This window comes from Variovorax saccharolyticus (genome assembly GCF_030316765.1).
GTDB classification, from domain to species: domain Bacteria; phylum Pseudomonadota; class Gammaproteobacteria; order Burkholderiales; family Burkholderiaceae_C; genus Variovorax; species Variovorax saccharolyticus.
In genome coordinates this window covers 1-54,690 of sequence record NZ_JASZYT010000001.1, presented here as the reverse complement: position 1 = coordinate 54,690, position 54,690 = coordinate 1, and the positions used below count along the sequence as shown (strand labels likewise).

Sequence of the window (54,690 nt, the reverse complement as noted above, 5' to 3'; positions counted from 1 at the left end):
GCATAGAAGCCGGCCCGGGGGTGCGCCGCCACGGCGTCGCACATCGCCGGCAGCCAGGGCTGCAGATGTGTAGCAAAGAATGCTTTTTGTTGCGTGAGATTGGCAACTTCCACGTCGTCGCCGGCGATCAGGTAGCGCATGACCTCGAACAGGCAGGCCACGTGGTCTTCGGACTCGGACACCGACGCGTCTCGCGCCAGCCCGAGGCGGTCGAGGTCGTTGCGCAACTGGGCCAGCGGCTTGTCGTTGAGGAATCCGCTCAGGTAGTGCGAGCCGAACAGGTAGACCTCGGGCTTGCCGATGCCGCCGAACAGGGCGTCGTATTCGGTTCGCAGCTCGGCCAGGGCGGTGCTGCGCGCGGCACCGACCAGCTGCCGCCAGGGCTCCTCGAGAAAAGCGCCGGCAGCCGGCGCCTCGGTCGGCGCGACCTGGAAGGCTTCGAGCAGTTCGGCATCTGGCGCCGCATACCAGAGGCGGGCCAGCAGGCCGTAGAGCTCGGCCCGGGCAACCTCTTCGTCGAGCGCGGAAGTGACGGGGATGCGCGTATTCATAGCGGCGTGATCTTCATTTCGTTCGATGCGCTGTACAGGTCGATGACCCGGCAGTCGCTGCACATCTTGAGGCGCTCCAGCGCCTCGCCCTGGAACATCGCGTGGCCGGCCAGCTTGCCGAGCATCGCCTCGATCGCCTTCTGCGTGCCGAAGGGCTTGCTGCAGCGGATGCAGGCCCAGGGCTTGGCCTCGTTCAGAACCACCGGCTGCTTGCGCTCGGGCGCCGCGAGCAGCCGCGGCACCAGCGAGATCGCGTTTTCAGGACAGGTGGTTTCGCACAGGCCGCACTGCACGCAGTTCTTCTCGATGAAGCGCAGCTGAGGCGCATTCGCGTTGTCCTGCAGCGCGCCGGCGGGACAGGCGCTGACGCATGCCAGGCACAGGGTGCAGCTGTCCTTGTTCACCGCGATGGCGCCGAATGGCGCACCCGTCGGCAGCGGGATCGCCAGCGGCTCGCCGGCCGGGGCTCGCAGCGCCGGCGCTTCATCCATGAGATGGTCGAGCGCGAGTTCGAGCGTGCTGCGCTTCTCGGCACCGACCGCGAAGCGGGCCGGCTGGCCGGGCACCTGCTGGCGGGTCTCGCGCAGGCCCGCCAGCGCGGCGTCGAGCGCCGCCGGCGAGCTGGCCTCGATCAGGCGGAAGTGCGTGCCCGCATAACCCAGCCCACGCAGCAGCGCCTGGGCGATCTCCATCTGGGTGGCGAGCGCTGCCCGGTAGCCCGGCGCCTCCTCGCCGGTCGCCAGCACCAGCACCTGCGACGCACCGAAGGCCACGGCCGAGAGCCAGAGGTCGATGCCGGTGCTGGCCGCATGGAACAGTCCGACCGGGATCACGTGGGCCGGCACGCCATGGGCACGGCCGAGCTGGGCCTGGCGGCCCAGTTGCTCGACCAGCGCCTGGCCGCCCTCCTGGCTGTGCAGCAGCAGCGCGGCGTCGCGGCCGCCCGCCGCCGCATAGGTGGACAGCAGCGTGCGCAGCTTCAGGCCCTGGTGCGGCGCGCGCGGATAGGTGTAGCCGAGCGCGCCGGTCGGGCACACGGTGGTGCAGGCGCCGCAGCCGACACAGAGGTTCGGATTGACGACGATGCGCTGGCGCTCCTTGTCGCTGGAGACCGCGTGCGCCGAGCAGACCTCGATGCAGGCATTGCAGCCGACCACCTCGTTGCGGCTGTGGGCGCAGAGCTTCTGCTTGTAGTCGAAGAACTTCGGCTTCTCGAATTCGCCCACCATGTCGCGCAACCGCAGCAGCGTCTGCAGGCCGCTGGCGTGCGCCAGCCCGCCGGGCACGTGGAAGTAGCCCTGCGGCGGCGCGTGCCAGTCGATGGCCGGCGCGGCCCCGAGGTCGAGCACCAGGTCGAAGGCACCCTCGAGGCGCTCCGGGGTCCGGTCGAAGCGGATCGCGCCGGCCACGCTGCAGGCCCGCTCGCAGTCGCGATGGCCGCTGCACTTGCCGAGGTCGATCTGGTAGTCGAGCCCGATGGCCTGCTCGGGACAGGCCGCGACGCAGGCGTTGCAGCGCGTGCACAGGTCGAGGTCGATGGGGTTGTCTCGCGTCCATCGCAGCTCGAAGGCGCCGAGCCAGCCGGCCAGCGACTCGAGGCGGCCGGCGAGCACCGGCCAGCGCCGCTCCTGGGCGCCGCCGAGCGCACCCGGGCCCTGGGAGAGGATCGCGACCTCGAGGCTGTCGCCGACCAGCGCGGCCGCCCTCTCGGCCTCGTCGAGGGCGCCGATGATCAGCAGCCGGCCCTGGCTCGCATAGCTCACCGTGGCGACCGGGTCCGGCTCGGGCAGGCGGGCGGCCGCCAGCAGCGCCGCGATCTTCGGCATCGCGCTGCGGGCGTCGCGGCTCCAGCCGCCGGTTTCGCGGATGTTGACGAAATGGATTGGCGACGTGGCGGCTGGCGTCTGCTCGGCCAGTTCGCCGAACAGGCGCTTCTCCTGGGTGCAGGCCACGACCACCTCGTCGCCGGACTGGATGGCACGCTGGAAGGAAGCCGCCTCGCGGCGGCACAGGGCGGAATGAAGGGGAAGGGTTTCAGCCAGTGCGGTCCCGAGCGTCTTCGGCTCGAGGGGCATCGTCTGGTTGCAGTCGCAGATCAGCGTGGTGGTCATCGGTCGGTTGGCTGGCTGGTTGCGCATCGGCAACCGGCGGGCTGGGGAGGTCTCCTGGATCGGACTGTGCCACGTCGGCCAATCCATCGTTCACGGGAGTTTCTTGGGGGTCTTCCTCGAAGAGCTTCAAAAACTTCGCGCTCGCCATCTGGCGCAGCACGCTGTCGGGCAGGGGCGAGGGCTTGGCGTAGTCGTCGATGTAGATGTCGAGCCCGTCCATCACATTGAAGTGCGGATCGGCAAAGAGCTTGCGGAAGGCGGCGTTCTTGACCTCCGGCGCCACCCCCTCGGCAACGAAGGGCTTGAAGTCCGAATCGATGCCGAGCGCCTCGGCGTCGGCCAAGGTGAGCGGCGGTGGTGCCTCGGCGGGCGGTGCAGGCACCGATTCGGGCGTCGCAGCGACCTCGTGCAGTTCGGGCAGTTCGGGCTCGGCCTTCAGCGCCGGCTCCGCGGGCACCTCGCCTCCGGCACGTACCTGCTGTTTACGCCTGGACCAGCGATCGAAAAAACCGTCAGACATCACCGGCCCCCCTGCCCCGTTTCTTCTCAGTGGAGACGCTCGCCGCGTTGCCGAAGCGGTCGACCAGCGGCCGGAAGCTCTCGGGCCGCTTGCGCTTCTTGGGTTCGACCACGTAGTGCTCCTGGACGAAGGCCCGCAGCCAATCGAGCACCTCGGCGGGCGCCGGCACCTGTTCGACGATCTCCTGCGCGTCGAGCCAGCGGCCGGCCTCGTAGTAGCTCAGCGTCACGACCACCGGGCGGGGGATCGGCTCCGGGCCCAGGGTCGCTTCCTCCTCCATGCGCCAGAGCACGAACCAGCACGGCGCCGGCGTGGTCGCGTTGAGGTGGTAGCCCTCGGCCTCGTCGCGGAACAGCTCGACCTTGAAGCCCGGATGCAGCCAGCTCTGCTCGCCCTGGTCGTCGCGCAACAGCCGCGGCGCGGTGCCGAAGCCGGGTTCGTCCGGAACCACCGAATCGAGCGTCCAGCGCCAGGGCTGCCAATGGCTCGATGGGCCGTGAAGCCGTTCGCGCCGCATCACGACCGCGACGTCGAGCGTCGGCAGGTTCGGGGCAGCGTTGGTTTCAGGGTTCGCCATGCGGGCGACGATAGCCGATGCCGGAGCACCCACAGCCGTCGCGTGTTTGCAGCTTCGGCCTCGGAAGCACGCCGCGGCCGCATTTCGTGACAAAGGTCCGCACAAAAAGGAAACCTTAGTTCTCATTTTTGAGAAATGCCGGTTTTCTGCGCTTCAATGGACTCATTCCACCGGAGACCCGCATGAGCTACTACGAACACCATCACGAACTCGAGGCCCTCGAGGTGACCGTGTCCGAACTCCTGATGGCGACCCCGGACATGAGCGACCCGCTGCTCGACCCGTCCGTGCACCAGGTGCTCAGGCTGCTGCGCGACCAGCACGGCATGGAGGCCGCCTTCGCTTGCGAATTCGCCGACGGCCGCCAGGTCTCGCACCGCCGGCAACCCTCGGAGCGCGCGCAGTTCATCGACGAGCAGGCCGAGCCGCTGGAGCTGGCTTTCTGCAAGCAGGTGCTGCGCGCCCAGGTGCCCGCGGGCTGCTACCTGAGTGCGCCGGTGGTGCTGGCCAATGGCGCGATCTACGGCACCTTCTACTCTTTCAGCTTCAATCCCGATCCGGCGCTGGAGGCACGCGACCTCAAGAAGCTCGAAATGGCTGCGCAACTGACCGCGCGGCTGATTGCGGAGCGCCGCCAGCGCAGCGCCGTGCCGGCCCAGGCGCCCACGCCCATGTCCACGCCCATGTCCGCGCTGGCCCCGGCATCGCACAGCCGGCCGGCAGCCGCCCACTACGCCTGAGCCGTGTTCCCGCGCTCAGCGCGCGAACACGCGGCGTTCGGGCAGGCGCCGGACGGCGCTGCGCGCCATCTGCCCGTCCACTTCCAGCAGCTCGCCCGGCCGGGTCATGAGCCGCAGCGCATCGATTGGCGGCAGCATGCGGCTGTAGAGAAAGCGAAGCTGGCAATCGCCGACCGTGATCGCGTCGCCATTGGCCAGGGCGTGTGCCCTGACTTTCTGGTTATTGACGTAGGTGCCGTTGCGGCTGCCCATGTCGGTCAGCAGGTAGCTGTCGCCGGTCCACTCGATGGCGGCGTGGTGCCGGCTCACGCGCTGGCTGTCGATGCACACGCTGTTGCTGCCGGACCGCCCGATGGTCGTGATCGGACCTGCGATGTTGACCTGCCGCACGCTGCTGTTGCGAGCCAGGATGATCAGTCTTGCCATACCCCGTTCCTGTAGTTCATTGGACTGGCATGAAGCTTAGGATCCGAGGCTCCCTTCGAAAGTAGGAAACAGAAGGGTTAATCCATTCCTGTTCGTTTCAGGGGTGGCAACTGTTGGCATACGGGCCGGTTTCGCCCGCCCGCCTTCAATGGGTGACGCGGCCCCGCATCGCCGCCGGATGCCCGGCCAGGCGGAAGGTCTTGCCGGTGTCGACCAGCGTGTCGCCCTCGACGCGCAGGATCGAGATGTCCTGGTCGATGAAATTGCCGACGTAGAGGTACTTGCCGTCGGCACTGAAGACCGCGCCTTCGGGCAGGCCGCGCACCACGACCTCGTTGCTGCGCGTGACCTTCTTGCCGTCGATCCGCAGCGCCACGACCGAGCCGTTGCGGTTGTAGAAGTAGGCGTTCTTGGCCGCATTGCTGCCGCGCAGCAGCACCGCGACCGCCAGCTTGCCGGTCGGGCTGACCGCCAGCCCTTCGGGCCCGTCGCCGACCACCACCTTGTCGATGACGCGCGGCGGCGAGGCCTCCAGGTCGATCACGCTGACGGTGTCGACTTGGCCGTCGGACGCGCCCGAGTTGCCGTTGTCGGAGGTCAGCGCCAGCTTGCCGTCGGGCGTGACGTCGACGTTGTAGGGCCAGAGCCCGGCCGCGAGGTCGACCTTGTTGTAGCTGACCTTCTCGCCGTCGACATCGAGCAGCGCGATCTTGTGGTTCGGGAACTTGGCCGCGAGCGCCCAGCGGCCATCCGGGGTGAAGCGCACGTGCGCGACCGACTCGCCGATCGCCACGGTGTCGATCAGCGTCACCTTCTGGCCCGCGATGCGCAGCACGCTGATGGAGTTGTCGGCCCGATTGGCGACCAGCGCCAGGGTGCCGGCACGGTTGATCGACAGGCCCGAGGGCTGCTTGCCGACCGCGAGGGTATCGATCAGCTTCGGCGGAGTGGCCGTGAGGTCGATCACGAACAGGCGGTTGTCGGGCACCTGCCTGCGCACGCCGTTCTCCTCGACCACGTTGACCGAGTTGGCGACCAGGGCGAGCTTCTCGTCGGCCGTGATCGCGAGGTTGGTCGGCGGGCCCGCGATCGTGTTGTCCATCGCCAGCGTGCCGACCACGCGCGGCGCGAGCGGGTCGCTGCCGATGTCCAGCACCTGGACGCTGTCGCGCCCGGGCGCGCCGAGCTGCACCGCGCCGGCGTCGTTCCACGATTGCTTCTCGTCGTTGGCGACCAGCATCAACTGGCGCTGGCCCGGCGCAGACTGAGGCCCGGCACAGCCGGACAGCACGGCGATGCCGCAAAGCACGGCCAGGGCGAGAGGGAATCGAGGGCGGATGCGCATGGGATGTCTCCTTGTTGTCGAGTTTCCGAAGCAGGCACATCCTAGCGGCCGGAAGCCGCGCGCGGCAGAGGGCAAGCGCCGCCCTCAGCCCCTGGTCTTGCCCCGCCCGCCGAAGCGCGACTCGAGGAAGTCGAGCAGGGCCCGCAGGGCGGCGCTGTTGTGGCGCCGCTGCAGGTAGGCGGCCGACAGCCACATGTCGCTGCGCACGTAGTCCTGCAGCACCGGCACCAGTTCGCCGTGGTCGACGTGCGGCTGCACCAGCATCTCGGGCATGTAGATCACGCCGAAGCCCTGCAGCGCGATCTCGATCAGCGGGGCCGCCTCGGTCGCATCCATGCGGCTCCTGACCTCGACATCGAAGGGCTGGCCGTCGACCTCAAAGCGCCATGCCGGATGCGAGCCCAGGCGCGACTGGGTCAGCGCGTCATGGCCGGCCAGCTCGCGCGGATGGGCCGGCTTGCCGTGCTTCTTCCAGTAGAGCGGCGAGGCGCACACCACCAGATCGCGGCGCGCCAGCTTGCGCACGATCAGGTTCTCGTCCTCGATCGGGCCGAAATGCAGCGCCAGGTCGATCGCATCCTCCGCCATGTCGATCGGACGGTTGGTCAACTGCAGGCTGACGCAGACGTCGGGATAGTGGCCCATGAACTGGCCGAGCAGCTTGGGCAGGTCGCCCTGCCCCGAGCCCAGCGGCGCCGAGATGCGAAGCCGTCCGGTGGGATGGTTCGCGTGTTCCTGGACCTCGGCCTGGGTCAGCTCGAACATCTCCATCATCGGCTTGCTGCGTTCGAGCAGCAGCGCGCCGGCATCGGTCAGGCTGACCGCGCGCGTCGAGCGGTTGAGCAGCCGCACGCCGAGCCGCGTCTCGAGCTCAGCGATGTACTTGCTCACCGTCGCCTTGGAGACGTCGAGCTTGGTGGCGGCGCGCGAGAAGCTGCCGTGCGAGGCGACCTCGCGGAAGGTTCTGATCAGGTCGAGACTGTCCATGGCAGGCGCGCATTGTCGCCTGTCGCACCGCTGCCGTAGCCGGCCGCCGCCACCGGCGCGCCACCGCGCCGGATCTGCACCGCGCAGTACTTGAACTCCGGGATCTTGCCGAAGGGATCGAGCGCCGCGTTGGTCATCAGGTTGGCGGCCGCCTCGTAGTACGCGAACGGCACGAACACCGCACCTGCGGGCGTGCCGTCGTCGCGCCGCACGTGGATCGCGACCTCGCCCCGTCGCGAGCGGATCGTGATCACGTCGCCCGCCTCCAGGCCCAGCGACTGCAGGTCGCCCTGGCACATCGAGGCCGTGGCCATCGGCTCGATCGCATCGAGAACGCTGGCGCGGCGCGTCATGCTGCCGGTGTGCCAGTGCTCGAGCTGGCGCCCGGTGATCAGCACGAAGGGATAGTCGGCATCGGGCCGCTCGGCGGCCGGAATGATGTCGGCCGGCACCAGCTTCACGCGGCCGTCGGCGGTCGGGAAGTTGTCGATGAAGACGATCGGCTGGCCCGGATCGTCGGCATCGAGGCAGGGATAGGTCACGCTCGACTCGCGCTGCAGGCGCTCCCAGCTGATGCCGCTGATCGCTGCGTGCATGGCCTGGCGCATCTCCTCGTAGACCGCGGCGACCCCGGACTCCTCGCCTTCGTAGCGCCAGTCGAGGCCCATGCGCTGAGCGATCTGCTGGATGATCCAGAGATCCGGCTTCGCGTCGCCGGGCGGGTTCAGCGCCCGCTGGCCGAGCTGCACCATGCGGTCGGTATTGCTCACGGTGCCGGTCTTCTCGGGCCAGGCGCTGGCCGGCAGCACGACATCGGCCAGCCAGGCGGTCTCGGTCATGAAGATGTCCTGCACCACGAGATGCTCGAGGCTCGCCAGCGCATGCCGCGCATGGTTCAGGTCGGGGTCGCTCATGGCCGGGTTCTCGCCCATGATGTACATGCCGCGGACCTTGTGCGGATCGTCGTCGGGCGCCAGCGCCTTGTGCATGATCTCGACCACCGTGTAGCCCGGCTTCTCGTCGAGCGGCACACCCCAGAAGTTCTCGAACCAGGCGTGCGCGCCGGCGTTGTCCACGCGCTGGTAGTTGGGGAACATCATCGGGATCAGCCCCGCATCGCTGGCGCCTTGCACGTTGTTCTGGCCGCGCAGCGGATGCAGGCCCGAGCCCGGCTTGCCGATCTGGCCCGTGACCGTGACCAGCGCGATCAGGCAGCGCGCGTTGTCGGTGCCGTGCACGTGCTGGCTGACGCCCATGCCCCACAGCACCATCGCGCCCTTGGCGCTGGCGAAGGCGCGCGCCACCTCGCGCAGCGTCTCCGCGGGCACGCCGCAGATCGGCGCCATCGCCTCGGGGCTGTAGCCCTTCACGTTCTCGCGCAGGGCCTCGAAATTGCTGGCGCGGTCGCGGATGAAGGCCTCGTCCACCAGGCCCTCGTCGATCACCGCGTGGATCAGCGCATTGAGCATCGCGACATCGGTGTCGGCCTTGAACTGCAGCGTGCGCCAGGCATGCCGGCTGATGTCGGTGCGGCGGGGGTCGGCCAGCACGATCTTGGCACCGCGCTTGGCGGCATTCTTCATCCAGGTCGCGGCCACCGGGTGGTTCGCGGTCGGGTTGGAGCCGATGATGAAGATCAGTTCGGCGTGCTCGACGTCGTTGACCGGGTTGCTCACCGCGCCGGAGCCAACGCCTTCCAGCAGCGCCGCGACGCTCGACGCATGGCACAGGCGCGTGCAGTGGTCGACGTTGTTGCTGCCGAAGCCGGTGCGCACCAGCTTCTGGAACAGATAGGCTTCCTCGTTGCTGCCCTTGGCGGAGCCGAAGCCGGCCAGCGACTTCTTGCCGTGCGTGTCGCGCAGGTCCTTGAGCTTGCCTGCCGTCAACGCCAGCGCCTCTTCCCAGCTCGCCTCGCGGAAGGCCTCGCTCCAGTCCCCCGGGCGCGGCGCCTGGTCGAAGTCCTTCGGAAAGCCGGGCTTGCGGATCAGCGGCTTGGTCAGGCGCTGCGGGTGGTGCGCATAGTCGAAGCCGAAGCGGCCCTTGACGCACAGCCGGCCATGGTTGGCCGGCCCGTCGCGGCCGTCGACGCTGACGATCTTCTCGTCCTTGACGTTGTAGGTGAGCAGGCAGCCGACGCCGCAGAAGGGGCACACCGAATCGACCTTGCGGTCGACCTGCTGCGAGCCGACGTGGCTCTTGGGCATCAGCGCGCCGGTCGGGCAGGCCTGCACGCATTCGCCGCAGGCCACGCAGGTGCTCTCGCCCATCGGGTCGTCGAGGTCGAAGACGATCTTCGAGTGCTCGCCGCGCATCGCATAGCCGATCACATCGTTGACCTGCTCTTCGCGGCAGGCGCGCACGCAGCGGTTGCACTGGATGCAGGCATCGAGATTGACCGCCATCGCGGGGTGCGAGACGTCGGCCGAGGGCTGTTCGCGGCGTAGCGCCTTGAGCTCGGGGCGCACGGCGACGTCGAGCCGGGCCGCCCACTCGCTCAACTCGCCATGCGGGCGGGAAGCGTCGTCGCCGATCCATTTGTAGCCCTGCTCGGGCATGTCGGACAGCAGCATCTCGACCACCATCTTCTGGCTCTTGCGGGCGCGCTCGCTGGCCGCCTGCACCTTCATGCCAGCCGTCACGCTGCGGCAGCAGCTCGGCGCCAGGGTGCGCTCGCCGTCGATCTCGACCACGCAGGCGCGGCAGTTGCCGTCGGGGCGCAGGCCGTCGGTGTAGCACAGGTGCGGGATCTCGACGCCGTGCCTCTCGGCCGCCTTGAAGATGGTCTCGCCCTCGAAGGCCTCGACGGCTCGGCCGTCGAGCGTGAACGCGACGGTCTGCGGCATCAGTTCGGAAAGCTTCGCCGGTGCGTTCATTGGATTTCCTGCGGGAAGTACTTCTGGATGCTGCGGATCGGGTTCGGCGCCGCCTGCCCGAGGCCGCAGATCGACGCATCGCCCATCACCTGGGCCAGGTCCTCGAGCGTCGCGTTGTCCCAGGTGGCGGCCTGCATCAGGGCGGCCGCCTTGGTGGTGCCGACGCGGCACGGCGTGCACTGGCCGCAGCTCTCGTGGGCGAAGAAGCGCATCACGTTGAGCGCCGCGTCGCGCGCCCGGTCGTGCTGGCTCAGCACCATCACGGCGGCCGAGCCGATGAAGGCGCCGTGCGGCTGCAGGGTGTCGAAGTCGAGCGGGATGTCGTCCATGTGCGCGGGCAGGATGCCGCCCGAAGCGCCACCCGGCAGGTAGGCGTGCAGCGTGTGGCCGTCGAGCATGCCGCCGCAGTATTCGTCGATCAGTTCGCGCACCGTGATGCCCGCGGGCGCCAGCTTGACGCCCGGATGCTTCACTCGCCCGCTGACGCTGAAGCTGCGCAGCCCCTTGCGGCCGTGGCGGCCGAAGCCGCTCCACCACTGCGGGCCGCGCTCGACGATGTCGCGCACCCAGTAGAGCGTCTCGAAGTTGTGCTCGAGCGTCGGCCGGCCGAACAGGCCGACCTGCGCGATGTAGGGCGGCCGCATCCGCGGTTCGCCCCGCTTGCCCTCGATGCTCTCGATCATCGCGGACTCCTCGCCGCAAATGTAGGCGCCGGCACCGCGGCGCAGCTCGATGGTCGGCAGCGGGCACGGCGGGTCGGCACGCAGCGCGGCGAGTTCGGCCTCGAGCAAGGCCCGGCAGTCGTGGTATTCGTCGCGCAGATAGATGTAGCAGGCATCGATGCCGACGATCTGCGCCGCCACCAGCAGGCCTTCGAGGAAGCGGTGCGGGTCGCGTTCGAGGAAGCTGCGGTCCTTGAAGGTGCCGGGCTCGCCCTCGTCGATGTTGATCGCCATCACGCGCGGTGCGGGCTGGTCGCGCACGATGCGCCACTTGCGCCCGGCCGGAAAGCCCGCACCGCCAAGGCCGCGCAGGCCCGAATCCTCCAGGGCCCGGATCACGGCCTCGGCATCTTCCTCGCCATTGACGAGCCTCGCCGCCAGCGCGTAGCCGCCATGTGCCCGGTAGGTGCGGTAGTCGGCGAAGGGCGGCAGTGCCTCGAACGGCTGGTCGGGCTGCGAAAGACTCCGTTCCGCCAGTTCGGCGGGTGCGAAATGGGCCGGGCGCCGCGCCGCCGTATCGGGCCCCGACGCCAGCGCCTGCAGCACCTTGTCGACGGTCGCCAGCGGCACGGCCTGCTGGTGGACCGCTACCGCCGGCGCCTGCTCGCAGCGGCCGAGGCACGGCGCCGCGATCACCCGCACATCGGCGCGTCCGGCCAGGCCCAGCAACGCCGGCAGGCGCTCCCGCAGCGAGGACGCGCCGGCCAGTTCGCAGGCCAGGCCGTCGCAGACGCGCACCGTGAGCCCGGGCGCCTGCTCGTCGCCGTGCACCACCTCGAAGTGGTGATAGAAGGTCGCGACCTCGTACACCTCGGCCATCGGGATGCCGGTCAGGGCCGCCAGGGCCACCAGGTGCCGCTCGCGCAGGCAGCCGTGGGCGTCGTTGATCCGGTGCAGCTGCTCGATCAGCAGGTCGCGCCGGTAGCCCGCCAGCGGCCGCGGGCCGATCAGCGCGAGCACCTCGGCCAGTGCGTTCTCCTCGGGTTGACGACCCTTCAGCCGGCTCTTGCGGCGGATGCGCTCGCGCAGCTGCTCGGGCGTGGCCAGCGGGATGGACTCGATCTTGTTCTGGGTGCCTGGGTAATTCATTGCCTCGGCTGTCTCGTGGAAGTGTCGGGCCGCGAGGAGCCGCAGCCTGGGCGACTGTCGGTCGCTTCGGCGCGCTTGGCAAATTGAATCCTCACATGGAGTGATTCAATAAAGAAATGAAGCGCCGGACCGGCCGGCCTTCCCGGGTCAGCCGCGCAAGGCGCCGCTGTGGGCCGCGACTTCGGCCTGCCAACCCGGGCTCTGGAGCAGCGCCAGCGCCGCCTCCAGCGCCCGCGACGGCCGCACCGCCGTCTGCGTCATGAAGCCGATCGGCGTCCGCACCTCGGGCCCAACCAGCGGCAGCGCCTCGAGCTGGCCCTGGCCGCGGACCGCGTCCACCATCGCGCCCGGCAGCACCGCGCAGACCTGCCCGGACAGCACGCTGAGCGCCAGGGTCAGCACCGAATTGGTCTCGATGGCCGGCGCGACCACCGCGCCCGCCGCCTTGAAGGCCTGGTCGACGATCGAGCGGTTGTGCATCTCGGGCGTCAGCAGGCACAGCGGCAGCCCGGCCGCCTGGGCCCAGCCGATCGGTTCCCCGATCCGCAGCGGCCCGGCGCCGCCGCCCTCGGCCCGGCGCAACAGGAAGTAGTGCTCGATGCTCTGCGGCCAGGCCGTGAGCTTGACCTCCCGCGGCTGCATGCGCTCGGTGTAGCCGAGCGCGATGTCGAGCGACAGGTTCTCGAGGCCGGTCTCGAGTTCGAGCGAACTCATCGACAGCACCGTCGGCGCGATGCCCGGATGGCGCGCCTGCAGCTGGGCTGCGAAGCGCGCGAGCAGCGGGATCGCGGTGGGCACGGCCGCCATGCGCAGGCTGCCGCGCGGATACCCCTCCTCGCTCTTCAGGAGCTGCTGCAACAGCTCGTTCTCGCGCAGCATGCGGTGCGCGGCCGCCAGCACGGCCTCACCTTCGTGCGTGAGCCCGGCATAGGTGCGGCCGCGCTTGACCACCACCACGCCGAACTCCGTCTCGAGCGCGCGCAGCGCATTCGACAAGGCCGGCTGCGTGATGTGGCAGGCCTGGGCGGCACGGCCGAAATGGCGGTGCTCCTCGAGCGCGACGAGGTAGCGCATCGAAGCCAGGAGGTTCATCTGGCTTCAGGTGTTCTTCGAGACCGTGATGGTCGGGAACTTGGCCGAGAAATCCTTGGCTTTCTCTGCGATGCCGACCGCCACGCGCCGGGCCACCGCCTTGTAGATGCCGGCCACTTCGCCGTCCGGGTCCGCCACCACGGTCGGCTTGCCGCTGTCGGCCTGCAGCCGGATGTTGATGTCCAGCGGCAGCGCTCCGAGGTAGTCCATCTGGTATTGCTCGGCCATCTTGCGGCCGCCATCGGCGCCGAAGATGTGCTCGACGTGGCCGCAGTTCGAGCACACGTGCACCGCCATGTTCTCGACGATGCCGAGGATCGGCACGCCCACCTTCTCGAACATCTTGATGCCCTTGCGGGCGTCCAGCAGCGCGATGTCCTGCGGCGTCGTGACGATCACCGCGCCGGTCATCGGCACCCGCTGCGACAGCGTGAGCTGGATATCGCCCGTGCCCGGCGGCATGTCGACGATCAGGTAATCCAGGTCCTTCCAGTTGGTCTGCCGCAGCAGCTGCTCCAGCGCCTGGGTCGCCATCGGGCCGCGCCAGATCATGGCTTCGTCGGCATCGACCAGGAAGCCGATCGACATCACCTGCACGCCGTGGTTCTCCAGCGGCTCCATGGTCTTGCCGTCCTCGCTCTCGGGACGGCCCTGGATGCCCAGCATCATGGGCTGGCTCGGGCCGTAGATGTCGGCGTCGAGCAGCCCGACGCTGGCCCCCTCGGCGGCCAGCGCCAGCGCCAGGTTGGCCGCGGTGGTGCTCTTGCCGACCCCGCCCTTGCCCGAGGCCACGGCGATGATGTTCTTGACGTTCGGCATCAGCTGCACGCCGCGCTGCACGGCATGGCTGATGACCTTCGTCGCCATGTTGACCGACACGTTGTCGACCCCGGCCACGGTCTTGGCCGCGGCCACCAGCGCGCGGCGCAGGGCCGGCATCTGGCTTTTGGCCGGATAGCCCAGTTCGATGTCGAAAGACACCTCGCCCTCGTGGATCTGCACGTTCTTCAGCGCCCGGGTGCTGACGAAATCCTTGCCGGTATTGGGGTCGAGAACGGATTTGAGCGCCTGCGCGAGCGCCTCTTGGGTAACTGCCATTGATCACTCCTGAATGGCGGGTAGTCTAGTGCGGCCCCCGAAAAGCCGAAGCCGGTGCATCCTTGACCCCACCGGCGCGGTCGATTCGGCGGCTGTCGCAGCAACGCGGGTACGCTCGACCGGCCATGCCGTCGCCGCCTCAGCCTCATGCCTCCACCCCCGTTCCCGCCACCGGCCTCGTGCTGACCGGCGGTGGTGCGCGCGCCGCCTACCAGGTCGGCGTGCTCCAGGCCCTGGCCCGGCTGCGCCGCGCTGCCGGGGCGAGCGGACAGGCCAATCCGTTCCCGATCATCACCGGCACCTCGGCCGGCGCCATCAACGCGGCCGCGCTGGCCTGCGGCACCGACGACTTCGACGCCACCGTCCGCCGGATCGCGCAGGTCTGGTCCCGGCTGGAGGCAGGGCAGATCTACCGCGCCGACGCCTTGACGGCGCTGCGCAGCGATGCGCCCTGGGCGCGGCTGCTGTCCGCCGGCTGGCTGATCGCCCGCTGGCGACGCAGCGGCCTGCGCTCCCTGCTCGACAACACACCGCTGCGCCACCTGCTCGAGAACCTGGTGCCGCTCGACCGGCTGCCCGGGCTGATGGCGGGAGGCCATCTCGAGGCGCTGGCGATCACCGCGTCGAGCTACAGCTCGGGCGAGCACGTGACCTTCTACCAGGCCGGCCCGGCCCAGCAGCCCTGGCTGCGCTCGACCCGCATCGGCGAACCGGTCCGGATCAGGCACGAACACCTGCTGGCCTCATCCGCGATCCCCTTCGTCTTTCCGGCGATGGCGCTGGAACTGCATGGCCGTTCCGAATACTTCGGCGACGGCTCGATGCGGCAATCGGCGCCGCTGGCCGCGGCCATCCACCTGGGCGCCGAGCGCATCCTGGCGATCGGCGCCGGCCGAATGCAGGAGCCGCCCGACGCCCTGGCGCCCAATGCGCTGAGCGGCGACCCGACCCTGGCGCAGATCGCCGGCCATGCGCTGTCGAGCATCTTCCTGGACGCCCTGACCTCCGACGTCGAGCGCCTGCGCCGGATCAACGCCACCCTGGCGCTGGTTCCACCCGAGGCGCGCGCCGCCACGAACCTGCGCCCGGTCGAACTGCTGCTGATGGCGCCTTCGGAGCGCATCGACCTCATTGCCGCCCGGCATGCCGCCGCGCTGCCGGCCGCCGTCCGCAGCCTGCTCGGCGCCCCCTCGCTGCCGGCGGCGAGCGCCGCCCTCAAGGGCTCGGCCCTGGCGAGCTATCTGCTGTTCGAGGCCGGCTTCACGCGCGAGCTGATGGCGCTCGGACGGGCCGACACGCTGCGCCAGCGCGAGGCCGTGTGCGGCTTCTTCGGCTGGAATCAGCCCTCGGGCCCCCATCGCTTGACCATCCGCACCGCATCCTCCACGTCCTCGTAGTAGCCCGGACTCAAGCCCGCTTCCGTGAAACCGTGGCGGCGATAGAAGGATTTGGCGGCGGCGTTGCCGGCCCGGGCCTCGAGCTTGATCGTCCGGATGCCGGCGACCTGCGCCGTCGCCTCCAGCCAGGCCAGCAGGGCCGAGCCGAGGCCGATGCGGCGCTGCGACGCCCGGACCGCGAACAGCGAGATATGGGCTTCCTCGTCGCCGTAGCGCATGATCGCGAAGCCCTGCAACTGGCCATCGCGCCGCAGCACTGCGACGTTGGTGGACTCGTCCAGGATGCTGCGGAGCACCCGGCGCGCGGTCCAGCGCCACGACAGGCCGGTCTCGATCGCGTCGCGCGACAGCACGGCGATCGCCGCCGCATCAGCGACCTCCGCAAGGGTGATTTCGTAGGCGGTGATCACGGCTGGCCTCCGGTTGCGCCGACGACTATAGCCCCGCGACCTAAAATGCACCTTCTCCCGCCGGCACGGCCGCCCGTCGCCACCCGTTCCAGCCCGTCTCATCTCCCCGAAAGCGCCCCCGCGATGTCCCAGCGCAAGATCTTCGTCACCACCGCCCTGCCCTACGCCAACGGCAAGTTCCACGTCGGCCACATCATGGAATACATCCAGGCCGACATCTGGGTGCGCTTCCAGCGCATGCAGGGACACATGGTGCACTTCGTCGGCGCCGACGACGCGCACGGCGCGCCGATCATGATCGCGGCCGAGAAGGCCGGCAAGACGCCGCAGCAGTTCGTCGGCGAGATCGCCGCCGGCCGCCAGGAATACCTGGACGGTTTCCACATCCGCTTCGACAACTGGCACTCGACCGACAGCGCCGAGAACACCGAACTCGCCCAGGGCATCTACAGGAAGCTCAAGGCCGGCGGCATGATCGCCACGCGCACCATCGAGCAGTTCTACGACCCGGTCAAGGGGATGTTCCTGCCCGACCGCTACATCAAGGGCGAATGCCCGGTGTGCCACGCGAAGGACCAGTACGGCGACGCCTGCGAGGTGTGCAGCAGCGTCTATTCGCCGACGGAACTCATCAGCCCCTACTCGACGCTGACGGGCGCGACACCCGAGCTGCGCAGCTCCGAGCACTTCTTCTTCAAGCTGTCCGACCCGAAAGTGGTCGACTTCCTCAAGAGCTGGACGCAGGACGGCAAGCTGCAGCCCGAGATGGCGAAGAAGGCCAGCGAGTGGTTCGAAGCCGGCATGGCCGACTGGGACATCTCGCGCGAGGCGCCCTATTTCGGCATCGAGATCCCCGATGCGCCGGGCAAGTACTTCTACGTCTGGCTCGACGCGCCGGTGGGCTACCTCGCGAGCCTGAAGAACCACTTCGACAAGGGCCAGGCGGCCAACCACTGGCACGAGCCTTCGCGCACCGCGCAGGGCTTCGACGACTTCGTGGCCGACCCGGCGGTGGAGCAGGTGCACTTCATCGGCAAGGACATCGTCTACTTCCACACGCTGTTCTGGCCCGCGATGCTGCAGTTCAGCGGCCGCAAGACGCCGAGCCAGGTCAACGTGCATGGCTTCATCACGGTCTCGGGCGAGAAGATGAGCAAGAGCCGCGGCACCGGCATCGACCCGCTCAAGTACCTTTCGATCGGCATGAACCCCGAATGGCTGCGCTACTACATCGCGGCCAAGCTCAACGCCAAGGTGGAGGACGTCGACTTCAACCCCGACGACTTCATCGCGCGCGTGAACGCCGACCTGATCGGCAAGTACATCAATATCGCCAGCCGTGCGGCGGGCTTCATCGCCAAGCGCTTCGGCGGCAAGCTGGGCGCGGTGTCGGCCGATGGCGCGGCGCTGCTGACCGCGCTGCAGGCCGCATCGGCGCCGATGCAGGCGCTCTACGATGGCCGCGACTACGCCCGCGCCCTGCGCGAGATCATGGGCCTGGCCGACAAGGTCAACGAATACGTCGACCAAAACAAGCCCTGGGAGCTCGCCAAGAAGGAAGGGATGGAAGCGCGCCTGCACGATGTCTGCAGCACCTGCATCGAGGCCTTCCGCCTGCTCACGATCTACCTGAAGCCGGTGCTGCCGGCGCTGGCGGCCGAAGTCGAAGCCTTCCTGGCCAGCGGTCCGCTGCTGTTCGCCGATGCCGCAAGGCTGCTGGGCGCGGGCCACGAGATCAGGGACTACAAGCACCTGATGCAGCGGGTCGACGCCAAGCAGCTCGACCAGCTGTTCGAAGCGCCCGAGCCCGCCGCGGCGCCCGCGGCCGCCACCGAGCTGCCCGGCGGCGAAGGCATCGCCCCGACCATCACGATCGACGACTTCGCGAAGATCGACCTGCGGATCGCCAGGATCGTCGCCTGCCAGAAGGTCGAGGGCTCGACCAAGCTGCTGCACCTGACGCTGGATGCCGGCGAGGGCCGCACGCGCAACGTCTTCTCGGGCATCGCCTCGGTCTACCAGCCCGAGCAGCTGGTCGGCAAGCTCACGGTGCTGGTCGCCAACCTGGCGCCGCGCAAGATGAAGTTCGGCATCTCCGAGGGCATGGTGCTGGCCGCCAGCCATGCCGACGAGAAGGCGAATCCGGGCATCCACGTGCTGGAGCCGTGGCCGGGCGCGACGCCCGGGATGCGGGTGCGCTGAGCACGCAGGCCATGAAGCAGCGTGCCATCCTGATTCTCGCGCTGGTCCTCTGTGCGGCGCTTGCCGGCTGCGCCGTGGTGAGCGTCGCCAGCACCGCTGTCAGCGTCGGTGCCGGCGCGGTGGGCCTGGCGGCCGACGCCGCGATCGGCACCGTGCGCATCACGGGCAAGGCGGTCGGCGCCGCCGCCGATGCGGTACTGCCCGGCGACTCCGACTGATCCTGCGGGCCGGCGTCCACAATGGCGCCATGACCTCGCCCCTGAAGCTCGCGCACTTCCGACCCCGACTGCTCGACGCACTGGCCGGCTACGACAGGGGCCGCTTCCTCAAGGACCTCGGCGCCGGCGCCACCGTGGGCATCGTCGCGCTGCCGCTGGCCATGGCATTCGCGATCGCCTCGGGCCTGAAGCCCGAAGCCGGCATCTGGACCGCGATCATCGCCGGCTTCCTGATCTCCGCGCTCGGCGGCTCGGCGGTGCAGATCGGCGGGCCGGCCGGCGCCTACATCGTGATCGTCTACGGCATCGTCGAGCGCTACGGCGTCGCCAACCTGCTGATCGCCACCGCCTGCGCCGGCGTGCTGCTGTTCCTGATGGGCCTGTTTCGCCTTGGCACGCTGGTGCGCTACGTACCGCTGTCGATCGTGGTCGGCTTCACCAACGGGATCGCGGCGCTGATCCTGATCTCGCAACTGAAAGACTGGCTCGGGCTCGCGATCCCGAAGATGCCGGCCGACATGTTCTCGCAGCTCCATGCGCTGGCCTCGAACCTCGGCAGCTTCAATCCGCATGCCTTCGCGCTCGGCCTGGCCTGCCTGCTGGGGCTGGCCGTCTGGCCGCAACTGCTGATGGCCGGCACCTGGGTCGGCCGCGCGGTGCACCGGGTGGCGGGCCGTATGGCCCGCACGCGTGCCGCGCAGGCCGGCTCACGGATGCCGGGGCCGATCGTCGCGCTGGTCACGCTGACGCTGGTGTCCTGGGGCTTCAGCCTGCCGGTGGAAACCATCGGCACGCGCTTCGGCGGCATTCCGGGCCACCTCCCGGCCTTCGCGCTGCCAGCATTCTCCTGGGAAACGGTCAAGCAACTGGTGACGCCCACGGTCACGATCGCCGTGCTCGGCGCGATCGAGTCGCTCTTGTGCGCCCGCGTGGCCGACCAGGTCGGCGGCCTGCCGCGCCATGATCCGAACCAGGAACTGATGGCCCAGGGCATCGCCAACACGGTGGCGCCCTTCTTCGGCGGCATGCCGGCCACCGGCACCATCGCCCGCACCGTGACCAACGTGCGCGCCGGCGCCAGTTCGCCGATCGCCGGCATGGTTCACGCGCTGACACTGCTGGTCGTGGTGTTGCTGGCGGCGCCGCTGGCTCAGCACGTGCCGCTGGCTGTGTTGGCGGGCATCCTGGTCTTCGTCGCCTGGAACATGGGCGAATGGCACCAGTTCTCGCCGCGCATGCTGCGCCGCTTCAGCCGCCACTACCGGCTGCTCATGCTGGGCACCTTCTTCCTCACGGTGGTGTTCGACCTCACGGTGGCGGTCCAGGTGGGCATCGTGGGAGCCTGCGCGCTCTTCGTCTGGCGCATGAGCCAGCTCTTCAGCGTCGAACTGGTGTCGGTCGAGCCACCGTCGATGACCTACCGGCTGCAGGGCGCGCTGTTCTTCGGCGCCGCCGCCAAGCTCGATCCCGTGGTGGCGGCGGTCGAGCGCGCGCCGCGCGGCATGACCGTGGTGCTCGACGCCATGCAGCTGTTCTCGATCGACGCCACCGGCATGGATGCGCTGCGCCAGCTGCACAAGGCGGTGCGCGAGCGCGGCGGCTTGATGAGGGTCGAATCGCTGCAGCAGCAGCCGAGCGAGGCCTTCGAGCGCTCGGGATTCGCGGCGGAGCTGGCGGCCGCGGCGCGCGAATGAGCGATCAGGGCGCCTCGGCGCTGCGATCGGGCGAAGACCCGGCAGCCGTCACGCGCTGATCGTCGTCGAGCGTCGCCGTGAAGACCATCGGCGAGTTCGGCGGCTGCATCCAGCGCCATTCCCAGGCGGTCTCGTTTTTCAGCGGGTAGGGGATGCGCCGCGCCGGCTTGCCCAGCAGGCGGCGCAGATCCTCCATCGCCATGCCCGGCTTCACCCTGGCGAAGTTCTCGGGCGTGAGCACCTGCCGCAGGGCGGTCATGCGGCCGTCCGGGCCGATGGTGATCATGTAGTTCTTCTGGCCTTGCGGCTGGCGGTTGTACTCGAAGACCCGGCCGTCGGGCGCATCCCAGACTTGCTCGGGCTGGCCGAAGCGTGCGCGCACGTCGGCCTCGGTCGACACGCCTTCCTCGAGTTCGGCGATCCGCCTCGGGTCGCAACCCGCGAGGGACAGCATCGCCGCCAGCCAGCCCACCGCGATCCGCGTCCGCAACCGGGACCGCACCGCTGGCGTCAGTTCTGCGCGAAGCAGAACAGCAGGCCGTTGCCGCCGGTCTTCTTCAGCGCGTCCAGGCTGCAACCCTGCGTCGCATGCGAGGAGTTCCAGGACTTCGCGGGCGGGCTGTCATTGAGTCCCATGCGGTCGTGGTGGCCGACGATGGCCGAGCCGTCGCCGCTCTTGGTCCAGTTGCCGCAGGTGTTGTCCTTGCCGTCGCTCACGGCGCGACCGTCGGGAGAAGAGCCGGTGAGGATGTCGTGCATGTTGACCGGGTCGCCGCGACCGCTCACGACCTCGCCCTTCTCGGTCAACGCGGTCTGCTTGGTGAGCTTGTTGGTCCCGTGCAGCTCGTCGACGTTGCTCGCGATCAGTTCACCCTTGACGTTGTACCAGGGGCCGGTGCCGATGCGGTCCCGGGCGTTGACGGCGGCCGCGCCCGCGGCCGCGTTGGTGCTCAGATAGGCGCGCCAGTTGCGCCCGCCCGCACCCACGGCCGAAGCCAGGCTCTGGCAGAAGCGGTCGGCACCCGCCAGGCCGCCGAAGTCGGCGCCCTTGCCCGGATTCGTGCTGGTGACGAAGAAGCTCGCCTTGCTTTGCGGGTTGGCGGTCTGGGTGCTGGTGCACCCGGCCACCAGCAAGGCGACCCCTGCAGCCGTGGCGAGGATGATCGAGTTGCGGCGCGTCATTTGCATTCTCCTGGGTTGGATTCGGAGCCGCCACGCTAGCGCATGCGCAAGAAGGCTTCAAGGCGGATTCCACCCGGTAAAATCGCCGCCAAAGGTCCTATTGCCATGTCCATCTTCGCCCGCCCCCACTACACGTCCGAAATCACCAGCTTCATCGACCAGATGAAGGAACAGAAGCCGACGCTGGAGGCCGAGCAGCGCGCCGGCCGTGCGCTGCTCTGGGACAAGCACCTCGACCGCGGCCTGCTCGAGGAGTACAGCGAGGCGAAGGTCCCGCAGCAGCCCTACGTCTACCAGACCCGCGTGAAATAAGTGGTCATCCGGGCCGTTCCGGGTTCCGGTGCCCGGCGCCAGGGCGCCGGCAGCGCAGCGCCCGACGCCGCGGCGTCGGCCCCGGTGGAGACGATCGCGGACGACGGCGCAGCCCTGGTCGCGGCGATGCCGGAGGTCATCGACCAGGTCGCCCTCGCCCGCCTCTACGGCGAGCCGCTGTTCGCGCTGCCGAACGACCTCTACATCCCGCCCGAGGCGCTGCAGGTCTTCCTGGAAGCCTTCGAAGGGCCGCTGGACCTGCTGCTCTACCTCATCCGCAAGCAGAACTTCAACATCCTCGACATCCCGATGGCCGGGCTGACGCGGCAGTACCTGAGCTACGTCGACGAGATCCGCCAGACCAATCTGGAGCTGGCCGCCGAATACCTGCTGATGGCCGCGATGCTGATCGAGATCAAGTCGCGCATGCTGCTGCCGCCCAAGAAGTCGGCCGAGGGCGAGGAGGCCGAGGATCCGCGCGCCGAGCTGGTGCGCCGGCTGCTCGAGTACGAGCAGACCAAGCTGCAGGCCGCCTCGCTGAGCGCCATGCCGCAGGCCGGACGCGACTTCTGGAAGGCCCAGGTCTACATCGAGCAGTCGCTCAAGCCGCGCTTTCCGGACATGAACGTGGTCGACCTGCGCGAGGCCTGGGCCGACATCCTGAAGCGCGCCAAGCTCGTGCAGCACCACAAGATCTCGCGCGAGGAGCTCAGCGTGCGCGAGCACATGAGCATCGTGCTGCGCCACCTGCAGGGCCGGCAGTTCGTCGAGTTCGAGAAGCTGTTCGATGTCACGCGCGGCACGCCGGTGCTGATCGTCACCTTCATCGCGATGCTCGAGCTGGCCAAGGAAACCCTGATCGACATCACGCAGGCCGAGGCCTTCGCGCCGATCTACGTGCGGCTGGCGTACACGCCGGCGTGAGCCCCCGCTGTCCGGGGGCCCGCCTCAGACGGACTCGACGCCCGGCTCGCGCCCCATCAGGCCGGCCACCGCCTCGGCGGGCCTGAGCCGGCCATCCAGCACCGCCACCACGCTGTCCGAGATCGGCATCTCGATCCCGAGGTGGCGCGCGCGCTGCACCACCGTGCGCGCGCAATAGACGCCTTCGGCGACGTGGCCGAGCGAGTCCACCGCCTGCGACAGCGTCCGGCCCTGGGCCAGCAGCAGGCCGACCTTGCGGTTGCGCGACAGGTCGCCGGTGGCTGTGAGCACGAGGTCGCCGAGCCCCGACAAGCCCATGAAGGTGTCGGCCCGGGCGCCGAGCGCGGTGCCGAAGCGCGTCATCTCGGCCAGGCCGCGCGTGATCAGCGCCGCCCGCGCGTTGAGGCCGAGGGCCAGCCCGTCGGCCAGGCCAGTGGCGATCGCGAGCACGTTCTTGACCGCACCGCCGACTTCGACACCGACGATGTCGTCGTTCGCGTAGACCCGCAGCGCGGGCCCATGGAAGGCTTCGACCAGCGCGTCGCGCACCGCCGCGAGCGGACTGGCGGCGACCAGCGCCGTGGGCCGACCCTGCGCCACTTCCTGTGCAAAGCTCGGGCCGCTCAGCACGCCGGCCTGCAGCCCGGGCGCCACCCGGGCCTGGATTTCGTGGGCCAGCAGCCCCACCTCCGTGGAGCCGGCCGGCGCCGTTTCGACCCCCTTGGCGAGCCAGGCCACCGGACAGGCCGCCTGGCGCAGCAACTCGAGTTGCCCGCGCAGTGCCGACATCGGCGTCGCCACGATCACGAGCTCGGCGTCCTCGAACGCAGACGACGCCTCGCCGCCCCGCACGCTCAATCCGGCGGGGAAGCCGATGCCGGGCAGGTAGCGCGCGTTCTCGCGCGCCGAATCCATGGCCCTCACTTGGAGGGCATCGCGCGCCCAGAGGGTGACCGCATGGCGGCCGGCGGCATTGATCGCCAGCGCCGTGCCCCAGGCGCCGGCGCCGAGCACGCAGATCTTCATCGGCGGAAGGCCCGCTGCAGCAGGCTTACTGCGTGACGATCTGCGAAGCCTGGCCGGCGGCCTGGGCTTGCTGCTGCTCGAACATCGCCTGGAAGTTGATCTCGGCCAGGTGCACCGGCGGGAAGCCGCCGCGCTGGATCACGTCGGCCACGTTGCCGCGCAGGTACGGGTAGACGATCTGCGGGCAGGCGATGCCGAGGATCGGGCCCATCTGGTCTTCCGGCAGGTTGCGGATCTCGAAGATGCCGGCTTGCTTGGCCTCGACCAGGAACACGGTCTTGTCGCCGATCTTGGTCTGCACGGTGGCCGACACGGTGATCTCGAAGATGCCGTCGGTCACGGGCTGGGCGTCGACGCCGAGCTGGATGTCGACGGTCGGTTGTTCCTGTTCGAGCAGGATGGCCGGCGAATTCGGCTGCTCGAGCGACAGATCCTTGAGGTAGACGCGCTGGATCTGGAAAACGGGGTCTTGTGCTTGCTGGTCGGCCATGGCTCAAACTTTCGGGAGATCAAAACAATGCCCGCCCGGAGTGTCCCGGAGCGGGCTGCTGGTGGTAGCCGGCCATTATCGCCCGGCGGCGCCGGCCGGAAGACTCAGGCGCCCTGCAGCAACGGCGTCAACCCGCCGCGCCCGTCGAGCGCGATCAGGTCGTCACAGCCGCCCACATGGGTGTCGCCGATGAAGATCTGCGGCACGGTGCGTCGGCGGGTGATGTCCATCATGGTGGCGCGAGCCTGTGGATCGCTGTCGATACGGATCTCCTCGATCTGTTCGACGCCCTTGGACTTGAGGATTTGCTTCGCGCGAATGCAGTAGGGGCAGACGGCGGTGGTGTACATCTTGACGGCTTGCATCGGGTCCAGTTCGTGGGGTTTCAGGCCTTTTCAAGGGGCAGGTTAGCCTCTTTCCAGGACTTGAGTCCGCCGGCCACCGCTTGGGCTTGCTCGTAGCCGAGCTTCTTGGCCATCGCCACTGCGCGCTGGGCCCGCGAGCCGCTGGCACACACAAGCAACAATGGCAACGACTTGTTCTTGACCGCGCCCGGCAGCTTCTGCTCGAGCTGGCTGAGCGGCACGTTCTTGGCGCCCGTCACATGGCCGGCCGCGAACTCCTCGGGCTCGCGGACGTCGACCACCACCGCGCGCTCGCGGTTGATCAGCTGCACCGCACCCTGCGCCGAGAGCGAACCGGCGTTCGCGCCGCGCACCATCGGCCATGCCAGCATGCCGCCCGAACTGAGCGCAATCAGGATCAGCATCCAGTTGTCGACAATGAATTTCACGGTATTCCTTGAGTGGCAAACCCCGGATTTTAGAATGTCGGCTTTCCGCACGCGTTCCCAAAGGCCTCTCCCATGCACAAACTGGTACTGATCCGCCACGGCGAATCGACCTGGAATCTCGAAAACCGCTTCACCGGCTGGACCGACGTCGACCTGACGCCGACCGGCGTCGAGCAGGCCAAGCAGGCCGGCCGGCTGCTGAAGGCCGAGGGCTACGACTTCGACGTCGCCTACACCAGCGTGCTCAAGCGCGCCACCCGCACGCTCTGGCACACGCTCGACGAGCTCGACCGCACCTGGCTGCCGGTGGTCCATTCGTGGCGCCTCAACGAGCGCCACTACGGCGGCCTGCAGGGCCTCAACAAGGCCGAGACGGCCAAGAAGTACGGCGACGAGCAGGTGCTGGTCTGGCGCCGCAGCTACAGCACGCCGCCGCCGCCGCTGGAGCCGAACGATCCGCGCAGCGAGCGCAGCGATGTCCGCTACGCCAAGCTGGCGCCCGAGCAGGTGCCACTGACCGAATGCCTGAAGGACACGGTGGCCCGCGTGCTGCCTTTCTGGAACGAATCGATGGCGCCCGCCATCCGTGCCGGCCGCCGGCTGGTGGTGGCCGCACACGGGAACTCGATCCGCGCGCTGGTGAAGTACCTAGACGGCATTTCCGACGACGCCATCGTGGGGCTGAACATCCCCAATGGCATTCCGCTGGTCTACGAGCTCGACGACGAGCTCAAGCCGCTGCGGCACTACTACCTCGGCGACGCCGAGGCGGCCGAGAAGGCAATGGCAGCGGTCGCGTCGCAGGGCAAGGCGTAACAGAAATTCTCAATTTGTTCGGCGGGGCACGGAACCCCGGCCGACAACTTGCTTCCAAGCTGTGTATATTGGGCTGACAGGCGACAAGGACACTTTCACATGGGCCAGAAAATGAAGATCACCGGCTGGGTCGCCGCGGGCGCCTTTGCCGGCGCGCTGACCACCGTCTCGTTACAAACCGTTGCACGAGGCTCGCTGGCTCCCCTGCCCCTCGAGGAACTGCAGCAACTGGCTGCGGTTTTCGGCATGGTCAAGAGCGACTATGTCGAGCCGGTCGACGAGAAAAAGCTCATCTCGGATGCGATCTCGGGCATGGTCGCCGGGCTCGATCCGCATTCCCAGTACTTCGACAAGAAGTCTTTCAAGGAATTCCGCGAAGGCACCACGGGCCGCTTCGTCGGCGTGGGCATCGAGATCTCCCAGGAAGACGGCCTGATCAAGGTGGTGTCGCCGATCGAGGGCTCGCCGGCCTTCCGCGCCGGCCTCAAGCCCAACGACCTGATCACCAAGATCGACGACACGGCCGTGCGCGGCCTGACGCTCAACGAGGCGGTCAAGCGCATGCGCGGCGAGGCCAACACCAAGGTGCTGCTCACGATTTTCCGCAAGGACGAGAACCGCACATTCCCGGTGACGATCACGCGCGAAGAGATCCGCACGCAGTCGGTGCGCGGCAAGGTGATGGAGCCGGGCTACGCCTGGATCCGCCTGTCGCAATTCCAGGAACGCACGGTCGACGACTTCGTCAAGAAGGTCGAAGAGATCTACAAGCAGGACCCGAACCTCAAGGGCCTGGTGCTCGACCTGCGCAACGACCCGGGCGGCCTGCTCGACGCCGCGGTCGCGATCTCGGCCGCCTTCCTGCCCGAGAACGTCACAGTGGTGTCGACCGACGGCCAGCTCGCCGAAAGCAAGTCGATCTACAAGGCGGCGCCCGAGTTCTACCAGCGCCGTGCCGGCAGCGATCCGCTGCGCAACCTGCCCGCGGGCCTCAAGACCGTGCCGCTGGTGGTGCTCGTGAACGAAGGCTCGGCCTCGGCCAGCGAGATCGTCGCCGGCGCCCTGCAGGACCACAAGCGCGCCACCATCATGGGCAGCCAGACCTTCGGCAAGGGCTCGGTGCAGACCGTCCGTCCCCTGGGCCCGGACACCGGCCTCAAGATCACGACCGCCCGCTACTACACGCCGAGCGGCACCTCGATCCAGGCCAAGGGCATCGTGCCCAACGTGCTGGTCGACGAGAGCGCCGAGGGCAGCCCCTTCGCCGCCCTGCGCATGCGCGAGGCCGACCTCGAGAAGCACCTGGCCAGCGGCCAGGGCCCCGAGAGCAAGGACCCCGAGCGCGAGAAGGCCCGCGACGAGGCCCGCAAGCGCCTCGAGGAAGAAGCCAAGAAGCCGCCGCAGGACCGCAAGGTGCCCGAGTTCGGCGCCACTGACGACTTCGCGTTGGCGCAGGCCCTCAAGAGCCTCAAGGGCCAGCCGGTGATGGTCAGCAAGACGCAGATCATCGTCGACAACAAGGAAGAAAAGAAGGACAACTGATCCCCGGGCGGCTTCTGCTGAAGCCTTCCCCGGCGGTCCGTTCCCGCGCGGCGCATGGAAGACCAGGACCTGCTGCGCTACTCGCGCCACATCCTGCTGGAGGAATTCGGCATCGACGGCCAGGCCCGCGTGAGCGCCGGGCATGCGCTGGTCATCGGTGCCGGCGGGCTGGGTTCGCCCGCCCTCCTCTATTTGGCCGCGGCCGGCGTCGGCCAGATCTCGCTGGTCGACGACGACGCGCTCGACCTCACCAATCTCCAGCGCCAGATCGCGCACACGACCGACCGCGTGGGCATGGCCAAGGTCGAATCGGCGGCCGCGGCGATGCGGGCCATCAACCCGGACATCCGCATCGAGACGCACCGCCTGCGGGCCGATGACGCCCTGCTGGCCGAACTCGTCGCCGGCGCCGACGTGGTGCTCGACTGCAGCGACAACTTCGCCACGCGCCATGCCGTCAACCGCGCCTGCGTCGCCCATGCCAAACCCCTGGTGGCCGGGGCCGCGATCCGCTTCGACGGCCAGCTCAGCGTCTACGACACGCGCGACGCGGCCTCGCCCTGCTACGCCTGCCTGTTCCCGCCGGACGCCGATTTCGAGGAAACGCGCTGCGCGGTGCTGGGCGTGTTCGCACCGGTGGTCGGCACCATCGGCACGCTGCAGGCCAGCGAGGCCCTGAAGCTGCTGGCCGGCATCGGGCCGTCGCTGGCCGGGCGCCTGCTGATGTTCGACGGCCGCCGCACGGCCTTCGACTCTCTGGGCGTTGCGCGCGATCCGGGCTGCTCCGTCTGCGGGCATCGCCAGCCGGCACCCTAGACCCTAGCTTCCGGGTGCCGGCTGCTGCCGGGCTTTGGTGGCCCCAGCCGCAGCGGCGCGCGACGACGGCTTCTTCGCCTCGGCCAGCACTTCGGAGCAATCGGCGTCCTTGCCCGGGCCGGTCTCCACCGTGGCCACCAGCGCCAGCAGCGGATTGATCGCGGCCAGCGCCAGCGCTGCAGCGCCGCGCGTCGCCAGCGGCGCAACCTCCACCCCCGCCTTCGGCGAGGCGAAGCTGCCGCGCACCCGCAGCGGCGTGCGCAGCGCCAGGATGCTCATGTCCTTGGGCTGCTGCCTGACCACCAGATCCATGCTCTCGCTGGCCAGGCTGATGCTGCCGGCGCCGTTGAAGACCGTGTCGCTGGTGTCGAAGACCAGGCTGCGGCCGTTCATGACGCCCTTCTCGACATCGAAGGCCACAGCCGCGCAGCGCAACTCCACGTTGTGGTCGCCCTCGAGCAGGAACTTGATGATCTCGCCGCCGTCGAGGCCCAGGAACTCCAGCAGCAGGTTGCTGAACTGGCCGCGGCCGGTGATGGCGGCGACATCGCCCGAGGCGCCGCCGAGCCAGCTGGCCACCGAATTGCCCCGGCCTGACAGGTTGATCCGTCCGTCGAGTCGGCCGAAGCTGGTCTTCAGCGTCTCGACCTTGGGGATCAGACGGTTGATCTGCATCGCCCGGACGTCCAGCGCGGCCCGGATGTCGGCCGGATTCTGGGTCGCATCGATGCGGATCGCGCCGGCGATCCTGCCGCTGGCCACGCCGAGTTCCAGAGGGTCCAGGGTCAGTACGCCGTCTTTGAGCTTCACCTGGACGCTGCCCTTGTCGAGCGGCAGTTCGCGCACGTTCTGGATCCGCTCGGCGGTGTAGCTGACATCCGCGTTCATCGCGCGCAGACGCTCGAAGTCCAGGGTGGCGTCGGGCAGCACCTTGCGCGCGGGGTCGTTGCGCTTGCGCCTGTCCACCTGGGCGATCGTCGGCGGTGGCGCCACGCCCTCGACGGCGTTGGCGGAGCGCGCGGTCGGCGGCAGGCCGATCAGCGGGCCCAGATCGTCCATGTCCATGACCCGCGAGCGCAGCGTGCCGCCCAGATGGGGCACCTTCTGCGACTTGTCGAACTGCATGTCGCCGCCGATGTCCGACAGTCCCAGGCGCCCCTTCAGGCCACGCACTTCCCACAGCGCGGCGTTCTTGCGCAGGTTGCCGCTGAGCGCATAGGGCGGCGTCTGCGGCAGCGCGATGCCCAGCGCCGGATAGAGGCGGCCCAGGTCAGGGCCCCGCATCTCGAACTGGGCATCGAGTCCATCGAGGTCGGCCAGTTCGGCCACCGTCCCGCTCGCCTTCAGGCGGGTCTGGCCGGCCTTCAGGTCGATCTCGATCGGAAAGGGCGGCTGGCCGACGGCGCTGAGTTGCAGCACGTTGCCGGTCCGGCCGACCGCGGTCAGCGGCTGGGCGCGGTAGCGGCCCTTGACCTGGTAGCTGAGCGGCATCTCGCCGCGTTGGCTGTCGAAGCTGAATTGGGCACGCAGGTCGATCTCCAGCGCCTTCGCCAGGAAATCGACACTGCCGCCGTCGACCTGGATCAGGCCGATGGTGGGCACCGTGCTCTCGTCGTCATTGCCCTTGCCCAGCGCCCACGTCTTGCGGCCGTCCGGCTCCATCTGCAGGCCGAGGGAGGGCTGGGCCAGCACGAGGCGCGGCAGCACGATGCGCCGCGCCAGCAACTGCCAGAAGCGAAGGTCGAACTCCGCTCGTTCGGCACGCACCAGGTAAGGTTCGCGGGCCCACGGGGGGTTCGCGAACTCGATGCCGTCGAAGCGCACGGTCGCCTGTCGCCAGCCGACTTCAACATCGAGCCTTCGGGTGATCTCGAAGCGGCGCCCGGTCTTCTCGCTGACATAGCGGTTCAGCGGCTCGCGCAGCAGGTCCCAGGGAAACAGTGCGAGGACCAGCAGGATGGCAGCGAAGAGCCCGAGCAGCAGCGCAACCAGCTTCAGCCAGAACCGGCCGTGCAGTGCGGGGACGGCGGGCGCGGTCGTCATGGAAGTCAATCGATCGGCGCCGCGGCTCGCGCCGACGGATCGGACTCGAGCAGGCAGACGGCGGAGAAATCTGCGACGCCGGCGGTCCTGGCCGCCTCGGCCAGTCGCAGTTCGGCCATGGCGGGCTCGCCGCCAGCCACCGCCGCACCAGCGGCAAGAGCGATGAGAGTGATCGCGACGGAGCTCCAGACGATGTTCATTGCTGCACCTTGGTGGACGATGGTGACGCTGGCGCAATGGCGCGCCAAGCCCTGGCTGGAGCATGAACGCCCGCCGCGCCCGCACGGGTCGGCAACCGGCCGCACTGGATGTGGGGGCCGACCTACGGCCGGATTCCCATGTGATCGTAAGAACAAGCCTACAGCTTCATGCCCTGCACGCCTTCATCGCGCAGACAGATAATCCGTAGCATTGCAACTGCCAGCTTTCCTTGGGGGGCAAGCCAGGCCGGCGAGGCTCGCCAGGGGGCAGCGGTTCTCATGGACCCAAGATTGAAAACCTACATCGTCGAAGACAACGTCACGATCCGAGAGAATCTCGTCGGCACCTTGGAGGAACTCACGTGCATCTCGGCGATCGGTTATGCCGAGACCGAAGCCGAGGCGAGCCGATGGCTGGTCGACAACGCGCAAGAATGGGAGCTGGCCATCGTCGACCTGTTCCTCAAGCAGGGAAGCGGGCTGGGCGTCCTGCAGGCCTGCCTGTCGCGCCGGCCCGACCAGAAGGTGGTGGTGCTCAGCAACTACGCCACGCCCGACATCCGCAAGCGCTGCGCCCAGTTCGGCGTCGATGCAGTGTTCGACAAATCGAACGAGATCGACGGCCTGATCGACTTCTGCATCGCGCAGGCCGCGGTGCTCAAGGCCGCCCGGAACTGAAGCCGGCGGCCCGCGCGCTCAATCGATCAGCTTGTTCTTCAGCGCGTAGTAGGTCAGGTCGCTGTTCGACGACAGATTCATCTTTTCCATCAGGCGGGTGCGGTAGGTGCTCACCGTCTTCACCGACAGCGACAGCGTCTTGGCGATGTCGCCTGCCGTTTCGCCCTTGGCCAGCTTGAGGAACACCTGAAACTCGCGCTCCGACAGTTGCTCGTGCGGAGCGGCATCGTCCTTGCGGTCGAGCTGTCGGGCCAGCAGCTCGGCCACCGCCGGCGTGATGTAGCGCCGGCCCAGCGAGATGGTGCGGATCGCGTTCACGATTTCGATCGGATCGCATTCCTTGTTGAGGTAGCCGCTCGCGCCCTGGCGAATCAGGTTCATTGCGTAGTGCTCCTCGGGGTAGCCGCTGAGGATCAGGATGCCGACGTCGGGCGCCTTGGCGCGGATCATCGCCAGGGCGTCGATGCCGCTCTGGCCGGGCATGGAAAGATCCATCACCAGCACGTCGAGCTCGGTGGTCCGGACCAGCTCGATGGCCTCGCGGCCGCTGGCCGCCTCGCCGACCACGCGCAGATCGACGTGCTCCGAGAAAAACTGGCGCAAGCCGGAACGCACGATGGCGTGGTCGTCCACAATTCCGATCTTGATCATCTGTTACCTTCCTCGTTGTATCGCGGCCTTGTGCGTCGCAACATGCCGGTCCCTGGTCGGTTCCGATTATTCCCGAATTTGATCTGCAGGCATTGCTCGGAGACCTCATGCGCTGGTTAGCTTTCCCCAAGATGGCGCTCGGCCTGACGCTCGCCGCGCTGGCGGCGCTGGCGCTGATCGGCATCAACGAGGCCGGCTATCAGCGGTCGCACCGCGCCCTCCAGGACGTCGGCGACGCACAGTTGGCTCGCGGCACGCTCAATCTCATGCTGCAGAACGTCCTCGATGCAGAAACGGGTCAGCGGGGCTTTCTGCTGACAGGGGAAGCACGCTATCGGGAACCCTACGATCAAGCGGTCAAGCAGGTGGACGGCCATCTGGCGACACTGCAGGCGCTCTACGCCGGGCGGCCGGCCGAACTGGCGCGGATCGGCGAGCTGTCCAAGCATGTCGCGCGCAAGCTCGCCGAGATGGAGATGAGCGTCCGCCTGCGCCAGGGCGGCAACGAGGACGCCTGGAAATTCGTCATCACGACCGATGTCGGCCGCGAGGAGATGGAGGCGATCCGCGAGCAGGTCCGCTCGCTGATCGCGGTCAGCAACGAGGAACTGGCGCGCAGCCAGCTGCAGATCGCGAACTCGCTGCGCCTGAGCCGCATCGGCATCGCCCTCGTCACGCTCGCCGGCCTGCTGGCCTTCTACCTCTACCTGCGTCAGACCCATGCGCTGCGCTCCGCGGGCGAGCGCCAGCAGGAGGCACTGCAGCGCGAGCGCAACGCACTCGAGGGCGAGGTGCGCGAACGCACCGCGACGCTGGCCGAACTGGCGACCCACCTGCAGCAGGTGCGGGAGGCCGAGCGCGGCTTCCTGGCGCGCGAACTGCACGACGAACTGGGCTCCCTGCTCACGGCTGCCAAGCTCGACGTCGCGCGCCTGAAGTCCAGGCTCAACGATGCGCCCGATGCGACACAGCGGCTGCAGCACCTGAACGAACTGCTCAACAGCGGCATCGCACTCAAGCGCCGCATCATCGAGGATCTGCGGCCTTCCTCGCTGTCCAACCTGGGCCTGGTGGCGTCGCTGGAAATCCTCGGCCGCGAATTCGCCGAGCACTCGGGCATGGAGATCGAGATGGTGCTCGAGCCGGTCGAGCTCGACGAGGACAACCAGCTCACGGCCTATCGGATGGTGCAGGAGAGCCTGACCAACATCGGCAAGTACGCGCAGGCCACCGAGGCCAGCATCGTGATGAAAAACTACGGGAACCACGTGGTTGTCGAAGTCAACGACAACGGCAAGGGCTTCGACACCCAGCACGCCCGTCCGTCGACGCACGGCCTGGCCGGCATGCGGCATCGGGTGGAGGCCGCCAAGGGCAAGCTCAGCGTGTCGTCCACGCCGGGCAAGGGCACCTGCCTGAGCGCGATCCTGCCGGCCAAGCCGGCCTGAACCGCCGCCTGACGCCCGCGCCCTTCCCTTCGGTTCTCTCCTACGCCCCCAGGCCGCTGCTGCTGACAAGGCCCCTGCACCGCTGCACTTAACGTGGATGCCAAGCCGTTCGGATCCCGGACGCGCCGGTTTTCACATCAACGAGGCCACCCCTCGAAAAGGAGTCAGCATGTTGCATTACGCAGTCGTGTTCCTGGTCATCGCCTTGATCGCCGCGCTGTTCGGATTCGGCGGTATCGCCGCCAGTGCGGTGGGCATCGCGAAGATTCTCTTCGTGATCTTCCTCGTTCTGGCCCTCGCCAGTTTCATCGCGGGCTTGATGCGACGACGCTAGCGTCGTTACGATGGACAGGCAACGCAATCAATTCCGGAAGGACTTACTCATGAACACGACCACCAAGACTCCCTCGCAACTCGCCGACGAAGCGCGCCAGACCGCCAACGATGCCATCGACACGACCCGCGCCTATGCGCAGAACGCGGTCAACGCGGCCGGCGAGAAGGTTCGCGACCTGCGTCGCGATGCCGAGCCGGCGGTGGAACAACTGGCGGCGCGCGTGCAGCAGGCCGTGCAGCGCGGCCTCGATGCCGCATCGACCACCAGCGCCCGCGCCCAGCGCCGCCTCGAAGCCGCCGCCGACGTGACGGGCAAGTACATCTCCGACCAGCCCGTTCGCTCGGTGCTCGTGGCGGCCGCGGCCGGCGCCGCGATCACCGCGCTGATCGTGCTGGCCAGCCGCCGCCGCGACGACTACTGATCCGGGATTCGGCCGCAGCACCATGATCCACCCCATTTACTCGACGGTGCTCGGCCACCCCGAGCTGGTTGCCGAACATATCGCCAACTACGGCGCCCTGGTCAGGCAAGAGGCCCAGGATGCAGGCGAAGGCTTGGTGGCACGGGTCATCGCGGGCGTTCTGGCCGCGGTCAGTGCCATGCTGGCATTGGGGTTGATCGGCGTCGCCGTGATGCTCGGCGTGCTGCACGGGAGCTTTCATTGGGTGCTGGCAGCGGTGCCCGGCGTCGCCATCGCGATCGCGACGATCGCGGCGCTGGTCGCCGCGCGGCCCCGGCCCTTTCACGCGTTCGCCGACGTGCGCACGCAGCTCGATGCCGACCTGAGGGCGCTGCGCGCCGCTGGAGAGCACCGTGCCCGCTGAGCGGGGGGAACCCACGCCCCAACAGCGGCTCGCGCAGTCGCGCCGGGCGCTGGTCGCCCAGTTGCAGGGCCGGCGCCGCGACCCGCCCGAGGACGAGCTCTACCCGGTGGCACCGCCGCCGGGCAGCCCTGGCGGCTTCGACCAGTTCGCCTGGAGCTCGGTGGCTCGCGGCGTGGTGCGCCGCTGGTGGCGCCGGCATCCTGCGAACGCGGTCGGACAGGTGGCGCGGCCGTTGCTGGAGCGCTATGCACGCGAACAACCGGCCAAGCTGATCGGCGCGGCAGCGGCGGCGGGGGCCCTGGTGGTCCTGGTCAGGCCGTGGCGTCTGCTCTCCATCACCGCAGTGCTCGCCGCGGTCCTGAAGACATCGGATGTCGCCGACATGGTCACCACCCTGATGCAGAAAAGCGCCAACCCACGAAAGGACCCTCCATGAACACCGCCGTCAAAGAACGCCAACACCTGACGCTGGACCAGAGCGCCATCGACGCAGCGTCGAAGAGCCTCGACGATGGCGCAGTGACGCCCAGCTACGGCCCCTGGAGGGACGACATCGTCAAGCTGCTGAACGATGCGCTGGCCACCGAGCTGGTCTGCGTGCTGCGCTACAAGCGCCACTACTTCACCGCCAGCGGCGAGGCCTCGCCGGCGATCGCCGACGAGTTCCTGGTGCACGCCAACGAGGAGTCGGCCCACGCGGACCGCATTGCCGAACGCATCGTGCAACTGGGCGGAGAGCCCGATTTCGATCCCCAGGGCCTGCAGGGCCGCAGCCACGCGGACTACGACTCCGCGCTCGATCTGCAGGCGATGGTGCGCGCCAACCTGGTGGCCGAACGCATCGCGGTCGAGACCTACCGGCAGATGATCGCACTCATCGGAGACAAGGACCCGACCACCCGGCGCATGCTGGAAGAGATCCTGACCGACGAGGAAGAACATGCCGACGAGCTCAAGGACTGGCTCGGCCACTGAGCCCGTTGCCTGATCGAAGACGAAGAAAAAGCCCGGGGAACCGGGCTTTTTCGTGGGCGCCGAGGCAAGGTGCCGGCTACATCTTCACCTCGAGCTTGTTGTCGACAGTGCTCACGCCCTTGACGGACTTGGCGATCTCTTCGGCCCGGGCCTTCGCTGCTGCGCTGGGCGCCGGTCCGGTCAGGGTCACCTGCCCGCCCTTGGTGTCGACGTCGATCTTGATCGCACTCAGGTCGGGGTCCTTCGCCAAGCCGGTCGAAACCGCGGCCGTGATGGATGCATCATCGACCGCTGCACCGACGGTGGCGGCGGCCGACTCGGTCTTGGCCTTGGCGTCGGCCCCGGCCTGCTCGGTCTTGGCCACCGACTGGTCGACCTTCTGACCCGCGGTTTCGTTGCTGCCCTTGCCACAGGCACCCAGCGCCAGCGCACCGGCGGCGAGCATCAGCGCCAGCCCATGGCGTGTCCACGGATTGGGGGTATGGGTGGGGGTCATGCTGGTACTCCTTCCAGTCCTGGACTCAGATCCGGTCCGGATCGCTTTCCAGAACGTCCTTGGCCTTTTCCTTGGCATCGCCATAGGTCTTCTGGACCTTGCCGCTGGCCTGATCGACCAGGCCCTCGGCCTTCAGCTTGTCGCTTCCGGTCACCTTGCCCGCGGCTTCCTTGAGCTTGCCCTTCGCCTCTTCGACGCGGCCTGCCACTTGATCCTTGTTCATAGCGTTTCCTTTGCACGTTGGATGGGTCCGTGACTCGATCGAGCCACTGAAATCAATCTAGCGCGGGGTGGCGGGAGCGACGGCGGGCAGCAGCTTGTCCTGCTGTAGGACATCCGGAACTCAGGCTGTCGCGATCCAGCCTTCGATCGGATCGATCACGGGCGGCAGTCCGTAGCCGGGTCCGGCGCTGCCGCTGCGCGCCTGGGCCCAGGCCGCCTGGACCAGGCACAGCGCCGCATCGAGATGATCACCCTTGGCGTCGTCCAGCAGCAGCGCGCGCGCCCTGTCCTCGAGCGACAGCCGCAGCCCGAGGCGGCCCGCTCCTCGTTCCAGTTCGGCCACGAGATCCACGCGCGCCTGCCGGCGCTCGGCACTCTGCCCCGCCACCGCATCGCTCTTGTAGCTGCGCCTGCCGATCAGTTCGCGCGCCAGCAGGCCCGGATAGGCCTCCAGCGCGATGCGCGGGGCATTGGCGGTGCGATGCGGCGGATGCAGGCCCGGCACCACCGCTCCCGCCGCCAGCAGCCGCGGCAGGCCGGCATGCAGCATGAACGCGACCGGTGGATTGACCCATTTCATCGACGGGCTCGATCCGGCAGGCCCGTCGGTCTGCCGGTGCGCGAACTTCCCGCCGGCGGGCCGGGCAACGCAGAAGGCCGCGAAACTGCGGCGGATCTCGTCGCGGTCCAGACCGGCGTAGTGCGCTATCAGCCGCTCCCATTCGAGCGGCCAGCCGAGCTGCACGACCAGTTCGCGCGGCAAGCCGAAGGGGAGATCGAAGGCACCGACCCAGGCCGGCGTGGCGCGCAGCCACTGACCCCAGTCGTCGAGCGTGGCGAAGAGCTGGAACGCCGACAGCCTGACGCTGCCGTCGGACGCCGAACCGAGTGCGACGACGATCGGCTTGCGCGCGCTCGGCGCGCTCGAGAAATCGCAGCCCAGCAGCAGCAGGGAGGGCTTCAGTGGCGTCCGACGATGGCCGCGGTGGCCATCAGTTCCTCGAGCAGGGCGAGCGACACCTTGCCCGACACCGAGTACGGATCCAGTTCGGGCCGCTCCGAGTACTTGAGCAGGGTCGAGGCATTGAGCTTCGACAGGTTGACCTGCCCCATGGTCCAGCCGCCGAAGCGGCGCTCGGAGATTTCCTCGTAGTGCAGCAGCACCACGTCCTTGTGGCGCGGGTCCCGCTGGATGTGTCCGTAGAGCTCGCTGATCGGCATCCGGCCGCCCTCGATGGCCTGCAGGAACACGCCGGCGCCATAGCAGAGGATGCCGGTGATGCCGCAGGAGGTATTGTGCGAACGCGATTGCGCGAGGATCGCCTCGATCGCGCCCTGGCTGGTATCCACGGCGCGGCTGGCGTAGAGAAGGCGTACGAGCATGGTGTGTGCGGCTTAGCGCTTGCGCGGAAGAAGGGACAGGAATTCGCGGCGCAGGTTGGGGTCCTTGAGGAAGACGCCGCGCATGACCGAGTTGATCATCTTGCTGTCCATCTCCTTGACGCCGCGCCACTGCATGCAGAAGTGCTCGGCCTCGACCACCAGTGCCAACCCGTCGGGCTGCGTCTTCTCCTGGATCAGGTCGGCCAGTTGAACCACCGCCTCTTCCTGGATCTGCGGCCGGCCCATCACCCATTCGGCCAGGCGCGCGTACTTCGACAGGCCGATCACGTTGGTCTGCTCGTTCGGCATGACGCCGATCCAGAGCTTGCCGATGATCGGGCAGAAGTGGTGCGAGCAGGCGCTGCGCACCGTGATCGGGCCGACGATCATGAGCTCGTTGAGATGCTCCGCATTGGGGAATTCGGTCAGCGAGGGCGGCGGCACGTAGCGGCCCTTGAACACCTCGTTGACGTACATCTTGGCGACGCGACGGGCCGTGTTGCCGGTGTTATGGTCGTTGTCCAGGTCGATCACGAGGCTCTCGAGCACATGCTTCATCTTGCCCTCGACCTCGTCGAGCAGGCGCTCGAGTTCGCCGGGCTGGATGAACTCCGCGATGTTGTCGTTGGCGTTGAAGCGCTTGCGGGCGGCGACGAGACGCTCGCGTATCTTCACGGACACGGGCGTGCCCTCGTCTTCTTCCCCTGCGGCGGGGCGCGGTACGGCGTCGATGGTCCTTAGCATCCACGCATCGTATCAGCGATTGGATTTCCGGCGATGGCCCTACGGTGCCCTACCCGCCTGCCGACTCAGCTATTGTTTTGATAGCGAGAACTCGGTCACCAGCGGCAGGTGATCGGACATGCGGGCCCAGACGGGGCCGCGCGGCACCGAGCTTGCGAGCGGCTCGACCTGGCGGCCATAGATGAAGTCCAGCTGCGCGACCGGCAACCTGGACGGGTAGGTCAGCGTGCGCGGCCCTCGCAGGTCGCTCGAATCGCGCATGCCCATCGCGTTCATCGCGTAGCGCATGCGCGCGCCCCAGTCGTTGAAGTCGCCGGCCACCACCAGCGCCTCGTTCGGCGGGATCTCGCGCTCGACGAACTCGCGCAGCTGCGCGACCTGGCGAATCCGGCTGCCCTTGATCAGTCCCAGATGCACCACGATGGTGTGCACCGTATGGCCATTGAGGTCGATCGCGACGTGCAGCAGCCCGCGCTGCTCGAAGCGATGGTCCGAGATGTCCTGGTGGGTCTTGCGCAGCACCGGCCAGCGCGTGAGCAGCGCGTTGCCGTGCTCGCCATGCTTGGTGATCGCATTGGTCTCGTAGACCGCGGTGTAGCCCTCAGGGGCCAGGAAATCCGCTTGCGGCAGTTCGGGCCAGCGGTGGAAGCGCGCGGCCGCCTGCCGGTTCATCTTGCGCACCTCCTGCAGGCAGACGATGTCGGCATCGAGCTGCTCGATCGCATGCCCGAGGTTGTGGATCTCCAGCCGCCTGGCAGGGCCGATGCCCTGCACACCCTTGTGGATGTTGTAGGTGGCTACACGGAAGCTGGTCGCCGGAGCATTCATCGCGCAAATTGTGGCAGGAGCAGGATGGCCGCGGCGTTGGTGGAGGAAAAAGTCAGCGCGGCTGCGTCCTGGTAGGGCAGCCACTGCCAGGCCGTGTGCTCGCAAGGATCGAGCCGAGGCGTCAGCCGCCCGGGGACACGGAGCCCGAACACGTGTTCGGTGTTGGAGCTCACACCTGGCGCGTATCGCGCCCGCCAGCGGGGGCGTATCGGGAAGACGTTGCGCCGCTGCCAGTCGACCAGCTCGGCTGCCAGCTCGTTGCCCGGGCCGCAGAGGATGCCGGTCTCTTCCTCGACCTCGCGCGCGGCGGTGATCGGCAGCGGTTCGTCCTCGCGGTCCTTGCTGCCGGTGACCGACTGCCAGAGGTGTTCGTCGCCGGTGCGGCGGATCAGCAGAACCTCCAGCGCCGGCGTGTGGATCACGACCAGCACCGACTCGGGGATCTTGAACCGGTGACCGTCCGTCACACGCCGCTGATCACTGCATCGATGGCAGCGACGAGTTCATTGGCCTGGGCTCGCAGGCTGCCGCGCGACGGGCCCAGATCCTTGACGCGAAACGGCGCCGTCATCTGCGGCAAGGCGACGAAGGACTCGCCGTTCCATTGCAGCACCGGGCACAGGCGCCGAGGCAGCGCCGCGGGCATCTGTGCGAGTGCCACCAAGGGCACGACCAGACGGGTCGGCAGGCTTTCCAGCAAGTCGCTCTGGATGTCGACACACCAGGGAACGTCGTCACGCTGCGTCTTCACGGGATTGGCGTGAACATCGAACTGGGCCATGCCGCACCTACCAGGGTCGGAGCTCTTCGCCGAAGACCCCGATCCGTTTGACCAACGCGTTCTGGGCCGCGATCCATTCCCGGTAGGTTTTGTTGAACTCGCGCTTGCGAGCGTCCATCGTCTTCGCCTGCTCCAGCGCCTCGAGTTCCGCGTAGCGTGCGGCCGAGACGATGACACCGGCGATCCGATCGTTCTTCATCACATGAACAGGTTCGCGTTCGGCCTGTCCGAGGTAGTAGCCGAAGCGGTTTTTTGCTTCAGTCGCGCTGATCTGCATGAAGAATCCCTTTCACGATCGATTAGCCATTTTAGCCATCTGGATAGAGGGGTAGTCCTTGGGCTATGCCCCTCCCACATCACCCGGCATGCGGGTCCGGGCCGCGGCTGCGCTCCACGCCTGCTTTCCACACTCCGTCGCCCCCCATGCAGTTGCGCTTCGCTTCGTTCGCTGCGATCAGCTTGCGGGAGGACTTCCACCTCCAAGAGTACGCCCATGCTGCACCAAGAAAAAAGGCGCCCGAAGGCGCCCCTGGTCTGCTGCCGCCGTGCGCCTCAGGCGTTCTGCGGCGCGTTGCGCAGCTTGATGTGCAGCTCGCGCAGCTGCTTCTCGTCGACCGGGCTCGGCGCCTGCGTCAGCAGGTCCTGGGCACGCTGAGTCTTCGGAAAGGCGATCACGTCGCGGATCGACTCGGCGCCGGTCAGCAGCATCACGAGGCGGTCGAGGCCGATCGCGATGCCGCCATGCGGGGGGGCGCCGTACTGCAGCGCATCCAGCAGGAAGCCGAACTTGTTCTGGGCATCCTCGGCGCTGATCTTGAGCGCGCGGAACACCTTGCTCTGCACTTCCTCGCGGTGGATACGGACCGAGCCGCCGCCCATCTCGATGCCGTTGAGCACCATGTCGTAGGCCTTGGCGATGCACTTCTCGGGCGCCGTGTCCATGAGATCCTCGTGGCCGTCCTTGGGCGCAGTGAACGGGTGGTGCACGGCGGACCAGCGCTGGCCTTCCTCGTCGAACTCGAACATCGGGAAGTCGACCACCCAGAGCGGCGCCCAGCGGTCGTCGAACAGGCCGTTCTTCTTGCCGAAGGGGCTGTGGCCGATCTTCACGCGCAGTGCGCCGATGGCGTCGTTGACGACCTTTTCCTTGTCGGCGCCGAAGAAGATGATGTCGCCGTTGCGCGCGCCGGTGCGGGCGATGATCTCGGCCAGCGAGGCGTCGTTGAGGTTCTTGACGATCGGGCTCTGCAGGCCTTCGCGGCCCAGGGCGGCATCGTTGACCTTGATGTAGGCCAGGCCCTTGGCGCCGTAGATCTTGACGAACTCGGTGTAGCCGTCGATGTCGCCACGCGAGAGGCCGCCTTCGCCGCCGCCGCCCGGCACGCGCAGCGCAGCCACGCGGCCGCCCTTCATGCCGGCCGCCTGGGCGAAGACCTTGAATTCCACGTTGCGCATGACGTCGGTCAGCTCGGTGAACTCGAGCTTGACGCGCAGGTCGGGCTTGTCGGAGCCGTACTTGAACATCGCGTCGCCATAGCTCATCACCGGGAACGGCGGCAGCTCGACTTCGGCCGCGGCGCGGAACACCTTGCGGATCATGCCCTCGAACATCTCGCGGATCTCTTCCTCGGCCATGAACGAGGTCTCGATGTCGATCTGCGTGAATTCGGGCTGGCGGTCGGCGCGCAGGTCTTCGTCGCGGAAGCACTTGACGATCTGGTAGTAGCGGTCGTAGCCGGCCACCATCAGCAGCTGCTTGAAGAGCTGCGGCGACTGCGGCAGCGCGAAGAAGCTGCCGTCGTGCACGCGGCTCGGCACCAGGTAGTCGCGCGCGCCCTCGGGCGTCGACTTGCCCAGCATCGGCGTCTCGATGTCGATGAAGCCGTTGGCATCGAGGAACTTGCGCGCCTCCATCGTGACCTTGTAGCGCAGCATCATGTTGCGCTGCATGGCCGGACGGCGCAGGTCGAGCACGCGGTGCGTGAGGCGGGTGGTCTCGGAGAGGTTGTCGTCGTCGAGCAGGAAGGGCGGCGTCACCGACGGGTTCAGCACCTTCATCTCGTGGCACAGCACCTCGATCTTGCCGCTCTTGAGGGCCTCGTTGATCGTGCCTTCGGGGCGCGCACGCACCAGGCCCGTGATCTGCACGCAGAACTCGTTGCGCAGGCCTTCGGCGGCGGCGAAGGTGGAGGCGCGATCCGGATCGCACACCACCTGGACGTAGCCCTCGCGGTCGCGCAGGTCGATGAAGATCACGCCGCCGTGGTCGCGCCGGCGATTGACCCAGCCGCACAGGGTGACGGTTTGTCCGAGGAGGGCTTCGGTCACGAGACCGCAGTAGTTTGAACGCATGGCCATAGATGGATTCCGGCGCCGCGAAGGCGCGTCTTTGTCGTTATTTGATCGCGATCGTCGCGGGGCCGCCAGGAACGACCACCCCCATCGACACGATGTACTTGAGCGCGTCGTCCACGCTCATCTTGAGTTCGATGCAATCGCTGCGCTTGAGCATCACGAAATAGCCGCCCGTCGGGTTGGGCGTGGTCGGCACGTAGACGCCGAGATAGTCGCCGCCGCCCAGGTGGCCGACGACTTCATGGCCGGGCGTGCCGGTCACGAAGGCGATGGTCCAGGCGCCCTGGCGCGGCCACTCGATCAGCACCGCGGTGCGGAAGGCATTGCCGTTTTCGGAGAACAGCGTGTCCGAGACCTGCTTGACGCTCGAATAGATGGAGCGCACCACGGGGATGCGGCGCACCACCGCATCGCCCCAGCCCAGCAGGCGCTTGCCCACGAAGTTGCTCGCGATGGCGCCGACCGACAGCAGGATGGCCAGGGTCAGCAACACGCCGAGGCCGCGCACCTTGTGCTCGTTGAGGTACAGCTGCCACGTTTCCGGCAGCAGCCACAGCGTTTGGTCGAGGGTGCCGATGATCCAGTTCAGCACGCCCAGCGTGATGACCAGCGGCACGATGACCAGCAAGCCGGAGAGCAGCCATTTGCGCAGCGCGAGCATCGGCGGGGCCTCAGTCGCTGCCTGAAGAGGATGCGGGCGCCGGCGCCGGCGCTGGCGCAGGGGCACTGGCGGGCGCGGCGGCCGGCGTGGCGGCAGCGCCTTCGGCCGACGCGGGAGCCGGGCTGGCGGCCGGCTTGTCGCCACCGCCATCGGCGCCCTTCTTGCCGCCGCCATCGCGGAAATCGGTCACGTACCAGCCCGAACCCTTGAGCTGGAAGCCGGCGGCCGTGAGCTGCTTGCTGAACGCGCTCGCGCCGCAAGACGGGCAGTCCGAGAGCGGCGCATCGGACATTTTCTGCAGCACGTCCTTGGCAAAGCCGCAGGCGCTGCACTTGTAGGCGTAGATAGGCATGGGATTGGGGCGAAAAGGAGCGGCCGGCGGCCGCTCGCAAAGCCCTCGATTATAAGGGTGCCCCCCAATCCCCGGGGGCGATGGCTCAGACCGGGTCGACGGCCAGCGGCCGGTGGGCCGTGCGCGTGTTGGCGACCCATTGGGGCGCCAGCGAGCCGACCACCATGCCGCCGAACGAGGCCAGCACGCCGGCGAGCTGGGCCGGGAACTCCTTGCCCCAGGGCATCGCGAGGAACAGCAGCCAGGTGCCGATGCCCAGCAGCACCGCCGCCACCGCGCCCTGGGTGGTCGCGCGCTGCCAGTAGAGGCCGCACACCAGCGGGACGAAGGCGCCCACCAGCGGCACCTGGTAGGCCCCCGACACCAGTTCGTAGATCGGCGTGCCCTGCATCCGGATCGCATAGGCCAGCACCGCGGCGCTGAACAGCAGCACCGTGATGCGCATCGTCAGCAGGTTGGACTTGTCGCTGCCGGCAGGACGGAACTGGCGCCAGATGTTCTCGGTGAAAGTCACGCTGGGCGCCAGCAGGGTCGCCGAGGCGGTCGACTTGATCGCCGACAGCAAAGCGCCGAAGAACAGCACCTGCATCACGAAGGGCATCTTCTGCAGCACCAGGGTCGGCAGCACCTTCTGCGGATCGTCCTTGAGCAGGTCGGCGGTCTCGCCCGGCATGATCAGGAGTGCGCTCGCGACCAGGAACATCGGCACGAACGCGAACAGGATGTAGGCGATGCCGCCGATCACCGGGCCGCGCGTGGCCGCCTTGACGCTGTTGGCCGACATGACGCGCTGGAACACGTCCTGCTGCGGGATCGAGCCGAGCATCATGGTGATCGCAGCGGCGAAGAAGAACACCATGTCCTTGTAGTTCGGCTCGGGCCAGAACTTGAACAGGTCCTTGCTGACCGCGAAGGCCAGCACCTTGTCGGCGCCGCCGGCCATGTTGCCGGCGAAGACCGCGATCACGGCCAGGCCCAGCACCAGGATGATCATCTGGATGAAGTCGGTCACCGCGACCGACCACATGCCGCCGAAGAGGGTGTAGGCCAGGATCGAGACCACGCCGATCACCATGCCCCAGGCGACGCCGATCGCGCCGCCCGACAGCAGGTGGAACACCAGGCCCAGCGCCGTGACCTGGGCCGAGACCCAGCCGAGATAGCTCAGCATGATGATCAGCGAGCAGGCGATCTCGACGATGCGGCCGTAGCGTTCGCGGTAGTAGTCGCTGATGGTCAGCAGCGTCATGCGATAGAGCTTGCCGGCGAAGAAGAGGCCGACCAGGATCAGGCAGGTGCCGGCGCCGAAGGGATCCTCGATGACGCCGTTGAGCCCGCCTTCGATGAACTTGGCCGGGATGCCGAGCACCGTCTCGGAGCCGAACCAGGTCGCGAAGGTGGTGGTCACGATCATGTAGAGCGGCAGGTGGCGCCCGGCGATCGCGAAGTCGGTGGTGTTCTTGACGCGCCTGGCCGCATAGAGGCCGATGGCGATGGTGATCAGCAGATAGACGAAGACCAGGGTCAACAGCACGGCAGCAATTCCTTTCTCAGAAGAGACGCACGCGCACCAGCACCTGCATCGCGATCAACCCCAATACAAAACCTATGCCACCGTAGATGATCGCCTGCAGCAGGCGGTTGGTGCGCTTCTGCGCGGCCAGCAGTTCGAGCAATTCGCGGCGGTGGTCCGGGGGGCGATTTTCCAGGAAATCGTGCATCAATCGAGGCAGCTGCGGCAGCAATTTTGCATAGCGCGGGGCCTCTGCGCGCAGCTGCTCGAACAATTTGCGCGGGCCGATCTGGTCGGTCATCCACTTCTCGAGAAAGGGCTTTGCGGTGTGCCAGAGGTCCAGCTCGGGGTCGAGCTGGCGGCCCAGCCCCTCGATGTTGAGCAGGGTCTTCTGCAGCAGCACCAGCTGCGGCTGGATCTCGACATGGAAGCGGCGCGAGGTCTGGAACAGGCGCATCAGCACCATGCCGAGCGAGATCTCCTTGAGCGGCCGGTCGAAGTAGGGCTCGCAGACGGTGCGGATCGCCGCCTCGAGCTCGTCGATGCGGGTGCCGTGCGGGACCCATCCGCTTTCCAGATGCAACTCGGCCACGCGCTTGTAGTCGCGGCGGAAGAAGGCGACGAAGTTCTGCGCCAGGTACTCCTTGTCCGACTCGGTCAGCGTGCCGATGATGCCGAAGTCGAGCGACACGTAGCGCCCGAAGGTCTCGGGCTCCAGGCTGACCTGGATGTTGCCGGGGTGCATGTCGGCGTGGAAGAAGCCGTCGCGAAAGACCTGGGTGAAGAAGATCGTGACGCCATCGCGCGCCAGCTTCGGGATGTCGACGCCGGCCGAGCGCAGGCGGTCGAGCTGGGCGATCGGCACCCCCTTCATGCGCTCCATCACCATCACCTCGGGATGGCAGAAGTCCCAGTACATCTCGGGGATCAGCACGAGATTGAGCTTTTCCATGTTGCGCCGAAGCTGGGCCGCATTGGCCGCCTCGCGCACCAGGTCGAGCTCGTCGTGCAGGTACTTGTCGAACTCGGCCACCACCTCGCGCGGCTTCAGGCGCTTGCCGTCTGCCGACAGGCCCTCGACCCAGCCGGCCATCATGGCCATCAGCGCCAGGTCTTTCTCGATCACGTCGCGCATGCCCGGGCGCAGCACCTTGACCGCCGCGTCGCGCACCGAGCCGTCGGCCAGGCGAACGGTCGCGAAATGCACCTGCGCGATCGACGCGCTGGCCACCGGCGTCTCGTCGAACTGCACGAAGATGTCGCTCACCGGGCGCCGGAAGGCGCGCTCGATGGTGGCGATCGCCACCTTGGACGGGAACGGCGGCACCCGATCCTGCAGCCAGGCCAGCTCGTCGGCGATGTCGGGCGGCAACAGGTCGCGCCGGGTCGACAGCACCTGGCCGAACTTGACGAAGATCGGCCCCAGCCGCTCCAGCGCCTCGCGCAGGCGCTGGCCGCGCGGCGCATCGAGATTGCGGCCGACCGAGACGATCCGGGCCACCACCCGGAGCCAGGGCTTCTGGAAACTTGTGAGGACGAGTTCGTCGAGGCCGTAGCGCAGTGCGACCCAGACGATGAAGGCGCCGCGGTAGATCCGCCTCATTCGGCTGCAGGCCCATCGGCCTTGCCAGGGCGCTGGCCGACGAACTGCCGCAGCGCCTCCACCACCCGGCGGGCACCGGTGGCGATGGTGTGGGCCGGCACGTCGCCGATGGCGCGCGCCAGGTCGTCCTCGACGTCCCAGCGCACATGGTCGACCAGCCAGTTCACCTCGGCCGCCAGCTGCACGTCGCCCTCGATGCGCACCGCCGGTTTCTCGCCCTTGAATGCTGCACGGGCGAGGCCGAAGGGCGATTCCTCGGTCACGGCCAGGGTGAGCTCGGCGGCGGCGCCCTCGGGTGCCAGGTCGAGCAGGCCGGCCGGCGTGGCCACCAGCTTCATGGTCACGAAGCGCCACTGGAACAGCACCACGCGACCCTGCACCCGCAGCAGGCGCTGCTGGGCTTCGGGCTCCTGCTGGAGCACATGGTTGAGGAAAAGCACCGCACGGTGCTGGATTTCGTGGACTGCCCACTCCGGCGGCTGCAGGCGGCTGCCGACGCGGTTGGCGAGGTCTTCCAGAAAGGCGAATGGGGACGATGGTGTAACCATGTCGGTATTATCAGCTCGCCCCCAGGTTGCCCGCACTTCGTGTCGGGCGCCCACCCCCTACCGGGGGCAACACCAGCGGCCCGGCGAAGCCGGTTCCGCGGTGTTTCACCAACGGGCCTGGCTGCGCCGGCCGGGGAATACTGGCGCGATGGTTTGTTCTTGGGCGGCGCGCAGCGCACGCCTGTTCGTGGGCAGTCGCGGAACCGGCTTTGCCGGGCCGCTGACTGCGCCCCCGGTAGGGGGTGGGCGCCTCGACACGAAGTGCGAGGCAACCTGGGGGCGAGCCCTTACTGCAGCGCTTGGACGCCGGCCACCAGCCAGCCGCTGCCGCCCTGGGTGTCCTTGGTCATGTTCCAGACCTCGCGGAACGGGCTCGGGCCTGCCGACACGTCCTCGCGGATCATGCCGGAGAACTCGACGCTGGCCAGGTAGGCATCGGGCAGCTCTTCGATGCCGAGCAGCTTGGCGTCGAGCATCACGACTTCGGTCTTGTTGGTCTGGCCGCCGGTATGGGTCTCGCGCTCGGCGAGTTGCTGGCGGATCTCGCCGACCATGCCGTCGGTCATCATCGAACGCAAGGTGCCGATGTCGGCGCGGTCCCAGGCATCCTGCAAGGTCACGAAGTTGCGCTTGGCTGCGGCCAGGAAGCCATCGGCATCGAAGCCCGCGGGAATGCCCCAGGACTGCGAACCGGCCAGTGCCGAGCCGATCATGCTGCCGCCCGCGGCAGCCGCGCCGGCCATCGACGACCCGACCGGGCGATCGACCGCATGCTCGGGCTGCGACGCACTGGCATCGAAGGCGGTGGCATTGCTTTCCCAAGGCCGGGCCGAGGCATCGTTGCCGACGTTGCGGGGGCTGTACTGCGGCGGCGCCGTGGCATCCGCCGGGCTGCCGGCGCCCTGGAAGGCGAAGCCGCCAGTTCGTGGCGAGCTTGCGGCCGAGCGCGAACGGGCGGCAAAGATGCGCCACACGACCACGGCCGCCAGCACCAGCAGGCCGATCAGGAGGATGTTGCCGAAGGCGGCGCCGAGGCCGAGCGAGTTCGCGAGCCAGGCCAGGCCGAGGCCGGCGGCCAGGCCGCCGAGCATGCCGGCCCAGGGCCGCTTCGGTGCAGCCGCAGCCGGCGCCGCGGTCGCGGGCTTGGCGGCGGCATTGGTCGCGTTCTGCGCCGGCGCACCCGGGGTCGCTGGTGCGGCAGGCGGCGTCGCCTGACGCTGCGTCACGTTGCTGGATTGCTTGCCGACCGAACGGCCACCACCCATCCGGGCAGCGCTGGCGTCGATGCTCACGACAGCCAGGGCGCACACCAGCAACAACGAACCAAATTTCTTCATGACGTCTCCTACGGCGAAAAACAGCTTCAACACTTGATTCCAACATGCAGGGCGACCACGCCGCCCGTCATGTTGTGATAGTCCACATGGCCGAAACCGCCCTCCTTCATGAGGGTCTTGAGATCTTCCTGGGCCGGATGCATGCGGATCGACTCGGCCAGATAGCGGTAGCTGGCGTCGTCGCCGGCCACCACCTTGCCCAGGCGCGGCAGCACGCTGAACGAATACCAGTCGTAGGCTTTCTGCAGCGGCTTGGCGACCTTGGAGAACTCGAGCACCAGCAACTTGCCGCGCGGCTTCAGCACGCGGTTCATTTCCTTCAGTGCGGCATCCTTGTGGGTCATGTTGCGCAGGCCGAAGGCCACCGTCACGACGTCGAAATGATCGTCGGGGAAAGGCAGTTTCTCGGCATCGCAGACCAGCGTCGGCAAGGCGACGCCGGCATCGAGGAGACGGTCGCGACCGGTGCGCAGCATGGCTTCATTGATGTCGGTGTGAACGACCTCGCCGCTGGCGCCCACCTTCTTGGCGAAGGCCAGCGCCAGGTCGCCGGTGCCGCCTGCGATGTCCAGCACCTTGGAGCCTTCGCCGACGTTGGCGACCATCACCGTGTAGGCCTTCCAGGCCCGATGCAGACCCATCGACATCAGGTCGTTCATGAGGTCGTAGCGGGAGGCGACCGAATCGAAGACGCCGCGTACGCGCTTGGCCTTGTCGCTTTCGTCGACCGATTCGAATCCGAAATGGGTGGTGCTCATAGCCCCGATGTTAGGCCGGAAGCGTTCACATCAAGCCGGATACCCCGCAAGGAATCCGGAATTTCGTTGCTCAGTGGCTGCTGCAGGCGTGCCCGCCGTGGCCCGATGCGGCCGGCTTGTCGGCCATCGGTGCGTCGCGATCGACGCCTGCTGCGGCGAGCCGGCGTTCGTACTCGGCCCACAGTTCGGCCTCCCGGGCACCGAGGTCGTACAGCAGGTCCCAGGAGAAGATCCCGCTGTCATGGCCGTCGCTGAAGGTCGGCTGCACCGCGTAGTTGCCGACCGGCTGCAGGTCGACCAGTTCGACCTCGCGCTTTCCGGTCTGCAGGATCTCCTGGCCGGGCCCGTGGCCCTGCACTTCGGCCGACGGCGAGTAGATGCGCATCAACTCGAACGGGATGCGGAAAGTCTCGCCGTCGGAAAATCCCACTTCGAGCACACGCGACTGGCCGTGCACCGTGATCGACTGGGGCGTCGGTGCGCCCGTCTTCAAACCTGCCATCAGAAACTCCTTGTCGCCAGACGCCCGATCATCTCGCGTTCCAGCGCCGCAAGTTGATGCTCGATCGCCTGCTCGCGCTGCGGGTCGGCGGCGCGCTGCGCCGCGGCCCAGACGGGCGAGGGAAAACGGCTGTCCCACTCGAAGCGCGCGATCACGTGCCAGTGCAGGTGCGGGACCATGTTGCCGAGCGCGGCCAGGTTGATCTTGGCCGGCGACAGCGCATCGCGCAGGCACTGCTCCACGACCGCCACGGCCTCCATGCACAGGGCGCGGTCGGCTGGCGCCAGCTCCGACCATTCGGCCACATGATCGGTCCAGACCACGCGGTAGAAGGCCGGAAAGCCCGCTTCGGCCGCATGGATGACGCGCAGCTTCGCGCCCCGGAAGACCTCGCGGCCACCGGGCCCATCGCACAGCGGGCAACCCGCCACGAGCATCGGCGCGCTCACACCAGCACGCGTTCGATGCCGCCCTGGTTGGCGGCCGCCACATAGGCCGGCATCCAGTCGGCGCCGAGGATCTTGTTGGCCATCTCGACCACGATGTAGTCGGCTTCGAGCAGGCCGTTGTTCAGGTCGTTGCCGTAGCGGCTCAGGCCCTGCAGGCAGCTGGGGCAGCTGGTCAGGATCTTGACGTTGGCCTCGGGCGCCACCTGGCCGGCATCGCGCAGCGCAGCCTCGCCCTTCTTGAGCTCTTCTTCCTTGCGGAAGCGGATCTGCGTCGAGATGTCCGGACGGGTCACGCCCAGCGTGCCGGATTCGCCGCAGCAGCGGTCGTTCTTGAGCACGTTGTCGCCGACCAGCGCCTTCACGGTCTTCATCGGATCCTGCAGCTTCATCGGCGTGTGGCAGGGGTCGTGGTAGAGGTAGCCGCCACCGCCTGCATCGCCGAGCGTGATGCCCTTCTCGAGCAGGTACTCGTGGATGTCGATGATGCGGCAGCCCGGGAAGATCTTGTCGAACTGGTAGCCCTGCAGCTGGTCGTAGCAGGTACCGCAGCTCACCACCACGGTCTTGATGTCGAGGTAGTTCAGCGTGTTGGCGACACGGTGGAAGAGCACCCGGTTGTCGGTGATCATCTTGTCGGCCTTGTCGAACTGGCCGCTGCCGCGCTGCGGATAGCCGCAGCACAGGTAGCCCGGCGGCAGCACGGTCTGCACGCCCGCATGCCACAGCATCGCCTGCGTGGCGAGGCCGACCTGAGAGAACAGGCGCTCCGAGCCGCAGCCCGGGAAATAGAACACGGCCTCGGTCTCGGGCGTCGTCGCCTGCGGGTTGCGGATGATCGGGACGTAGTCGGCATCCTCGATGTCGAGCAGCGCCCGCGCCGTCTTCTTGGGCAGGCCGCCCGGCATCTTCTTGTTGATGAAGTGGATCACCTGCTCCTTGACCGGCGCCGGGCCCAGGGTTGCCGGAGGGGCGGCGGTCTGCTTCTTCGCCAGGCCGCGCAGCAGGTCGTTGGCCATGCGCTGGGCCTTGAAGCCGATGTCGACCATGCCGGTGCGCATCAGCTTGATGGTCTGCGGACTGGTCGCATTGAGGAAGAACATCGCCGCCGCATTGCCGGGCCGGAATGACTTCTGCCCCATCTTGCGCAGCAGGTTGCGCATGTTCATCGAGACGTCGCCGAAGTCGATGTTGACCGGGCACGGCGTGAGGCACTTGTGGCACACGGTGCAGTGGTCGGCGACGTCCTCGAACTCTTCCCAGTGCTTGATGCTGACGCCGCGCCGGGTCTGCTCCTCGTACAGGAAGGCCTCCACCAGCAGCGAAGTCGCGAGGATCTTGTTGCGCGGCGAATAGAGCAGGTTGGCGCGCGGCACGTGGGTGGCGCACACCGGCTTGCACTTGCCGCAGCGCAGGCAGTCCTTGACGCTGTCGGCAATGGCGCCGATGTCGCTCTGCTGCATGATGATCGACTCGTGCCCCATCAGGCCGAAGCTCGGCGTGTAGGCGTTGGTCAGGTCGGAATGCAGCGTGCGGCCGTCGGCGCCGGCATGCTCGCTGCCGCGCAGCAGCTTGCCCTTGTTGAAGCGGCCTTCGGGGTCGACCTTCTTCTTGTAGTCGGTGAAGGGCTGCAGCTCGGCGTCGCTCAGGAACTCGATCTTCGTGATGCCGATGCCGTGTTCGCCCGAGATCACGCCATCGAGGCTGCGCGCCAGCGCCATGATGCGCACGACGGCCGCGTGGGCGGTCTGCAGCATCTCGTAGTTGTCGCTGTTGACCGGGAGGTTGGTGTGCACGTTGCCGTCGCCGGCGTGCATGTGCAGCGCGACCCATACGCGGCCCTTGAGCACGCGCTGGTGGATCTGGTTGCATTCGGCCAGGATCGGCGCGAATTCGGCTCCCGAGAAGATGGTCGCCAGCGGCGTGCGGATCTGCGTCTTCCAGCTGGCGCGCAGCGAGTGGTCCTGCAGTTGTGGAAACAGCGCCTCGACGTTGTCGAGCCACCCCTGCCACAGCGAACGCACTTCGCGCACCAGCGCCACGGCCTGCGCCACGCGGTCTTCCAGCAACTCGGCGGAAGGGATGTCGTTGGCGTCGTCGCTCTTGCCCAGCGGCAGGTTGCCGCGCGCCAGGAAGGCTTCGAGTTCATCGGCCAGCGCGATCTTGTTCTGCAGCGACAGCTCGATGTTGATGCGCTCGATGCCGTCGGTGTACTCGGCCATCCGCGGCAGCGGGATCACCACGTCCTCGTTGATCTTGAAGGCGTTGGTGTGGCGGCTGATGGCCGCCGTGCGCTTGCGGTCGAGCCAGAACTTCTTGCGCGCCTCGGGGCTGATCGCGATGAAGCCCTCGCCGCTGCGCGAGTTGGCGATGCGCACCACCTCGGAGGTGACGCGGGCGACGGTGTCGGCGTCGTCGCCGGCGATGTCGCCGAACAGCACCATCTTCGGCAGGCCGCCGTGGCGCTTGGACTTGGTCGCGTAGCCGACCGCCTTGAGATAGCGGTCGTCCAGGTGCTCCAGGCCGGCGAGCAGCACGCCCGAGCGCTTCTGCTCGGCGAACATGAAGTCCTTGATCTCGACGATGCTGGGCACCGCGTCCTTGGCATTGCCGAAGAACTCGAGGCACACGGTGCGGGTGTGGGCCGGCATGCGGTGCACGACCCAGCGCGCGCTGGTGATCAGGCCGTCGCAGCCTTCCTTCTGGATGCCCGGCAGGCCCGACAGGAACTTGTCCGTCACGTCCTTGCCGAGCCCTTCCTTGCGGAAGGTCTTGCCCGGGATCTCGAGCCGCTCGGTGCGCAGCGCAGTCTTGCCGTCGGCGGCGAAGTACTGCAACTCGAACACCGCGCTGTCGGCGTCATGGATCTTGCCGAGGTTGTGTCCGATCCGCGTGACCTCGAGCCATTCGGCATCGGGCGTGACCATCCGCCATGAGGCCAGGTTGTCGAGCGCGGTGCCCCACAGCACCGCCTTCTTGCCGCCGGCGTTCATCGCGACGTTGCCGCCGACGCAGGAGGCCTCGGCCGAGGTCGGGTCGACCGCGAACACGAAACCGGCCCGCTCGGCCGCGTCGGCCACACGCTGGGTCACGACGCCGGCCTCGGTCCAGATCGTCGGCACTGGCGCCGCGAGGCCCGGCAGCTCGCGCATCTCGACCTCGGTCATGGACTCGAGCTTCTCGGTGTTGATGACCGCGCTGTTCCAGGTGAGCGGAATGGCGCCGCCGGTGTAGCCGGTGCCGCCGCCGCGCGGCACGATGGTCAGGCCGAGCTCGATGCAGCCCTTGACCAGGCCGGCCATCTCGGCCTCAGTGTCGGGCGTCAGCACGACGAAGGGATATTCGACCCGCCAGTCGGTGGCGTCGGTCACGTGCGACACGCGCGACAGGCCGTCGAACTTGATGTTGTCCTTGGCGGTGACGCGGCGAAGTTCGCGCGTGGCCTTGCGCCGCAGGGCCGCGACCTCGCGGAACATGGCGTCGAAGGTGGCCACGGCGCGTGCCACCAGGCCGGTCAGCTCGCCGACCGAAACATCGCGCTGGGCGTCGCTGTCGGGCGTGCGCCGCTTCTGGACCTCGCCCAGGCGGTGGTTGAGCGCCTCGACCAGCTGGCCGCGGCGGCGCGGGTTGTCCAGCAGGTCGTCGACCAGGTAGGGATTGCGCCGGACGACCCAGATATCGCCCAGCACCTCGTAGAGCATGCGGGCCGAGCGGCCGGTGCGGCGCTCGGAGCGCAGGCTTTGCAGCAGCTCCCAGCCACGCTCGCCCAGCAGGCGAATGACGATCTCGCGATCGGAAAAGCTGGTGTAGTTGTAGGGGATCTCACGCAGTCGCGCAGGCTCTGCGGCCTGCGACAACAACGCCGTCAACGCGGTCGGAGCATTCATCGGGAGGGGTCGCCTCGGTCGGGCGCTTCGCGCCCACGAACCAGGGGGGCGAATTTTAAGTCAGGCCGTTGGCCCATGCCGGAGGCGGGCCACCCGCGGCCCGCCCGGCTTGCCTAATTCGGCCCCGCCGCAGGCGCAGCGGGGCCGAAAGCGGCGTCAACGTCAGGGGATGTTCGAGCTGACGACGTGGAACGGGCCACCCGGCAGCGGGAAGCTGCCGCCGTACTCGAACTTGCCCGACCCGATGGGGCAGCCGTTGGGCGGCTGGCAGCTCCACCCCGGGTTGGTCGTGAAGATCACCGGGCCGTAGCGGTAGTTCGACACCTTCGATCCGCCATAGTCCGCCACCGACACCACCGCGTGCTGCGTGCCGTGGACGTCCGCGTCCTCCGCCGAGATCGGGTCCACCAGGCTGGAATCGGTCAGCTGCAGCCCTTCCGAAGCCCGCGTCGCGCCCGAATTGTTATCGGCCGAGAAGCGCACCCAGTCGATGCGCCGGTCCCCGCGCGAGGTGACGATCAGGCTGCCGCTCTCATGCTTGGAATAGGCCAGGCCGGTCGGGTTGCGGCCCACCGCCACGCTGCCGGCTTCCACCAGCTCGCTGGGCGCTCCCGCGGTCGCCGAGTTCAGGTAGTTGCCCAGCTTGTAGATGTGCAGCTGTCCGTCCTGCGTCGCGATCCAGGCCCGCGAGTAGTACGCCGTGAGACTCACCTTGACCGCCGTCGGCCGGTTGGCGAGGTCCACCACGCGGGCCACCACCGGCTGCTGCGAGGCGTCTTGCGTGAAGGTGTACGGCCACTGGTTGGCCGCCGGGCCCCGGCTCGCCATCCGGGCGTCGAAGGCCGCCTTCGTGCCGCCGAAGTACTGCTCGCGGTAGTAGCGGAACAGCGGCCGCAGGTCGACGAACGCCGCGCGCTTCTCGCTCTTGGAGAGCACCACCGCCATCCCCGCCTGCGCGAACGTGTCCCTGTTGACACCCGAGTAGAAGCTGGTGCGGTTCGTCTCGTTGGTCAGCGGCAGCCGGGCGTAATCCACGAACGAGCTGCCCGTGGAACCCGGTGTGTAGACGCGGTGGTAGCTCTCGAACTCGACGCCGGTGGCCGCCGAGATCTCGGTCGGCTCCTTCATGGTCTCGGGCAGGTCGACATAGCCCAGCACCTTCATG

58 protein-coding genes and 1 pseudogene (1 of these 59 only partly in view) are annotated in these 54,690 nt (G+C 68.0%); 17 read left to right on the top strand and 42 right to left on the bottom strand.

The features are described from left to right. The 4 genes in view from QTI45_RS00295 to QTI45_RS00280 are tightly spaced (each overlapping or abutting the next) and all read right to left on the bottom strand, a layout consistent with a single transcriptional unit that may run on beyond the window. Positions 1–551: the 5' portion of a TorD/DmsD family molecular chaperone gene (locus tag QTI45_RS00295; protein WP_286369205.1), read on the bottom strand. The gene continues 67 nt to the left of window position 1, outside the view; the window shows 551 of its 618 coding nt (coding positions 1–551); its start codon is at positions 549–551; the stop codon falls past the left edge of the window. Further along, positions 548–2,626, bottom strand: a complete 2,079-nt coding sequence (locus QTI45_RS00290; RefSeq protein WP_286369308.1) for a 4Fe-4S dicluster domain-containing protein — start codon at positions 2,624–2,626, stop codon at positions 548–550. Before QTI45_RS00290 ends, QTI45_RS00295 begins: the two co-directional genes overlap by 4 nt. After that, positions 2,586–3,182 carry a DUF3306 domain-containing protein gene (locus QTI45_RS00285; protein WP_286369204.1) on the bottom strand — a complete coding sequence of 199 codons (597 nt, stop codon included), beginning with the start codon at positions 3,180–3,182 and terminating at the stop codon, positions 2,586–2,588. The genes QTI45_RS00290 and QTI45_RS00285 overlap by 41 nt, the downstream gene beginning before the upstream one ends. Next, positions 3,175–3,759, bottom strand: coding sequence for a DUF3305 domain-containing protein (locus tag QTI45_RS00280; RefSeq protein WP_286369203.1), 585 nt, complete (start codon positions 3,757–3,759; stop codon positions 3,175–3,177). The genes QTI45_RS00285 and QTI45_RS00280 overlap by 8 nt, the downstream gene beginning before the upstream one ends. Positions 3,760–3,941: 182 nt before the next feature. Here QTI45_RS00280 and QTI45_RS00275 point away from each other — a divergent pair, with 182 nt between their 5' ends. After that, positions 3,942–4,499 carry a hypothetical protein gene (locus tag QTI45_RS00275; protein WP_286369202.1) on the top strand — a complete coding sequence of 186 codons (558 nt, stop codon included), beginning with the start codon at positions 3,942–3,944 and terminating at the stop codon, positions 4,497–4,499. Positions 4,500–4,514: 15 nt separating this feature from the next. Here the strand turns inward: QTI45_RS00275 and QTI45_RS00270 are convergent, their stop codons facing one another. The 7 genes from QTI45_RS00270 to apbC form a co-directional block, all read right to left on the bottom strand. Next, positions 4,515–4,925 (bottom strand): FHA domain-containing protein, encoded by a 411-nt coding sequence (locus tag QTI45_RS00270; protein WP_286369201.1) that lies wholly within the window; start codon positions 4,923–4,925, stop codon positions 4,515–4,517. A gap of 145 nt (positions 4,926–5,070) precedes the next feature. Continuing rightward, positions 5,071–6,270 carry a YncE family protein gene (locus QTI45_RS00265; protein ID WP_286653266.1) on the bottom strand — a complete coding sequence of 400 codons (1,200 nt, stop codon included), beginning with the start codon at positions 6,268–6,270 and terminating at the stop codon, positions 5,071–5,073. 84 nt (positions 6,271–6,354) lie between these two features. Continuing rightward, the gene (locus QTI45_RS00260; protein WP_286369199.1) at positions 6,355–7,257 is read right to left on the bottom strand and encodes a LysR family transcriptional regulator; all 903 of its coding nucleotides are present in this window, start codon (positions 7,255–7,257) and stop codon (positions 6,355–6,357) included. Continuing rightward, positions 7,239–10,130 carry a formate dehydrogenase subunit alpha gene (fdhF, locus tag QTI45_RS00255; protein ID WP_286369198.1) on the bottom strand — a complete coding sequence of 964 codons (2,892 nt, stop codon included), beginning with the start codon at positions 10,128–10,130 and terminating at the stop codon, positions 7,239–7,241. Before fdhF ends, QTI45_RS00260 begins: the two co-directional genes overlap by 19 nt. Further along, positions 10,127–11,941: an NADH-ubiquinone oxidoreductase-F iron-sulfur binding region domain-containing protein gene (locus QTI45_RS00250; protein WP_286369197.1), complete on the bottom strand. Its 1,815-nt coding sequence runs from the start codon at positions 11,939–11,941 to the stop codon at positions 10,127–10,129. The genes fdhF and QTI45_RS00250 overlap by 4 nt, the downstream gene beginning before the upstream one ends. A 147-nt stretch (positions 11,942–12,088) precedes the next feature. Then, positions 12,089–13,033, bottom strand: coding sequence for a LysR family transcriptional regulator (locus QTI45_RS00245; protein ID WP_286369196.1), 945 nt, complete (start codon positions 13,031–13,033; stop codon positions 12,089–12,091). 6 nt (positions 13,034–13,039) lie between these two features. After that, positions 13,040–14,131, bottom strand: coding sequence for an iron-sulfur cluster carrier protein ApbC (gene apbC, locus QTI45_RS00240; RefSeq protein WP_286369195.1), 1,092 nt, complete (start codon positions 14,129–14,131; stop codon positions 13,040–13,042). Positions 14,132–14,256: 125 nt separating this feature from the next. Between apbC and QTI45_RS00235 the strand changes: the two genes are divergently transcribed. Further along, the gene (locus QTI45_RS00235) at positions 14,257–15,528 is read left to right on the top strand and encodes a patatin-like phospholipase family protein (protein WP_286369194.1); all 1,272 of its coding nucleotides are present in this window, start codon (positions 14,257–14,259) and stop codon (positions 15,526–15,528) included. Here the strand turns inward: QTI45_RS00235 and QTI45_RS00230 are convergent. Further along, a complete protein-coding gene (locus tag QTI45_RS00230; RefSeq protein WP_286369193.1) occupies positions 15,471–15,938 on the bottom strand; it encodes a GNAT family N-acetyltransferase in 468 nt (155 codons plus the stop codon). The two genes, QTI45_RS00235 and QTI45_RS00230, sit on opposite strands and share 58 nt — an antisense overlap. Before the next feature lie 123 nt (positions 15,939–16,061). Here QTI45_RS00230 and metG point away from each other — a divergent pair, with 123 nt between their 5' ends. Genes metG through QTI45_RS00215 form a run of 3 tightly spaced genes read left to right on the top strand, consistent with a single transcriptional unit; the run spans position 16,062 to position 20,052 of the window. Next, entirely contained in the window at positions 16,062–18,140 is a 2,079-nt protein-coding gene (gene metG / locus QTI45_RS00225) for a methionine--tRNA ligase (RefSeq protein WP_286369192.1), read from the top strand. An 11-nt stretch (positions 18,141–18,151) separates the two neighbouring features. Further along, on the top strand, positions 18,152–18,358 hold the full coding sequence (locus QTI45_RS00220) for a hypothetical protein (protein WP_286369191.1): 207 nt from the start codon (positions 18,152–18,154) through the stop codon (positions 18,356–18,358). A gap of 29 nt (positions 18,359–18,387) precedes the next feature. After that, positions 18,388–20,052: a SulP family inorganic anion transporter gene (locus QTI45_RS00215; protein WP_286369190.1), complete on the top strand. Its 1,665-nt coding sequence runs from the start codon at positions 18,388–18,390 to the stop codon at positions 20,050–20,052. Between the two features lie 4 nt (positions 20,053–20,056). Here QTI45_RS00215 and QTI45_RS00210 read toward each other — a convergent pair whose 3' ends face one another. Beyond that, positions 20,057–20,506 carry an outer membrane protein assembly factor BamE gene (locus QTI45_RS00210; protein ID WP_444813128.1) on the bottom strand — a complete coding sequence of 150 codons (450 nt, stop codon included), beginning with the start codon at positions 20,504–20,506 and terminating at the stop codon, positions 20,057–20,059. Between the two features lie 56 nt (positions 20,507–20,562). Next, on the bottom strand, positions 20,563–21,234 hold the full coding sequence (locus QTI45_RS00205) for a hypothetical protein (RefSeq protein WP_286369189.1): 672 nt from the start codon (positions 21,232–21,234) through the stop codon (positions 20,563–20,565). Between the two features lie 105 nt (positions 21,235–21,339). Between QTI45_RS00205 and QTI45_RS00200 the strand changes: the two genes are divergently transcribed. After that, complete coding sequence (locus tag QTI45_RS00200; RefSeq protein ID WP_286369188.1) at positions 21,340–21,546, top strand: DUF3460 family protein; 207 nt, start codon at positions 21,340–21,342, stop codon at positions 21,544–21,546. A 126-nt stretch (positions 21,547–21,672) separates the two neighbouring features. Continuing rightward, positions 21,673–22,470 carry a segregation and condensation protein A gene (locus QTI45_RS00195; protein ID WP_286369306.1) on the top strand — a complete coding sequence of 266 codons (798 nt, stop codon included), beginning with the start codon at positions 21,673–21,675 and terminating at the stop codon, positions 22,468–22,470. A gap of 24 nt (positions 22,471–22,494) precedes the next feature. Here QTI45_RS00195 and QTI45_RS00190 read toward each other — a convergent pair whose 3' ends face one another. The 4 genes from QTI45_RS00190 to QTI45_RS00175 all read right to left on the bottom strand — a co-directional run bounded on the left by QTI45_RS00190 (position 22,495) and on the right by QTI45_RS00175 (position 24,779). Continuing rightward, on the bottom strand, positions 22,495–23,496 hold the full coding sequence (locus QTI45_RS00190; protein WP_286369187.1) for an NAD(P)H-dependent glycerol-3-phosphate dehydrogenase: 1,002 nt from the start codon (positions 23,494–23,496) through the stop codon (positions 22,495–22,497). A gap of 25 nt (positions 23,497–23,521) precedes the next feature. Beyond that, positions 23,522–23,986, bottom strand: a complete 465-nt coding sequence (secB, locus tag QTI45_RS00185) for a protein-export chaperone SecB (RefSeq protein ID WP_286369186.1) — start codon at positions 23,984–23,986, stop codon at positions 23,522–23,524. Positions 23,987–24,090: 104 nt separating this feature from the next. Beyond that, a complete protein-coding gene (gene grxC / locus QTI45_RS00180; RefSeq protein ID WP_286369185.1) occupies positions 24,091–24,351 on the bottom strand; it encodes a glutaredoxin 3 in 261 nt (86 codons plus the stop codon). Between the two features lie 20 nt (positions 24,352–24,371). Further along, positions 24,372–24,779, bottom strand: a complete 408-nt coding sequence (locus QTI45_RS00175; RefSeq protein WP_286369184.1) for a rhodanese-like domain-containing protein — start codon at positions 24,777–24,779, stop codon at positions 24,372–24,374. 72 nt (positions 24,780–24,851) lie between these two features. Here QTI45_RS00175 and gpmA point away from each other — a divergent pair, with 72 nt between their 5' ends. The 3 genes from gpmA to QTI45_RS00160 all read left to right on the top strand — a co-directional run bounded on the left by gpmA (position 24,852) and on the right by QTI45_RS00160 (position 27,953). Further along, positions 24,852–25,595 (top strand): 2,3-diphosphoglycerate-dependent phosphoglycerate mutase, encoded by a 744-nt coding sequence (gpmA, locus tag QTI45_RS00170; protein ID WP_286369183.1) that lies wholly within the window; start codon positions 24,852–24,854, stop codon positions 25,593–25,595. A 99-nt stretch (positions 25,596–25,694) separates the two neighbouring features. Then, on the top strand, positions 25,695–27,137 hold the full coding sequence (locus QTI45_RS00165) for a S41 family peptidase (RefSeq protein ID WP_286369182.1): 1,443 nt from the start codon (positions 25,695–25,697) through the stop codon (positions 27,135–27,137). Between the two features lie 54 nt (positions 27,138–27,191). Then, positions 27,192–27,953, top strand: a complete 762-nt coding sequence (locus QTI45_RS00160) for a HesA/MoeB/ThiF family protein (protein ID WP_286369181.1) — start codon at positions 27,192–27,194, stop codon at positions 27,951–27,953. A gap of 3 nt (positions 27,954–27,956) precedes the next feature. On the opposite strand, the gene QTI45_RS00155 is transcribed toward QTI45_RS00160, so the two are convergent. Together QTI45_RS00155 and QTI45_RS00150 are read right to left on the bottom strand one after the other, a co-directional pair. Then, positions 27,957–29,996: an AsmA family protein gene (locus QTI45_RS00155; RefSeq protein ID WP_286369180.1), complete on the bottom strand. Its 2,040-nt coding sequence runs from the start codon at positions 29,994–29,996 to the stop codon at positions 27,957–27,959. Between the two features lie 5 nt (positions 29,997–30,001). Next, positions 30,002–30,196 carry a hypothetical protein gene (locus tag QTI45_RS00150; protein ID WP_286369179.1) on the bottom strand — a complete coding sequence of 65 codons (195 nt, stop codon included), beginning with the start codon at positions 30,194–30,196 and terminating at the stop codon, positions 30,002–30,004. Between the two features lie 279 nt (positions 30,197–30,475). Here QTI45_RS00150 and QTI45_RS00145 point away from each other — a divergent pair, with 279 nt between their 5' ends. Beyond that, complete coding sequence (locus QTI45_RS00145; RefSeq protein WP_286369178.1) at positions 30,476–30,874, top strand: response regulator; 399 nt, start codon at positions 30,476–30,478, stop codon at positions 30,872–30,874. An 18-nt stretch (positions 30,875–30,892) separates the two neighbouring features. On the opposite strand, the gene QTI45_RS00140 is transcribed toward QTI45_RS00145, so the two are convergent. Continuing rightward, a complete protein-coding gene (locus tag QTI45_RS00140; RefSeq protein WP_028249172.1) occupies positions 30,893–31,525 on the bottom strand; it encodes a response regulator in 633 nt (210 codons plus the stop codon). Positions 31,526–31,632: 107 nt separating this feature from the next. Here QTI45_RS00140 and QTI45_RS00135 point away from each other — a divergent pair, with 107 nt between their 5' ends. From QTI45_RS00135 to QTI45_RS00110, 6 genes are all read left to right on the top strand, one after another. Then, positions 31,633–32,973 carry a CHASE3 domain-containing protein gene (locus QTI45_RS00135; RefSeq protein ID WP_444813122.1) on the top strand — a complete coding sequence of 447 codons (1,341 nt, stop codon included), beginning with the start codon at positions 31,633–31,635 and terminating at the stop codon, positions 32,971–32,973. 169 nt (positions 32,974–33,142) lie between these two features. After that, complete coding sequence (locus QTI45_RS00130; RefSeq protein WP_286369177.1) at positions 33,143–33,307, top strand: DUF1328 domain-containing protein; 165 nt, start codon at positions 33,143–33,145, stop codon at positions 33,305–33,307. A gap of 49 nt (positions 33,308–33,356) precedes the next feature. Beyond that, positions 33,357–33,731, top strand: a complete 375-nt coding sequence (locus QTI45_RS00125) for a hypothetical protein (protein WP_286369176.1) — start codon at positions 33,357–33,359, stop codon at positions 33,729–33,731. Between the two features lie 22 nt (positions 33,732–33,753). Continuing rightward, positions 33,754–34,134 (top strand): hypothetical protein, encoded by a 381-nt coding sequence (locus QTI45_RS00120; RefSeq protein ID WP_286369175.1) that lies wholly within the window; start codon positions 33,754–33,756, stop codon positions 34,132–34,134. Beyond that, a complete protein-coding gene (locus tag QTI45_RS00115; RefSeq protein ID WP_286369174.1) occupies positions 34,124–34,570 on the top strand; it encodes a hypothetical protein in 447 nt (148 codons plus the stop codon). Before QTI45_RS00120 ends, QTI45_RS00115 begins: the two co-directional genes overlap by 11 nt. Then, on the top strand, positions 34,567–35,109 hold the full coding sequence (locus QTI45_RS00110) for a ferritin-like domain-containing protein (protein WP_286369173.1): 543 nt from the start codon (positions 34,567–34,569) through the stop codon (positions 35,107–35,109). The genes QTI45_RS00115 and QTI45_RS00110 overlap by 4 nt, the downstream gene beginning before the upstream one ends. 76 nt (positions 35,110–35,185) lie before the next feature. Here QTI45_RS00110 and QTI45_RS00105 read toward each other — a convergent pair whose 3' ends face one another. From QTI45_RS00105 to QTI45_RS00005, 21 genes and pseudogenes are all read right to left on the bottom strand, one after another. Further along, entirely contained in the window at positions 35,186–35,605 is a 420-nt protein-coding gene (locus QTI45_RS00105; protein ID WP_286369172.1) for a BON domain-containing protein, read from the bottom strand. 25 nt (positions 35,606–35,630) lie between these two features. Next, a complete protein-coding gene (locus QTI45_RS00100; protein WP_286369171.1) occupies positions 35,631–35,828 on the bottom strand; it encodes a CsbD family protein in 198 nt (65 codons plus the stop codon). 120 nt (positions 35,829–35,948) lie between these two features. Beyond that, positions 35,949–36,779 (bottom strand): DUF429 domain-containing protein, encoded by an 831-nt coding sequence (locus tag QTI45_RS00095; RefSeq protein ID WP_286369304.1) that lies wholly within the window; start codon positions 36,777–36,779, stop codon positions 35,949–35,951. A gap of 8 nt (positions 36,780–36,787) precedes the next feature. Then, complete coding sequence (locus QTI45_RS00090) at positions 36,788–37,210, bottom strand: BLUF domain-containing protein (protein ID WP_286369170.1); 423 nt, start codon at positions 37,208–37,210, stop codon at positions 36,788–36,790. Positions 37,211–37,222: 12 nt separating this feature from the next. Next, the gene (gene folE / locus QTI45_RS00085; RefSeq protein ID WP_286369169.1) at positions 37,223–37,954 is read right to left on the bottom strand and encodes a GTP cyclohydrolase I; all 732 of its coding nucleotides are present in this window, start codon (positions 37,952–37,954) and stop codon (positions 37,223–37,225) included. Between the two features lie 69 nt (positions 37,955–38,023). Continuing rightward, entirely contained in the window at positions 38,024–38,782 is a 759-nt protein-coding gene (locus tag QTI45_RS00080) for an endonuclease/exonuclease/phosphatase family protein (RefSeq protein WP_286653265.1), read from the bottom strand. Beyond that, positions 38,779–39,249, bottom strand: coding sequence for a dihydroneopterin triphosphate diphosphatase (gene nudB / locus QTI45_RS00075; RefSeq protein ID WP_286369167.1), 471 nt, complete (start codon positions 39,247–39,249; stop codon positions 38,779–38,781). Before nudB ends, QTI45_RS00080 begins: the two co-directional genes overlap by 4 nt. After that, positions 39,246–39,563 carry a CcdB family protein gene (locus QTI45_RS00070; RefSeq protein WP_286369166.1) on the bottom strand — a complete coding sequence of 106 codons (318 nt, stop codon included), beginning with the start codon at positions 39,561–39,563 and terminating at the stop codon, positions 39,246–39,248. Before QTI45_RS00070 ends, nudB begins: the two co-directional genes overlap by 4 nt. A gap of 7 nt (positions 39,564–39,570) precedes the next feature. Then, entirely contained in the window at positions 39,571–39,840 is a 270-nt protein-coding gene (locus QTI45_RS00065; protein WP_286369165.1) for a type II toxin-antitoxin system prevent-host-death family antitoxin, read from the bottom strand. 275 nt (positions 39,841–40,115) lie between these two features. Beyond that, on the bottom strand, positions 40,116–41,921 hold the full coding sequence (gene aspS, locus QTI45_RS00060; RefSeq protein WP_286369164.1) for an aspartate--tRNA ligase: 1,806 nt from the start codon (positions 41,919–41,921) through the stop codon (positions 40,116–40,118). A gap of 37 nt (positions 41,922–41,958) precedes the next feature. Next, entirely contained in the window at positions 41,959–42,579 is a 621-nt protein-coding gene (locus tag QTI45_RS00055) for a DUF502 domain-containing protein (protein ID WP_286369163.1), read from the bottom strand. 10 nt (positions 42,580–42,589) lie between these two features. Then, positions 42,590–42,931, bottom strand: coding sequence for an FmdB family zinc ribbon protein (locus QTI45_RS00050; RefSeq protein ID WP_286369162.1), 342 nt, complete (start codon positions 42,929–42,931; stop codon positions 42,590–42,592). Between the two features lie 85 nt (positions 42,932–43,016). Continuing rightward, a complete protein-coding gene (locus QTI45_RS00045; protein ID WP_286369161.1) occupies positions 43,017–44,465 on the bottom strand; it encodes a high affinity choline transporter 1 in 1,449 nt (482 codons plus the stop codon). A gap of 16 nt (positions 44,466–44,481) precedes the next feature. Continuing rightward, positions 44,482–46,047: a ubiquinone biosynthesis regulatory protein kinase UbiB gene (gene ubiB / locus QTI45_RS00040; RefSeq protein WP_286653264.1), complete on the bottom strand. Its 1,566-nt coding sequence runs from the start codon at positions 46,045–46,047 to the stop codon at positions 44,482–44,484. After that, positions 46,044–46,595 carry a hypothetical protein gene (locus tag QTI45_RS00035; protein WP_286369159.1) on the bottom strand — a complete coding sequence of 184 codons (552 nt, stop codon included), beginning with the start codon at positions 46,593–46,595 and terminating at the stop codon, positions 46,044–46,046. The genes ubiB and QTI45_RS00035 overlap by 4 nt, the downstream gene beginning before the upstream one ends. 287 nt (positions 46,596–46,882) lie before the next feature. Next, on the bottom strand, positions 46,883–47,932 hold the full coding sequence (locus QTI45_RS00030; RefSeq protein WP_286369158.1) for a Tim44 domain-containing protein: 1,050 nt from the start codon (positions 47,930–47,932) through the stop codon (positions 46,883–46,885). 26 nt (positions 47,933–47,958) lie between these two features. Continuing rightward, positions 47,959–48,690, bottom strand: a complete 732-nt coding sequence (gene ubiE / locus QTI45_RS00025; protein ID WP_286369157.1) for a bifunctional demethylmenaquinone methyltransferase/2-methoxy-6-polyprenyl-1,4-benzoquinol methylase UbiE — start codon at positions 48,688–48,690, stop codon at positions 47,959–47,961. Between the two features lie 70 nt (positions 48,691–48,760). Continuing rightward, positions 48,761–49,192, bottom strand: coding sequence for a gamma-butyrobetaine hydroxylase family protein (locus QTI45_RS00020; RefSeq protein ID WP_286369156.1), 432 nt, complete (start codon positions 49,190–49,192; stop codon positions 48,761–48,763). Next, entirely contained in the window at positions 49,192–49,629 is a 438-nt protein-coding gene (locus tag QTI45_RS00015) for an HIT family protein (RefSeq protein WP_286369303.1), read from the bottom strand. Before QTI45_RS00015 ends, QTI45_RS00020 begins: the two co-directional genes overlap by 1 nt. Positions 49,630–49,637: 8 nt before the next feature. Further along, positions 49,638–53,525 carry a DUF3683 domain-containing protein gene (locus QTI45_RS00010; protein ID WP_286369155.1) on the bottom strand — a complete coding sequence of 1,296 codons (3,888 nt, stop codon included), beginning with the start codon at positions 53,523–53,525 and terminating at the stop codon, positions 49,638–49,640. A 162-nt stretch (positions 53,526–53,687) separates the two neighbouring features. Beyond that, positions 53,688–54,690: pseudogene (locus QTI45_RS00005) on the bottom strand (hypothetical protein); the annotation flags it as partial.

Coding starts and splice junctions, on each gene's coding strand:
- QTI45_RS00050 (WP_286369162.1), bottom strand. CDS start 42,931: ATGCCTATCTACGCCTACAAGTGCAGCGCCTGCGGCTTTGCCAAGGAC.
- QTI45_RS00130 (WP_286369177.1), top strand. CDS start 33,143: ATGTTGCATTACGCAGTCGTGTTCCTGGTCATCGCCTTGATCGCCGCG.
- QTI45_RS00090 (WP_286369170.1), bottom strand. CDS start 37,210: ATGCTCGTACGCCTTCTCTACGCCAGCCGCGCCGTGGATACCAGCCAG.
- QTI45_RS00215 (WP_286369190.1), top strand. CDS start 18,388: ATGACCTCGCCCCTGAAGCTCGCGCACTTCCGACCCCGACTGCTCGAC.
- QTI45_RS00080 (WP_286653265.1), bottom strand. CDS start 38,782: ATGAATGCTCCGGCGACCAGCTTCCGTGTAGCCACCTACAACATCCAC.
- QTI45_RS00105 (WP_286369172.1), bottom strand. CDS start 35,605: ATGACCCCCACCCATACCCCCAATCCGTGGACACGCCATGGGCTGGCG.
- grxC (WP_286369185.1), bottom strand. CDS start 24,351: ATGCAAGCCGTCAAGATGTACACCACCGCCGTCTGCCCCTACTGCATT.
- QTI45_RS00195 (WP_286369306.1), top strand. CDS start 21,673: ATGCCGGAGGTCATCGACCAGGTCGCCCTCGCCCGCCTCTACGGCGAG.
- QTI45_RS00245 (WP_286369196.1), bottom strand. CDS start 13,033: ATGAACCTCCTGGCTTCGATGCGCTACCTCGTCGCGCTCGAGGAGCAC.
- QTI45_RS00100 (WP_286369171.1), bottom strand. CDS start 35,828: ATGAACAAGGATCAAGTGGCAGGCCGCGTCGAAGAGGCGAAGGGCAAG.
- QTI45_RS00020 (WP_286369156.1), bottom strand. CDS start 49,192: ATGGCAGGTTTGAAGACGGGCGCACCGACGCCCCAGTCGATCACGGTG.
- apbC (WP_286369195.1), bottom strand. CDS start 14,131: ATGGCAGTTACCCAAGAGGCGCTCGCGCAGGCGCTCAAATCCGTTCTC.
- QTI45_RS00290 (WP_286369308.1), bottom strand. CDS start 2,626: ATGCCCCTCGAGCCGAAGACGCTCGGGACCGCACTGGCTGAAACCCTT.
- QTI45_RS00015 (WP_286369303.1), bottom strand. CDS start 49,629: ATGCTCGTGGCGGGTTGCCCGCTGTGCGATGGGCCCGGTGGCCGCGAG.
- QTI45_RS00035 (WP_286369159.1), bottom strand. CDS start 46,595: ATGGTTACACCATCGTCCCCATTCGCCTTTCTGGAAGACCTCGCCAAC.
- QTI45_RS00120 (WP_286369175.1), top strand. CDS start 33,754: ATGATCCACCCCATTTACTCGACGGTGCTCGGCCACCCCGAGCTGGTT.
- QTI45_RS00150 (WP_286369179.1), bottom strand. CDS start 30,196: ATGAACATCGTCTGGAGCTCCGTCGCGATCACTCTCATCGCTCTTGCC.
- aspS (WP_286369164.1), bottom strand. CDS start 41,921: ATGGCCATGCGTTCAAACTACTGCGGTCTCGTGACCGAAGCCCTCCTC.
- QTI45_RS00010 (WP_286369155.1), bottom strand. CDS start 53,525: ATGAATGCTCCGACCGCGTTGACGGCGTTGTTGTCGCAGGCCGCAGAG.
- QTI45_RS00065 (WP_286369165.1), bottom strand. CDS start 39,840: ATGCAGATCAGCGCGACTGAAGCAAAAAACCGCTTCGGCTACTACCTC.
- QTI45_RS00280 (WP_286369203.1), bottom strand. CDS start 3,759: ATGGCGAACCCTGAAACCAACGCTGCCCCGAACCTGCCGACGCTCGAC.
- folE (WP_286369169.1), bottom strand. CDS start 37,954: ATGCTAAGGACCATCGACGCCGTACCGCGCCCCGCCGCAGGGGAAGAA.
- gpmA (WP_286369183.1), top strand. CDS start 24,852: ATGCACAAACTGGTACTGATCCGCCACGGCGAATCGACCTGGAATCTC.
- QTI45_RS00145 (WP_286369178.1), top strand. CDS start 30,476: ATGGACCCAAGATTGAAAACCTACATCGTCGAAGACAACGTCACGATC.
- QTI45_RS00055 (WP_286369163.1), bottom strand. CDS start 42,579: ATGCTCGCGCTGCGCAAATGGCTGCTCTCCGGCTTGCTGGTCATCGTG.
- QTI45_RS00110 (WP_286369173.1), top strand. CDS start 34,567: ATGAACACCGCCGTCAAAGAACGCCAACACCTGACGCTGGACCAGAGC.
- QTI45_RS00155 (WP_286369180.1), bottom strand. CDS start 29,996: ATGACGACCGCGCCCGCCGTCCCCGCACTGCACGGCCGGTTCTGGCTG.
- QTI45_RS00220 (WP_286369191.1), top strand. CDS start 18,152: ATGAAGCAGCGTGCCATCCTGATTCTCGCGCTGGTCCTCTGTGCGGCG.
- QTI45_RS00210 (WP_444813128.1), bottom strand. CDS start 20,506: ATGCTGTCCCTCGCGGGTTGCGACCCGAGGCGGATCGCCGAACTCGAG.
- ubiE (WP_286369157.1), bottom strand. CDS start 48,690: ATGAGCACCACCCATTTCGGATTCGAATCGGTCGACGAAAGCGACAAG.
- QTI45_RS00260 (WP_286369199.1), bottom strand. CDS start 7,257: ATGGACAGTCTCGACCTGATCAGAACCTTCCGCGAGGTCGCCTCGCAC.
- QTI45_RS00030 (WP_286369158.1), bottom strand. CDS start 47,932: ATGAAGAAATTTGGTTCGTTGTTGCTGGTGTGCGCCCTGGCTGTCGTG.
- ubiB (WP_286653264.1), bottom strand. CDS start 46,047: ATGAGGCGGATCTACCGCGGCGCCTTCATCGTCTGGGTCGCACTGCGC.
- QTI45_RS00205 (WP_286369189.1), bottom strand. CDS start 21,234: ATGACGCGCCGCAACTCGATCATCCTCGCCACGGCTGCAGGGGTCGCC.
- QTI45_RS00200 (WP_286369188.1), top strand. CDS start 21,340: ATGTCCATCTTCGCCCGCCCCCACTACACGTCCGAAATCACCAGCTTC.
- QTI45_RS00275 (WP_286369202.1), top strand. CDS start 3,942: ATGAGCTACTACGAACACCATCACGAACTCGAGGCCCTCGAGGTGACC.
- QTI45_RS00160 (WP_286369181.1), top strand. CDS start 27,192: ATGGAAGACCAGGACCTGCTGCGCTACTCGCGCCACATCCTGCTGGAG.
- fdhF (WP_286369198.1), bottom strand. CDS start 10,130: ATGAACGCACCGGCGAAGCTTTCCGAACTGATGCCGCAGACCGTCGCG.
- QTI45_RS00070 (WP_286369166.1), bottom strand. CDS start 39,563: ATGGCCCAGTTCGATGTTCACGCCAATCCCGTGAAGACGCAGCGTGAC.
- QTI45_RS00265 (WP_286653266.1), bottom strand. CDS start 6,270: ATGCGCATCCGCCCTCGATTCCCTCTCGCCCTGGCCGTGCTTTGCGGC.
- secB (WP_286369186.1), bottom strand. CDS start 23,986: ATGGCCGACCAGCAAGCACAAGACCCCGTTTTCCAGATCCAGCGCGTC.
- QTI45_RS00135 (WP_444813122.1), top strand. CDS start 31,633: ATGCGCTGGTTAGCTTTCCCCAAGATGGCGCTCGGCCTGACGCTCGCC.
- QTI45_RS00125 (WP_286369176.1), top strand. CDS start 33,357: ATGAACACGACCACCAAGACTCCCTCGCAACTCGCCGACGAAGCGCGC.
- QTI45_RS00140 (WP_028249172.1), bottom strand. CDS start 31,525: ATGATCAAGATCGGAATTGTGGACGACCACGCCATCGTGCGTTCCGGC.
- QTI45_RS00235 (WP_286369194.1), top strand. CDS start 14,257: ATGCCGTCGCCGCCTCAGCCTCATGCCTCCACCCCCGTTCCCGCCACC.
- QTI45_RS00250 (WP_286369197.1), bottom strand. CDS start 11,941: ATGAATTACCCAGGCACCCAGAACAAGATCGAGTCCATCCCGCTGGCC.
- QTI45_RS00165 (WP_286369182.1), top strand. CDS start 25,695: ATGGGCCAGAAAATGAAGATCACCGGCTGGGTCGCCGCGGGCGCCTTT.
- metG (WP_286369192.1), top strand. CDS start 16,062: ATGTCCCAGCGCAAGATCTTCGTCACCACCGCCCTGCCCTACGCCAAC.
- QTI45_RS00270 (WP_286369201.1), bottom strand. CDS start 4,925: ATGGCAAGACTGATCATCCTGGCTCGCAACAGCAGCGTGCGGCAGGTC.
- QTI45_RS00285 (WP_286369204.1), bottom strand. CDS start 3,182: ATGTCTGACGGTTTTTTCGATCGCTGGTCCAGGCGTAAACAGCAGGTA.
- QTI45_RS00190 (WP_286369187.1), bottom strand. CDS start 23,496: ATGAAGATCTGCGTGCTCGGCGCCGGCGCCTGGGGCACGGCGCTGGCG.